Source organism: Mesorhizobium sp. INR15, assembly GCF_015500075.1.
GTDB lineage: Bacteria > Pseudomonadota > Alphaproteobacteria > Rhizobiales > Rhizobiaceae > Mesorhizobium.
In genome coordinates this window covers 4,488,662-4,546,332 of record NZ_CP045496.1, presented here as the reverse complement: position 1 = coordinate 4,546,332, position 57,671 = coordinate 4,488,662, and the positions used below count along the sequence as shown (strand labels likewise).

Genomic DNA, 57,671 nt, shown 5'->3' with positions numbered 1-57,671 from the left:
CCTTCGAGAGCTTTTCGGCGCTGACGATGTAGTTGGTGACGCCGAAATCCCGCATCCCCTCGGCGAGCGCGACGAGGCTGGCGCCAAGGAAGGCAGCGCCGATTTCGTTGGGTGTCAAAAACCGCGACGAGACGTACAGCGTCGCCAAATTGAGGATGAGGGTGGCGTATTTCTCGAAATAGACCGCGACCACCGCGCGCCGGACGCTCGCCATTCCTATCGCTCACTTTCCAAGAGACCGCCCTCGGTGTGGGACCGCCATCATATCTCGCCTGAATTCCAGAATTGGAGTCATGGGCCGTGGATTTAGAACCCGTGTGGCCTTGATCAGGGTCGAGGCGACCTTCTGTTGATCCTCATCGGTCATCTGGGGATAGAGGGGAAGGACGATGGCATGATCCTGGGCTGCCTCCGACTCCGGCAGGGACATGCGCAGGGGTTGCGAGGCATAGACGTCCTCGCGGTGGGCGCACATGATTCCGCGCCGGGTGGCGATACCGGCATCCAGCATGGCCTGCATGACGGTGCGCTGGTCGGCGGAGTCCGGCAGACGCACACAGAAGCTCTGCCAGTTGGTGCGCGCGTAGGACGGTTCGCGCACCAGGCCCAGCCATTGCGCCTCGCCGAGCAATTCGGCATAGCGGGCGGCCAGCGCGCGGCGGCGGGCTACGATGCCGGGCAGGCGCTTGAGTTGCTCGCGGCCAACCGCGGCCTGGATGTCGGTCATCCGATAGTTGTAACCAAGCACTGGGTGGGTCTCGAAGATCACCTGGGCCGAGCCGTGGCGGACCGTGTCGGGCACGCTCATGCCATGCTGGCGCAACAACTTGAATTTGGCGACCCAGTCAGCGTGCTTGGTGGTCAACATACCGCCATCGCCGGTACTCATGATCTTGCGCGGGTGGAAGGAGAAGCACGCCACGTCGCCGTGCACCTTGCCGACCTTCTCCCACTGATCGTCCCAGAATATCTCGCTGCCGCTGGCGCAGGCCGCGTCCTCGATCACGGGCAAGCCCTTGGCCTTGGCAATGTCGACCACAGCCGCCATGTCGCAGGGCAAGCCCATTTGGTGAACGATCAGGATCGCACTGGTCTTGGCCGAAAACGCGTGCTGGATCAGGGCCGGGTCAATGTTGTAGGTGGTTGGATCGATGTCGACGAAGACCGGGATCGCGCCGCAATAGGCCACCGAATTGGCCGTTGCGATGTAGGAGTGACTGGCCGTGACCACCTCGTCGCCGGGCTTCACCCCGGCCGCCAGCAGGGCTAGGTGGAGGGCCGTGGTGCAGTTCGAGACGGCCGCAGCGTGCGGCGCGCCCGTGAAGGTGGCGAACTCTGTCTCGAAGGCCGCGACCTCGGGGCCTTGCGTGACCCAGCCCGATAGGATGACGCGGCGCGCTGCCTCTGCCTCTGCCTCACCCATCGTGGGCTTGATGATCGGAATCATGTCAGGATCCTCAGAACGAAAGACCTACCTCGGCGCGACAAGTACCAATCGTCGTATCATGACAAAGCCGGTCGCTCACCTTGTCCTATTGTGGGATGCAGACAGCGACGACCGGCGCCGGACGCATCGGGATATCTGGTCTGGCCGACGAAATGCGTACCGCTTTTGGTCAGCGGGCAGGCTCGGAGACAACATTCCGGCACCATTGCAATGGGCAAGCAATGAGCGGCCCGACACTTCGGCGGGGGTGCCAGAATGTGTCGGGCCTACCGGTAAGGTAGCTCTGTGTACGGCGAGAGCAACGGTCCTTGGACAATATACATTAACGGCAATACTAGGGAATTCAGAAATAGCGACTGGCCTTGGGCCGGTCTACAGGAATCTGGAACCTATCCTGCGTTCACCGGCTAGTCAGGCAACAATTGTGGATTGTGTAAATGCGTGTGAACACCCAGCCCAGTCGAAGGGCAGGCTTGTCAAGATGCATGCTGGAAGGTCGCGCTCAAACGCCTACGCCTTCTGGTCGAATTGATGTCACAAACGGTTGGGCGCTTATAATGCAGACAGTCTGACAGCCCGGCCTGGAAGCATGTTTCGGTTGCGGAGCATCGGCTCGAGTATTGATCCATGACAACAATTGATCAGAGCGCGATTTTCGCCGGCCGGCCGGCCCGGGTCGTTGTCCGGCCGGCGGAAGGCCGTATAGCCGGCTTCGACGGCGTGCGCGCGATCGCCGTCCTGATGGTCTTCATCAGTCACAAGACCACCCTGCCGCACCACGATTCTTATGGCTCCGTCGGCGTCTGGGTCTTTTTGGTGCTCAGCGGCATGCTCATCTCCTCGATCCTGTCGGAGATGCGCGGAAAGGTCGAAGCCGGGACCCAGTCGAGCTGGCGGTCGATGGGTGACTTCTATGTGCGACGCAGCCTGCGCATTTTCCCGCTCTATTACGCCTGCCTCGGTGTTTTTACGCTGGGTTCGCTGTTCACCTCATTCGTCGGCTTCTCGCGCATGGAAGCGACGATCTACGCCCTCTACGGCACCAACATCTATATCGAGATGACGCCGACTGGGGACCACGGCCATTTCGGTCACCTCTGGTCGCTGTCGGCAGAGGAACAATTCTACCTGCTCCTCGCGCCGATCCTTTTGTTCACCCCGCGCAAATACCTGGTTCGGATTTGCATCGGCTTCATGCTAGCCGGCGCGGCGACGCTGGCTTGGCTCGTGTCGGTGAAGGCCCACCCGAACGCCATTCACGTTGATCCGCTGATCGCCTTCGGCATGTTCGGCGTCGGCGGCTTCGTCGCCTCCTTGAAAAACGTCAAGCCGCCCGCCTGGCTGGTGAGTGCGCAAGCTCAGGCGGCGGCTGGCCTGACGCTGATCGCAATCCCGCTGGTCTTCGGATACTTCCGGGACTCATGGAACGTCTGGGGACCCCTGACCTGCACGTTTGCCGGCCTGTTCCTTTTCCAGATCGCCCGCAATCAGCGGACACCGGTCGTGGCTTTCCTTAGCCTGTGGCCGCTGCGCTCGCTCGGCCGGGTGAGCTATGCCTTCTATATCCTGCACCAGTTCGTCCATTTCTACGAGGTCCAGGCGGTGTTCCATAAGCTGCACATAAACATTGACGGGCCGCCTATCGTGCAACTCGCCCTGGAGCTTTTCATTACCGTTGCGCTGGCGACGCTCTCCTGGCATTTCTTCGAGCGGCCGCTCCTGCGGTTGGGCGCCAGATTGACCGCGCGGGAGGGCGCCGAAGCCAGCAGCGCGACCGACGCCTTGTCCTCGGGCCGGCAAGCGGCCACGCGATAGAGGCACGCGGGACGACGGCCGATGCGACTCGACGACAAACGCCGTATCAAGGGTTTCGACGGCCTACGCGCGATCGCCTTCATTTTCGTATTCATCAGCCACAAGTTCCATGAAGGCACGTATGGATCGCTCGGCGGCGACGGGGTAATGCTCTTCTTTGCGCTCAGCGGCCTCTTGATCACCCGGATCCTGGCCTGTACGCGGGTGGCGGTCGAGGCGGGCGAGACGACGACGCTTGCGGGTCTGGGGCGCTTCTATCTTCGGCGCTCGGCCAGGATATTCCCCGTCTACTACGCGACGATCGGCTTTTTCCTGATCGCGTCGCTGTTCGTTCACTTCGATGGCTTCGAAGGCGGCGCGCGCCTAGCCATGCTGCTCTACGCCACGAACATCTATGTGCTGACCACCGGCCACTGGGTCGGCCATTTCAACCACTTCTGGACGCTGGCGATCGAAGAACAATTCTATCTGTTGTTTGCACCTTTGCTGCTGTTCACTCCCAGCAAGGCCGCCGGACACATCTGCGTTGCATTCGTGGTTCTGGGTCTCGTCACTGAGGTGGGCCTCGAATGGGCAGGAGTATCGGCCAAGGTCATCGGCCTGAATCCCATGACCGGCTTTGGTTATCTCGCCTTGGGCGGTCTGGCAGGACTGAACCTCGACCGGCGAGTGCCGGCATGGCTAGTTTCCAGGCCGGCCCAGGCCATGGCCGCGCTCGCCCTTCTCATCGCGCCCCTCACTGTCCTCAAGGACGAGATCGTCTGGCGCCTCTATGCGCCGGCAGTCGCGGCAACAGCCGCGCTTCTGGTCTTCCAGATCGCGGGGGATCAGGCCTCGCGTTTCGTCGCCTTTCTGGAGACCTGGCCCCTGCGCAGCCTGGGGCGCATCAGCTATGGCTGCTACATCTTCCACGAGTTCGTGCACTTCTATGACATCGAGGCAGCGGCCCGGAAGTTCGGCGTCGTATTCGAAGCGCCGGATTGGATCTCGGCTCCCATCGAACTTGTGTTGACCATCGGCCTGGCGACCGTCTCATGGCGATTCTTTGAACGACCAATCATGGCCTGGGCTCATCGGCCGACGCAGAGAGCCGCGCCGGCCGCCGCCTGAGCCCCTCAGTTTGCCGGGGCCAACAGCTTTCGCAACAGGCCAAGGTTGTGGTTCAGGCGCAGGTAATATTCGTGTTCGGGTCGGTCGAGCATCTGGAGCACGGCCAGTATCGGGGTGGCGATGAGCATCTTGATTGCGCGCGCGATCTTCTGGCCTGGCGTTTTCAAGCCCCTTAGTTCCACCTCGCCTTCCTTGCGGGCGCGCTCCGTGAGCCATGCGCGCGTAAGACGGCCAGCATGGACCTTGTGGTCCACTACGAAGGCATCCGAGTACCAGCAACGATAGCCGGCGCCAATCAAGTCGGTCATCATCTGGGCCTCTTCGCCGCTGGCCAGGTTCGAGCCGACCCGACCGGTCGTGATGTCGAACCCACCATGGGCCTCTAGCACGCTGCGGCGGAACAACATGTTGGCGCCGACGCCGATGGGATGATCCGTCGTGTCCAGGAAGCCGTCCTCATCGACCACCGACAATAACAGGCGCGCGCGCGGCCCGAGCTGGCTCGGGTGCATTTCAAGGCGGCCGGCGTCGTCGGGCCAGTGTGGGATCACCCGCCCAGCCAGGATGGCGGTCTGGACGTCACAGCGGGCCGCGTAGGTGATCGCCGCCTCGACCCAGCCGGGGCGCGGCACGGCGTCGTCATCCAACAGCGCAATCCATTCTCCCCTGCCTGCCTCGAAACCCGCGTTGCGGGCCCGGGCAACACCGGGCTCATCGAGCCGAATGAAGCTCAGTCCCTCGCGCGCCTTCAGGGTCTCCAGCACCTCGGCGTGCGCCGGCGCCGAGGCGCTGTCGATGACGATAACCTCCACCGGCTGGCCCCGGCACTGTGGCAGCAGGGCGTCGACGCTCTCCAGGACGTCATGGCTGCGGTTGTGCGTGGCGATGACGATGCTGATGACCAGGGCACCGGCGCTGACCTTCGGCGGGTCCTTGGCGTCCTGCATGCCGATCCGATCCTTAAGCTCCATGCCCATCAGTCCAGCGCCGCGTCCTCGGCAGCCGGTGGGCGGGCGCCCAGGCCGATCGACCAGAAGAACGCCGCGCGCAACGGCGTCGGCATTACGAGCTGCCTTGCCGCCCGGAACGGAAACACAAGCAGCGCATGACGCACCGCGAATCGCACACCCTTCGCATCCCCCTTGGCCGCCCGCTGCACGGCCGCATCGGCGAAATAGGTGTAGAATCCCAAGAGGGTAGCAAAATAGGAATGCAGCCACGCTTTCGGCGAGCGCCACTTGCGCCAGACGGGAATGGCATGCCGCATGAACACCTTGCGCGTATATGGAATCCGGCTCAGGACCAAGGCATCGTAGGACCCCGACGGACGCTGACGGAACAAGACGCAAGGCACGGCAACATGCTCCATATGCCCTCCGCCGGCTACACGCAAATGCCAGTCCCAGTCCTGGTCGGCCATCAGGGTCTCGTCAAAATAACCGTAGGCGTCACGTACCCCTATACGAGCCATCGTGGCGCCGATCTGCGGGAAATAGCCGTCCAGCATCATCTTTAGATGGTCGCCGTCGGAGCGGACGTCATCGGGGATGGGACGTGCGATCGGCCGCAGATCAGGATCGGCCATCACCACCTGACCGAAGACGGCCTCGACCTCAGGCTGGCGGTCGAAGAGTTGCAAGTGCGGCCTTACATGTTGCTCGGTCCAGACGTCGTCGTCATCGAGGAAGGCCAGGAACTCCCCGGTGGCCGCCCGCATTGCAGCATTGCGCGCGGCGCCCGCGCCCGCAATCGTCACGATTAGGTGCTGCGCGCCGTGGGCCTTCGTCACCGTGCCGGTGGCATCGTGGTTGGAGCCGTTGTCGCCAACCAGAATCTCGAACCTCAGGTCCGCGCCTTCCAGCGCGCGGATGCTCGCCAGCGCCTGGTCCAGTAACTGCGGACGGTCGCGGGTCGGGACGACGACCGAAACGATGCGCGCCTGACTCACCCCCACTCCTCCCACCGATCGAAGACGCCCGACAGAGCCGCCGAAAATACCCGCTTGTTGTCGAAGCGCGTGATGAAGGTCCGTGCGATGGTGCCAGCCGGACGCGTCTCCTCGGCCTGTGCGTAGACCAGATCATAGCCTGATGCCCTAGCTTCTCGCATGGCGACCGGCGTCCAGTTGGCCGACTGGCCGAGCGGGATTGCGAACGACGTCGGCGCAAAGCCGAGCCGGGCCTCGATCATAGCGCGTGAGCGGTCCAGTTCGTAGCGGGCTGCGGGGCCGTCCAGCTGTCCAAAATCGGGATGGGTCGCGGAGTGGCTGCCTATTTCGGCGCCGTCGGCAAACAGACGCTCGAGGTCGCGCCAGCCCAGAACCTCGTTGGTGGTCCAGGGCGAACCGCCATCGCTCCAGTCGGTGACCACAAAGAGGCTCCACGGCGCAGCGAAGTCCTTCAGGATCGGCGCCGCCTCGGTCAACACGCTGCGCAGGCCGTCGTCGAAGGTGATGGCGAGGTCCATCGGGTCGCCCCCCGTGCGCGCGATCTCCGAGGCTGGGACGAATCGGTAGCCCCAAGCTGCGGCCCACTCCAGCTGGCGACGGAACAGCTTCGGCGGAACGTCGTTGTGATTCATCAGCGGCTGGCCAACCGAGTGGTAGGCCAGGATCCGGCCTCCCGAACGGGATACGCGCCGGCCAAGGACGGACATGCCTTCACGTTCGAGGACCATGCGTGGGCCGACCAGATGCCGCCTCTCGACACCGAAAGCGCGGGCAGCCCGCTTCAGAATCTTCGGTGCTCCCGTGAGCATTTCCAGTTTTCGCCCTCTGTTCTTTTGTCAGTATCGAACAGCAAGCCTTGTGCCACCGATGACATCCAGCGCCAACGCTACCACCTCGAACCCAAGCGCCCGAAAGCATTATCACGTCGAACGGAATTGTTCATTCAGAAGAAAAAGGTAAGGCTCTAAATCAAAAGGTGTAAAGCGCGACGGCTTGCACGAACTGGCAGCCCACTTCAGGCTATCGTGCTCAAGGTTGTGGTACCGAAATAAGGTGGTGCTGGTCCCGCCGGAAGATCGATCAGGCTTTGGTCGAGACGTTGCAGACGCAGCCTATGACCTGCCCGCCGGGGCAACCATGCTGTTGAAACCCCACATCTAGCCGCCGCCCCTCAGCTGGCTAGCCAACCGGGGCAGCCATTCGGGCAAGAGGTTGCGGGCCGCGTCCCAAGGCCCGTCAAAGGTCTTGGTCCGCGCCAGGCGCCGCCATACCCGCAGACGTTCCGGCAGCGACATCAGGCGCAGAGAACGTTTCAGGATCGCCTCGATGCTGTCAGACTCACCGAACACCCGGTTGAGCAGGATATCGGGATAACCGTCGCAGAACTCCTCGTGCGCGGGCGCGCGCTTGCCTCGCAGCGGCGTGACCGTGGGAATCGCCAGGGCCCTAGCATAAAGCGCTTCCAGGCTTTCGAGCCAATTCGGCGTTGTGTGCAGCCGTTTGACGTTGGCCGCCGTCTCATCCCCCCGCCGACGCAGGGCCTCGGGGTCGGCGAGCCAGTCCACCAGTATGCGGTTGTAGTCCGCCATCGAGGTGGCGAAGCCAATGGTCGGCGCCAGCCCGGGCATATCGGTACTCATCACGTTCGCATCCGACGGATAGGGAAACAGCGTCACGCAAGGCGCGCCCAGTCCGCCGGCTTCCAGCATCGAGGTAATCGATACGAAGGGGTAGGAATCGACGTAGATGTCCGCCGCCTCGAAGGCGAGCGAAGGATCGGGCGTCTCCGGTCGCCCCATGATGCGCCCGCCAGTGGCCGCTATGGCCTCTTGCCAGTCGGCCGGCTCGCCCGGCCCTACGACCAACAACCGCGCGTCGGGACGGGCAAGGAGTGTCTCGACATGCATGTCGGCGAACGAGACCCCGCCCATCGTGCGGTATTTCAAGCCGCGGGCCACGGAAACCAGAAGCGGCCCGTCTGCGGGAAGGCCGAGCCTCTGGCGCGCCTCGGCCCGGCTGTGCTTGCGCATCGGCGGATCGATCTGGATCGGCAGGATGGCGTGACGCTGGGCCGGGATCCCACGCCGTTCCACCACCAGACGTTCGCCTGACACGCGCGAACTGGCGATCAGGTCGCACACGGAGAGCCCGAGCCAGTAGGCGTGGTCGGCGTGGTTGACCAGCACCACGGGCGGGCGGTTGCGCTCGTCGGAGAAGGCTATGCCCGGCGTCGGGTCCTCGTTGCTGACGTGCAGGACGACCAGGTCGAAATCGAGCGACAACTTCCGGAGCGCGCTGGCCCATTCTACCGGCCCGCCCCGCGTCGCGCCGATCACATGGATAGATCCGCCACGAGCCTCCACGGCCTGGCGTACCGATGGCGGCGGCGCCCCGGGATGACGCAACAGGGCCAGGGAGTGATGACGGCCCTCGTCGGCCGCGATCCAGCGGCGCATCATCCGCGTCAAGCCGCCGACCTCGTTCAGAACGGTGGCCACATGCAGCACGCGGCCGACCTTCGTCCGCATCGGTCGCGCAGCTTCGGCCTTCGCGGCGAGTGTCCGCCGCGCGATCTCGATCAGTATTTGCTCAACCGGCTCGGACCGATAGAAGCCGCAGTGCCGCTTGCGTGCAAGCGTGACCGCCGCCTCCACATAGGCCGCCGCGGAGTTGAGGTCGCCAGCCCCCAGGCAGCGCTCAGCCTCACCACGAAGGCTTTGAAACTCTTCGTAGTTGTGACGCATACGCGTTACCTCGGGCTCGAAGACCCCGGTTTCAGATGGCATCGTCTTCGGCATCCTTCCCCCCACGGTCGCAGCCTGCCCTAAAACTTGTTATCCCGAGTGGCCAAGGCTTGCCAAGCGACAAGGCAGGTTCCATAAAAACTATTGCCCACCGCTGCCATCCGATCTTTCAGCGGCCCGCCAAGGCCGATTTGCACGCGATGGCGCGAGACAGACAGCTCTAGGGGGAAGCGATGCCGATTTCGGACAGTGTGGTGCTACGTGGCGAAGTCGTCGTCCACCACCCCAATCTGGTGAACCTCTACGGCTGCGAGGTCGGTACCGGCTCACGCATTGGCGCATTCGTCGAGATTCAGAAGAATTCCTATGTCGGCGAGCGCTGCAAGATCTCCTCGCATACCTTTATCTGCGAGGGCGTCACCATCGAGGACGAGGTATTCGTCGGCCACGGGGTGATGTTTACCAACGACCGCCTTCCCCGAGCCACCAACCTGGACGGGAGCGCCCAGAGTGAATCCGACTGGAAGGTCGAGCCAACCTTGGTCAAGAAGGGCGCCTCCATCGGCTCCAACGTCACTATCACTCCGGGAGTGACCATCGGAGAGCGGGCACTGATCGGTGCCGGCGCCGTCGTCACCCGTGACATTCCCGACTTCGCCATCGCTGCTGGCGTGCCGGCCCGTGTGGTCGGCGACGTAAGGACCCCAAGGGCTGGATGACTCCCCCTGCCGGCGTACCAAATTGCGATCTTTGGTGTAATCAGCGGGATCATTTGAGGTAGTTCCAGCGCCTGCCCTCGCCTGGCTGGATGATCCTGGTTAGGTCTTGATGACCCAACGGCCATAGTGACCGTACGACTTTGCGGCTTCAAACTGCAATTGAAGCGGTCGAGATGGCACGACATTGAACGATCAACTGGCGCATCCTTTCTCAACCAACGACAGGCCCAACGGGCCTCCAAGCTTCCGGTGGGCGGGGGTGGAGTGAAGGGTACGTCACAATGATCAATATCGGTATCATCGGTTACGGCTATTGGGGGCCGAACCTCCTGCGCAACTTCATGGAGCTCCCCGATGCCCGGGTCCGCTTAGTCGCCGACCTCGATCCCAAAAAGCGCGAGTTGGTGGAACGCCGCTATCCAGGTGTCCAGACCACCAGGGACGTCCAGTCCCTGTTCCAGGATACCGAGATCGACGCCATCGCCGTGGCGACGCCGGTCAATAGCCACTTCGAACTGGGCATGTCGGCGCTGAAGGCTGGCAAGCATCTCTGGCTCGAAAAGCCCATGACCGAAACGTCGCTTCAGGCCAGGATGCTGGTCAATGAGGCTGACAAGCGGGGATTGACCCTGATTGTCGACCACACCTTCATCTATACGGGTGCGGTACGGAAGATGCGCGATATCGTCGCCGCCGGCGACCTCGGCCAGATTTATTATTACGACGCCACCCGGGTGAATTTGGGCCTCTTTCAGAAGGACGTGAACGTCATCTCCGACTTGGCGGTCCACGATTTCGCGATCATCGACCGTCTGTTCGAAGAGCATCCGAACGCGGTTTCAGCCAGCGGTATCAACCATTTCCCCGGCACCCCGGAAAATCTGGCCTACATCTCGCTGTTTTACGACTCCGGTATGATGGCGCACATCAACGTCAGTTGGCTGGCTCCCGTGAAGGTGCGCAACATCCTCGTCGGCGGCTCCAACAAGATGATCACCTACGACGATCTGGAGCCCTCCGAGAAGGTCAAGGTCTACGACAAGGGCGTGTCCTTCACCGACGACCCGGCCAAGATCCACGAGATGCGCGTCGGCTACCGCACGGGCGACATGTGGGCGCCCAAGCTCGACTCCACCGAGGCTCTGCGCATCGCCGGCCAAGAGTGGATCGACTGCATAATCCAAAAGAAGGTTCCGACCGCCGATGGCCGGCTTGGCCTGCGCGTGGTGGAGATCATCGAAGCCGCCACCAGTTCCATGCGCGGACGTGGCGAAACCGTTCACCTGCGACGCAAAGATGCTGCCTAATATGATCCCGTTCGTAGATTTGAAAACCCAGTACACCTCGATCAAGCTCGAGGTCGATGCAGCCATTCAGCGCACCCTGGAGACCTGTCAGTTCACCTTGGGTGCCGACGTAGCTGAATTCGAGAAAGAATTCGCCGCCTATTCGCAAGCGGCCTTCGGCATCGGCGTCAACACCGGCACCAGCGCCCTGCACCTGGGCCTGCTAGCCGCCGGGATCGGGCCGGGCGACGAGGTTATCACCTCTCCGTTCACCTTCGTGGCGACGGTCGCGGCCATTTACTACACGGGCGCGACCCCTGTGCTCGTCGATATCGATCCTGCGACCTACACCATCGACCCGGCCCGTATCGAAGCCGCGGTCACGACGGCCACCAAGGCGATCATCCCGATCCACCTCTACGGCCAGCCGGCCGACATGGATCCCATCATGGCCATCGCCAGGAAGCACGGCCTGGTGGTGTTGGAAGACGCCTGCCAAGCGCACGGTGCGGAATACAAGGGCAAGCGCGTCGGTGCAATCGGCGACATGGCAGCTTTCAGCTTCTACCCGGGCAAGAACCTCGGCGCCTATGGCGAAGGCGGGATGCTGACAACGGACAACGCCGACTATAACCGGGCGGTCCGCATGCTGCGCGACTGGGGCGCCGAGCGGAAGTACCACCACGAAGTCAAGGGCTATAACTACCGCCTAGAAGGCATTCAGGGCTCTGTCCTGCGCGTGAAGCTCAAACACCTGGACCGTTGGACCGAGCAGCGCCGCGCCACGGCCGCCCGCTATGACGCCATGTTCGCCGGCATCGGCCTGCCAACCCCCTTCGTCCGCGACGATGTGCGCCACGTCTACCACATTTACGCCGTCCGCACGACCGAACGCGCCGGCTGGCAGGAGGCGCTGAACGCTCAAGGGATCCAGTCGGGCATCCACTATCCCACTCCCGTGCACTTGCTACCCGCATACGCGGACCTCGGCTACAAGCAGGGCCAGTTCCCGCACGCCGAAAAGGCTGCGGCTGAGGTTCTGTCTCTACCCATGTTCCCGGAGTTCACGGAGCAGCAGCAGGACGTGGTCGTGGCCGCCGTCAAAAAATTGCAAGCAAGCGTTTCACGAACGGGCCTGCGCTCGACCTGAAACAGGCCTGCAAAAGCGCATCCAAACCGATGACAGGGAAATACAATGAAACTTGAAGGCTCTCGAATCCTGGTGACCGGCGGCTGCGGTCTCATCGGCTCGACCACCATCGACCTGCTGCTGAAGGATCACGCACCGGAAAAGATCGTGATCCTCGACAACTTGGTCCGCGGCAGCCTGCAAAACGTCAAGGACGCCCTGCAAGACCCGCGCGTCGAACTCGTCGAAGGCGACATTCGCGACGTCGCGGCAGTCCACAAGGCGACCGACGGCATGGACGCTGTCATCCACATGGCAACCCTGAGGGTCATCGCCTGCGCCGCCGAGCCTCGCGAAGCCCTCGGCGTCATGTGCGACGGCAGCTACAATGTCACTGAAGCCGCCCAGGCCAAGGGCGTGAAGAAGATCTGCGCGGCCTCCTCAGCCTCGGTCTACGGCCTGGCCGACCTGTTTCCGACCGAAGAGAGCCACCACTCGTACAACAACCGCACCTGGTACGGCGCCAGCAAGGTCATGCTGGAAGGCCTGTTGCGCTCGTTCAACGACATGTACGGCCTGCCCTACGTGGCGCTGCGCTATTTCAACGTGTACGGCCCGCGCATGGACGTGCATGGTAAGTATACGGAGGTTCTGATCCGCTGGATGGACCGCATCGACGCCGGCCAACCGCCGCTGATCCTCGGCGACGGTTCCACCACCATGGACTTCGTCTATATCGATGACATCGCCCGAGCCAACGTACTTTCCCTGATATCGGACGTGGAGGACGACGTTTTTAACGTCGCAAGCGGCGTGGAGACCAGCCTGAACGACCTGGCCGCCTCGCTCCTGCGCGTGATGGGTTCTAACCTACAGCCGGAGTACGGGCCCGAGCGCAAGGTGAACCCGGTCTCGCGGCGACTGGCCGACACGTCAAAGGCAGAGAAGATGCTGGGCTTCAAGGCGACCATCGATCTCGACGAGGGCCTCACCCGCCTGGTCGAATGGTGGCGCGCCAATCGCGGCTAGGATGCCGGCCGCTTTTTCGGAAGCGGCGAATGCTGCGCTGAAGAAACTCTTTTCGCGAGCGTCGCAGGCGCGCTTACCCGACCGTGGAGGCTGCACCGGTCCTCCCAATCCATTTGATGAACAGCGGATCATGGCCGGGATTGTCTTTCACCGTTTCTGGCAACGCCTCGTGCGTTGCAGCGCCCGGTAGTGGTCGCCACTCGGAGATATCAGCGGCCTAACGATGGTCTTACGCACCGGCTCGTCCCCAACAGGAAGCGCCCGATTTCCGACGGCACACCAAATGAACAGGTGCTCTCGCCTCCCCCCATCCCTTGCCGGCGCGAGGTTCGGCAGTCGGCACTTGCTTGCTATATTACAGCAACAACCCTTCGCGCCTTATCGAGGTGACAAACGACTTCCGCCTGTCGAACTTGGAGGCGGCCTTGGTTTGCGTACTGTATTCGAACCTTAATCGGTGCCATCAGCTCGGCTGTATCTTGGCGTGTTAGACCAGCGCTAACCACGGTTACATGCACGGCACCGAGCGGCTTCGCGGCAGACACGATTGAGGTGGTCCCGCTTGGTGAGACAGTTTGGCGGCTTGGCTAAGGTGGATCGGGGTTGTTTCTACGCCGCCAATAGCTCCGTCATTTCTGCGATAGCATAGACCTCGTCGGGCGTCCTGCCGGAGAAGGTAGAGTGCGGGCGCAGCCGATTGTAATAGTCAATCCAGGAACCGATGCCTTTGCGCGCCTCGCTGCCGGTCTCGAAGGCGCTGAGGAAGACGCATTCGTATTTGAGGCTTCGCCATAGCCGCTCGATGAAGACGTTGTCCATCCAGCGGCCGCGCCCGTCCATGGAGATGCGGATCCCAGCGTCCTTCAGCGTCGACGTGAAGGCGAAGCTGGTGAACTGGCTTCCCTGATCCGTGTTGAACATGTCGGGCCTGCCGTAGCGGGCGATCGCCTCTTCAAGCGCGGCAACGCAGAAGTCGGCATCCATCGTGTTCGACAGCCGCCAGGCGAGCACCTTGCGGCTGAACCAGTCCATGACGGCGACGAGGTAGAGAAAGCCGCGCCGCATCGGGATATAGGTCACGTCGGCGCACCAGACCTGGTCCGGCCGTTCGATCGCCAGGTGCCGCAGCAGGTAGGGATAGATGCGGTGCTGAGGATGCGGCGTGCTGGTCTTCGGCGCCTGGTAGATCGGCGATAAGCCAATCTTGCGCATCAGCCGCCGGACCCGCTTGCGGCCGACGCAGCAACCCTGACGCCGCAGATGCCGCGCCATCTGTCTGGAGCCATACCAGGGCATTTCCATGAAGGCCTCGTCGATGACGCGCATCAGTTTGAGGGTCTCGGGCGTCTCGTCGACGGGCTGTCGATAGAATGACGCCCGCGAGATCGAGACAAGCTCGCACTGGCGGCGGATCGAGAGCCGTGGGTGATCGGGATTGATCATCATTCTCCTCCGATCCAGGCTCAGCGATCGAAGGTCTTGGCCAAAAAATCCCGCTCGACCACGAGCTGGCCGATCTTGGCGTGAAGCTTCGTTACCTCGGCTTCCCGGCCGACCTGCGCATCCGCGGCCTTGTCGTCGAACGCCTTGGCCAGGTTCTCGATGGCCTGCCGCTTCCACTGCGTGATCTGGTTGGGGTGAAGCTGATGCTTCGTCGCCAGTTCAGAAATCGTCCGCTCGCCGCGGATCGCCTCAAGCGCAACCTTGGCCTTGAAATCGGCCGTAAACCGTCTGCGTGTCTTCATACTGGATCGTCCTCTTCATCGGGCGATCCACCTTATGCCCCTGTCTCAAAATCCGGCACCACCTCAGATTGCCGCTCGGCAGGCACTAACTACTTCAGGCGGGGCACCAGGTATCGCTTTCAGAGATTCCAACGGTCCAAGGGGATAGCCGATTGAAACCCGCCCGAACTCGCCGCGTCCAGCATTGGAAGGCCTTAGAGTGGACGGCAGGTTGATGCTAGGCTTCGTGCCATTGGCCGAACCAATCGCCGCATTATCTGGTGCTGGGCTGCCTGCAGTTGACGCCTTAGCGGACGCCGAGCCGGCAGTACCTGTCGACACGTCCGCGCTTGTACGCCCCGGCTTGCCGCCAGCACCGACGCCTACGCCGACGGACCCGTTGCCCGTGCCGACGGATCCCCCGATGTTTGCTCCACCCACACCATCGACGCTAGCACCGACTCCGAAAGAGGCACCTTGTGCACCGACGCTCACTCCAGCACCAAACCCAAGCCCGCCAACCTTGCCGCCACCACCCACGTCAAGGGCCCAGGCAGGTTCAGCCATTCCGATCATCATTGCGACTGCCACGTATTTGTACATTGACGGTTTCCTCCAGCGGCGCAGGTTCGATTTTCTCCGGCCGTCACCAGCTTCATTGTCGAGGGCCCTGCGTAGTCGGGAGCAACGCGTCCGGGAGGGTAACCGTCGTCGCTACCACAACGCGTTTTGATGATTTGTGGACCTTTGAATTGCCTTTTTCAGACGAGTTACGTTGACGGGCCGACTGGCTAGCCAGTGGAATTGCCGCAACACTCGCTTCGATTGCCCGTCCTATACGCGCGCTGCGACGCGCACTTTGCGATTTGACGAGATCGATAGCGCTGCGCGCGGCACTGAGGTTGATGGCCATGGCAAGGGCCTTTTGGCGCTCTTCCTCCAGAGCCGCGTGTTGTTCGGCGGCGGCCTGCGTTGCCGCGTCACGTTCCTGGTGAGCAACGTCGAGATCACGCGCGGCCAGGTCCGCCTGAGCGCGCGCAACTTGCAATGAATGCTGCAATGCATTGTTGGAAAGGTTTAAGTTGGCCTCGGCGACCTGCCGGCCCTTTAGGGCGCCGGCCAGTTCGATCGCGGCCTGATCCGCACTTGTGTTATTGGTGTCGCTGGCTTGCCGGGCTAGGGCGAGATCGCGCCCGGTGAGCTCCACCCTGCGGCGTTCCTGGTCAAACGCTCGATTCGCCTGGGCAAGTGAAGCCGCCATGGCATTGCGCGCTTCCTCGGCAAGAACGGCTTTCGCTTTTAAGGAAGTAATAGCCCCGTGCGCCGCTTCCAGATCGAGCGCCACACTTTGTTTCCTTTGAGCCGAATCTCTCAACGCGCGTCCCTGCTGAGCAGCCGCGTCGGCAGCCATATGCGCCTGCTGGATGGCGTTTCTTTTGACGCGCTGCATCAAGCCCAATTGTGCATTTGCCGCCGCCAATTGGCCTTGCGCGGCAACAAGTTCGGCACGATCGTCTCCAGGAAATATCAGCCAAAGAAGACATATGCATACAGGGATTGCACTCCACCTCCAGTGGTGAATGCCAAAATTAACCAACGCCGCACGCTTGGCAGGTTGGAGTATTGCATATGATCCATCTCTGAAAATCACCGCGCGATCCTCGCTGCGAATGCACACTCAAGAGGGTTACATTGGTGTCTCGTCTGCAGTTATCAGTGTCGTAAGATTCTATCGTATTGATGTGATCTCGCGGAAGGAAACTTACTCTTGATGATATTGTTCCCGAAATCTACGCCGAGTACCTAATATGGCTTAGGTTGCTCAAAAGACGTAGAGGCCATGATACTCTCCGGTCCTTCACTTCCAGACTAATGTGTGGGGATTTGACATCTCATGCCTTCATATACGGCCGCACTAGCCACCTGACGCTGCGTCAAGAATCAGCTACTTTAATGCTGCGGCGGACCTGAACAGGACCCGTCAGGCCGGCGCCATTCAGGCAAGCTCCCAGCAGAAGCGCGCCGGCCATCTCTGAGCCGTACCCGTTATTCAATGCGGCTAATTTGGTGCTGATCGCTCGGGGTTCTCGCTATTTCTTTTTGGCTCGCTGGCATTTTGCCGCCGACAACGGACAAATCTTCATTGGGTTTGGTGCGCGAGTTGCCGGCCTAGTCCACATGACCGGGCTAATCTGTGCGTCATAGAGCCGAAGCTATGTTCAGCGCATCCTGCGAGCGCGTCGGCTGTGTTCTATTACCTTCTTCTCCTTCGATATTATCCCCTAGACCCGAACCTTTTCGCCGACTTCCTTGGCAATATCGATCGCCTTCCTGCTTTTGCGTCGCGGTCAGCACGGTGCGCCAATGCGGCTTCTCGAACGCGCAGACGACATACGTTGCTGCAGGTTTGCCGGTCATCGGTTGGCCCCCGAATTGTTGTTCTTTGTACCTCGTTCGTTTGACTTTCGAGCAGATTAGCATGGGCGCATATCTTCCCCCGCGGGACCGTTCTCACGACCGACCCGTCGGTTAGGCCCGGTGTCCTCCCCAATCCCAACTAGGGCACCGGGCCGCTGCCGAGGTCGAGCTTTGACGCGAAGGGCATATGACGCCGGGCGAAGACCCCAACCACCTCAAACCCGGCGAGCCTGCTACCTGATCAGGAACGCGATCAGGGCCGGAATCATCCGGTACCCTTCCGACGCAAGAGCGATGCCAGCATTCCGTCTCGCAATGGGACAATGCAGTAAGGGAACGGGACTTGCTGGGCGTTGTTTGCAGGTTTACTAACTTAGATTAGGGTTGTGCTAGCCGACTTAACGTGTCGGCTAGGCCCGGGGTCAGCAAAACCTACCCCAACGCCGGCGCGCACCGCCGGATTGAACGCCGTAAACCCCATACCCGTCGGTGTCGGTCAGGACTGTCCAAAAATGCTGACCGCCATTCGCTGCAGCTTCCTATTGGCGCAGGATGGCGCCAATCGCGAACTGCGCTTTTGCTTCGACTTTCCGAATGGCGGGGGGCGCGCCTACTCCAAGTTCGGAGGCACCGTGCTGTCCTTAAGGATTACTTGCATCGTTGCGGGGAGGACGAGAATATCCGAGTGCCAGCAATGGTCCCCGGCCCGACTGCCCAGATGCGCCTTCCAAACGCCAGACTTGGTAGTCGGGCCACCGCCCAATCCAACGGAGCTGCAAACGATGTCCGCTCATCGCTTCAACCACCCTGTTCACGTCTTCGTGGGACTTGGCTTTCCCCATGCGGTGTCCTCTGTGCAGGAAGCCCGTCAAGTCCTTGATGAATGGACGGGGCGGCTCAGCCCGAAATACACAGCGTCAGTTGCGCTTTGCCAATCCGCACTTGCCCGCAACGAAGACGTTGAGACGGCTCGTGCTGCCTTTGAGGCCTTTGCTCTAGCCCACGGAATTCTTGCGCCGGACGCAATCGAACTTGCGGTTGCGCGCGCGGCAGAAGAATGGATGGCAGCCTATGATGAGCGGACCGAGGTTTTCGCTGACGGTTAGGTTGACCTTGAAGTTCGATCATCGGAATGAAGAGCGAACAGTTCAAGTTCGTCATGAGTTCGAGTATCGATATATCGAACTGTCGGCATAGATGCCTCGCTTGACAATCGGCACGCTTGAATTTTCGCGATCAGAGCCATGTCGCGCAGACACTGGTTTTGCCAGCGTTTGACCGGTACTTGCGAGATCAAAAGAAGGTCATTCGCGATCGTGTTCTGCAACTCGCGATTCTCAGCCGGGTAGGAATGATGCAGCGGTGTGCCGATGAGCGCGATCGTTCGACCACCCTCATCGATTGCGGTCTGATGCGCGACACGGTCAATGCCTTTTGCGAGGCCCGATACGATCGTGAAGCCGTCCTTGACCAACGATTTGACCAGCTGCTGCGCGCGCTTCTGACCTTCTGCACTGGGCTCGCGGGTGGCAGGTCGAAACTGTCGATGGCGTAACTGAAGGAGCAGAGTTTCCAATTCAAATCAATGGATGGGAGGACCGCGGCGCCCGGCCTCTATTTGCACGCATTGATCTCTTGTTGCTGCGCTCAATCCCGGAACAAGAGCCAGGAGTTTATAAAGCCGACACTTTCCGAGCGCCGCGAAGATCGCGCCAAAGATGCGTATGCTGGGCAATGTACACCGGATCTTTGACATTGAGGCAGACGCGATGGCATGTTCATCAGCCGCCTTCCAGGTGCCGCCGTAAATCGACGAAGAGACCGCGCGTCCCGCTTTCCGACGAGACAAAGACCGGCAGATGCATCCGGCGGAAAAGCACGCATTCGACCGACGGCAAATATTCAGGAGCAGGCCTGCTCGGCGCTGACATCTCGCCGCAATCGCTGCCGCTTCGCATTCGCCCTCCTCTTCCGCATGATCTCTCGCCGGCGTTCTTCCGCCATATCGGTTGGAGGACATCGCTCGCCTGCCTCAATTGCTGCCAAAAGGACCCGTCATTTGGCGATGCTGGTGCTTCATTCATCCTCGAACGCCTGCTGACTCTTTGCGGCCCATAGCTTTCGGGCCTATTCACTCTGATCGCTTTTGAGCTTGTCGGCCATCCAACGCAAAGCGCCGTAGATTAGCGCGATCGTCATTGGTGAGCTCAACGATGCCTGCCTTGACGACGAGACCGCCGAGTTCAATCAGATGCCGGGTGCGCTTACGGCGTACGACCTGCCAGGCCCGCATGTCATTGCGTGCCCGTGCCGCTTGGCGGCGATTGCGGGCTGCCCGATTGCGCTGAAGCGCCGCGAGAAGTTGCGCTGAGATGCAGGAGCAGTTCGCCGTGACCCGCTCTCGAAAAACATCACCCCACGCGCGGCCCATGCCTCACGTTTTGCGGCGTCTTTCGTCTCAGTCATTGCAACCAGCGCGCCGGCCGGTTCGTCGGTGCTGAGTTGATCGGCGCCGGTGGCGATCACCAGCTCGCTAAGTTGCTGCACCTTTCGCGTTTTAAGCTCCCGCGCCTTGTCCAGTGCCTTCAGTTCCGCGTCGAAGTCGCGTGGTTTGCGCATGACTGTCTCCATCTGTTGGCAATGCGGCAATGATAGGCGAGCAGCTGCCGGAAGGCTTCAGGGTTGCCGAGACAGCCCGGGACGGGTTGGTCCATCCCGAGAATTTATCGAGGGAGGGCGCGCTTATACGTCGTGCCGACGTGCGGTTTGCCGTGCAAATGATCCTGTCGCGATGGCGATTTATCATCTTCACGTCAAGGTCATTGGCCGCAAGGCTGGGAGCAGCGCTGTGGCGTCCGCCGCGTACCGCTCGGCGTCGCGGCTGCGCGATGAGCGGATTGAACGAAGCCATGACTTCTCAGCCAAGCGCGGCGTTGTCCATTCCGAGGTTTTGCTGCCGGAGAATGCGCCGCAGGCCTGGAGCGACCGCGAACGGCTGTGGAACGATGTCGAGGCGTTCGAGGTACGCAAGGATGCGCAGCTTGCCCGCGAGGTGGAGTTTGCCCTGCCGCGCGAACTCAGCCAGGCACAAGGCATCGAACTGGCGCGCGGCTTCGTGCAGGCCGAGTTTGTCAGCCGGGGCATGGTCGCAGATCTCAACGTGCATTGGGACAGGGCGGAGGATGGCAGTCCCAAGCCGCATGCGCATGTCATGCTCACCATGCGGTCCGTGGACGCGGATGGCTTTGGCGCAAAGGTGCGCGACTGGAACAGCACCGAGTTGGTCGAGCGCTGGCGCGAGCGATGGGCGGAGCTTGCCAATGAGCGGCTTGCCGAACTCGACATCGACGCCCGCATCGATCATCGCAGTCTGGAAGCGCAGGGTATTGCCTTGGAGCCGCAGACGCAGATTGGTGCACCAGCCCAACGCATTGAAGGCGGTGGCTTTGAGGATGGCGGCATTGAAGCAGATCGCGCCGAACTGCACCGCGAGATCGCTCGCGACAATGGCGCGCGCATCATTGCGGATCCATCCGTGGCGCTGGAGGCCATCACGCATCAGCAATCGACCTTCACCCGAAAGGACATTGCGAAGTTCTCGCATCGGCACAGCGACGGAATGGAGCAGTTCAATGAGGTGGTGACAGCCATCAGCAATGCGCCCGATCTGGCCGAACTCGGCAAGGACGGACGCGGTGAAGATCGCTTCACCACCCGGCAAATGATCGAGACCGAACAGCGCCTGCATCGCGCGGCGGAACGCATGGTCGCGGAGGAACGTCATGCAGTGAGTGATCAGGATCGCGAGGCTGCTCTGGCGGTCGCCAAGCAGCGCGGACTTGTTTTGTCAGGCGAGCAGACCGATGCACTGGATCACATCACCGATGGGCACGGTCTTGGTGTCGTTGTCGGCTTTGCCGGAACGGGTAAGAGCGCGATGCTTGGCGTTGCGCGCCAGGCATGGGCAGCCGCAGGCTACGAAGTTCGAGGCGCGGCACTCGCCGGCATCGCAGCCGAGAATCTGGAAAGCGGATCCAGCATCCCATCTCGCACCATCGCCAGTATGGAACATGGTTGGGGGCAGGGCCGCGATCTGCTCACAGCGCGCGATGTCCTAGTGATCGACGAGGCCGGCATGGTCGGCACGCGCCAGTTGGAGCGCGTGCTCTCCCATGCAGCGGAAGTCGGCGCAAAAATCGTGCTGGTTGGTGATCCCCAGCAGCTGCAGGCGATCGAAGCGGGCGCTGCATTCCGTTCCATCCACGAACGTCATGGCGGCGTCGAGATCGGCCAGGTTCGCCGGCAGCGCGAGGACTGGCAGCGTGAGGCCACGCGCGATCTGGCAACCGGCAGGATCGGTGCCGCAATCAGCGCCTATGACGCGCAAGGCATGGTGCATCAGGCCGCGACGCGCGACGAAGCGCGCAGCGATCTGGTCGAGCGCTGGGATCGCGACAGGCAGGCAGAACCCGAAGCAAGCCGGATCATTCTCACCCACACAAACGATGAGGTGCGTGCGCTCAACAAGGCAGCGCGCGACCGGATGCGAGCTGCCGGCGATCTCGGCGACGATGTTCAGATCACAGCCGAACGCGGCGTAAGGAACTTCGCCAGCGGCGACCGCGTCATGTTCCTGCGTAACGAGCGTGGACTCGGCGTCAAGAACGGCACGCTTGGTGTGATTGAGGAGGTCAGCACACAGAGCATGGCCGCGCGCACCGACGACGGCAGGTCGGTGCGCTTTGACCTCAAAGACTATGCCCACATTGACCATGGCTATGCCGCGACCGTTCATAAGGCGCAGGGCATGACTGTCGATCGCGTCCATGTGCTCGCAACGCCGGGCATGGATGCGCATGGCAGCTACGTCGCGCTGTCGCGGCATCGGGATGGGATGGACCTGCATTACGGCGGCGACGACTTCGCGACACGGGACCGGCTGGTCCGTACGCTGTCACGCGACCGTGCCAAGGACATGGCGTCGGATTACGAGCAAGCCGACCCGGCGCAACACTATGCCGAGCGGCGCGGCATCACTTTTCGCGAGCGCGTGGTCGAGATCGTGCGTCGCATCGTTCCGGAGAAGCTGCGCGACAAGCTCGGCCGGCTGCTGGACGGGTTGCGCTCGCCCGCAGACGCCGAGCCCAGCCAAGACCGTGTGCGCAGGCCGGGAAGAGAAAATGTTGGCGCGCAAATCGGAGATGCCGGCCCTGCGCCCGAAAGAGAAGCTTCCGCCAAGGGAGCGCAGCGCGACACGGATTTGCAGGTCGACCCAGAAGCGTCGCTCCGCCGCGCGCGCACGAACGCGCTTGTTCGTCACGCGCGCGCTCTCGACGCTATCCTCAGCACTGGAAACGCGGATGGCCAGGGCAGTCCGGAGCCGATGCAAGAACTGAAGGATGCCCGCAGTGCTTTCGAGAAAGTTCGGCCGCATGGCTGGCGCGATGCCGAGGCGGCCTATGTCAAGAACCCTGAACTCGTCCGTGAGGCCGGCGCCGGCCGCGTCAACCGCATCGTGCTCGCTCTCCAGCTTGAGACGGAAATTCGCACCGGCCTGGACCTCGATCCGGGCCGCCGCGCCGACCGTTTCGTGGAACGCTGGCAGAGCCTCGATCGGACAAGCCAGGGCCAATACCTGGCCGGCGACATGTCGGGCTACAAGTCAACACGGTCGGCCATGTCCGACATGGCCAAGAGCCTTGAACGCGATCCTCAGCTTGAATCCCTGCTTGCCAACCGCAAGCGTGATCTCGGCATACACACCGATTCCGGCCGCCGCCTCGGCGCGGAACTTGCATTCAGCCACGGCATCGGCAGAGGACGCGGCATTGGGATCTGAACCCCTCCGATTTGCCGCCGTTTCCACGCCGGGGCAAGACAACCCGGAAAACCCTCTTGCGCGCCCGTAAGTGACTGTCCTCTCTGGATCAGGAGCAATCAGAACCAGCCAGCAAGAGGCAGTGCGACCATGCCTGAACCAGACCGGATCCTCCGCCTGAAAACCGTTCTTTCCCGGACCGGTCTGTCTCGGTCCACGATATATCGCAAGATAGCCGAAGGCACCTTCCCACGCCAGATCCAGATCAGTATCCACGGTGCAGGCTGGCATGAATCCGATATCAGTCGCTGGATAACCAATCCCGTTTCGTGGCGTCCGCAAGACGAGGGCGACGAGTTATGACGTTGATGTACGCTGCAAGGGAAGCAGTCTTTCATCGAGACGTAGCGGTCGCCGCAGGGCGAGCGGACACTACAAACCAGAAACGATAGTCGGCCTCGCGCCCATCCGAATGGGTTGCTCGAGCAAGCAACTTTGGAGCGAACAGCACTCCACTGGCCGCTTTTCTGCTTCCCGAACCCCGCTGCGACCAGCTCAGCATACTTCGAAGAAGACTGCATCCTTACGGTCCATCAGCCGTCAGTTGAAGGTTGTTCGATCGATGCGGCAATCATCCTAGGATTGAGATTTATGGTGGCAGGCGAGGTCATTCAATATCGAGTGGATATGCGGCCAGGGGAAATCGTCGGGACGCTCCCCATGCTCACCGTCATGCAGAATAACGAGCAGCTTCGCTAAGATGCCCTCGATGGAGGTAGCCGCTGTCAGCGGCAGTTTATCCATCAGTAGACGTTCGGCTGTTTCGGATGGCCTTATCAGTTCGTCTGCTCCCAAGTAGCCGACCTCAGCGTCGGCAGCATCCCAACGGTTTGTTGCGCCGCGAAGTCAGCAACCGCCCTGCCCCATTCGACTTCATCACCGAGTGATGAAATATGCGCAATCCAATGTAGGATGGCACGAGCAGCCCTTGGCTGGGGCATACGGGACCTGGCCGATGTAGCGTGCGTCGCAACGCAAACAATTACCCGTTTGGGACAAGGCGATCGTCTCAAACCCAAAACGCTTCAGGCTATTCTTGCCGCCTTCGAGGCAGCGGGAATTGATTTTATCCCAGACAATGGAGGAGGACCGGGAGTTCGACTTTCTCGTCGGTTGGATGATAAATATGGCAGGTAGTATCCTGCTGATCAGCGCTTGCCTTCACCCAATCACTTGGAAAATGGATCACTGCGTCTGGGAAGTTTTGGTCTCTTGAAAGCGAGGCCCCTTCCAGTAAGAGTGTACCTTTGCTTGGACCTTCGGAAGAGTTCTATCAATCAACAGGGACTGTGGAGACTTTGCGCTTGGATACCTATCAGAGTCTGGACGCGCATCCTTGATGCACCTGGCGCAACGCCTCGGTCGGTAATGCGGGCGATCAATAGGCTGCAATCGCCTTCGGAGCCGCCCTGAGCGCGTTCATTGCTTCGTTTAACGCTTCGTCGGTCATTGCTTGTTACCTCGCAAGAACGCGGCCCAATCGCTCATCATGGCGCGGCGTTTCTCAACCATCGTTTCGCGCCGGTACGCGGCTTCAACTTCGCTGTTGATGGCATGGGCCAGGGCGAATTCCCGCATGTCGCGGGGATAGTCCGAAAGTTCGCCGGACCAATCGCTGAATGTTGAGCGCAAGCCGTGGGGGACCGCTGGACGGCCAGAATGCTTGTCCGGCCATCCAACGCGCCCGGCCTCCACGTCGCTTTCGTGCATGCGCTTCATTGTCGCCGATAGCGTCATATCGGACAGCATCCCGCCACGGATCGCCGGGAACACATATTTGCTATTATCGGTTTTCGCCTCTTTCATCCTGGTCAGAATTGCTAGCGCAGCATCAGACAGCGCAACCGTGTGTGGCTTTTTCATCTTCATTCGTGCAGCCGGGACCATCCACAATTTGGCGTCCCAATCTATTTCCGGCCATTCCATGCCGCGCACTTCGCCGGATCGTCCGGCGGTCAATGTGACGAATTCAAGCGCCCGTGCTCCTGTCCCTTCGCGTTTGCGCAACGCGGCAAACCATGTGGGCGCGTCTTTCAACTGAATGGCGGGTTGATTATCGGATTGCTTGACCTTGCTTGGTTTCGACAACATGGCGGCAAGATTGCCTTTCCATGCCGCCGGATTATCGCCGTCGCGGTGTCCATGCGCCTTAGTCCAATCCAACACACGTTCAATACGCTGCCGTAGTCGTGTGGCTGTTTCGGTCTTAGTCGCCCAGATTGGTTTGAGGATTTCGACCAAGTGGTGCTTGGTCACGTCGGAAACGGCAAGATTCCCAATGACAGGCATGACGTAATTATCGAGCGTTGAGCGCCACTGCTTCCGGTGTTTTTCGTTCCTGAATTCCGCCAGCGTATCGGTCAAAAATTTGTCAACGGCGTCACGGAATAGTAGGTGACGCTTGGCCGCCGCCTCCGCTGCCTTACGACGGTCGCGCTTCTCTTGCACCGGATCAACACCTTGATCACGGATTTTAGCTTTCATCGTTCTAGCGCGTTCGCGCGCCTCACCCAACGACACGTCATGTCCGCCAAGACCCATTTCGCGGCGTTTGCCATTCACCATGGTGCGCAAAAGCCACGACCGGCCGCCACGGGGCGTTATCTGGAGCATGAGGCCAGCGACACCGCCAATGGCATGGACAACATTCCCCGATGCGGATGATCCGGGATGCTTCAAATTTTTGACGGCGAGCGCTGAAAGTTCCTTGGCAATTTTCGGCATCGCTTTTTCCACACCCATTATCTTACCCGCCAAAAACAATGGCATTGGATAGGGCGTATTGCAACAGCATGAGACAGTTAAGCAATGGACACTTAAGACTACTATATTGAAATGTTTGAGGTATTTCTATCGACTGGGACGGCCTGCTACAAGACGCGACAAATCAATATGGCCTCCACTTCCTCCGCCAAATCAAGCCCGAAAGGGCCAGAAAACGTGGGTTTTCCGATTTTGACTGACCAAATCGAACTAACCAACCGGCGATCTAGCCGCCTAATATGCGTAATTTTGGAATGGGTCAGCGTCGTTTTCGAGCGACTGCCAATTGAACTCATGTCGCTCAGTGGCGGGAATGCTTGTAGGCGCTTTGACTCGGAAATAGCCGCCAGCGGGTCTTTTATCTTCCCTTAGGCTTAGGCTGGATATTCGATTTTGCTGACCGCGATATCAGGGCGCCTTTTACCAGAAAACCGGTCTTTGGCCCACGAATTCAACGGCTTTTCCATGTACTTGTAGGAGAGCCATGCAGCAGTCACAACGACCGGCAAACTGCAAAAAAGCAGAGCTGCGCATGCTATCTTGCTTTGCATGAAGCCATTTTTCTGTAGCCAGTAAGCCCAGACTGTCATGACCGGAAAATGGAACACGTAAAATGCGTAGGAACGCTCCCCGAACCAGATGAGCCATCGGGTGCGAAGCAGGCCGCCGACAAGATCAAGCGGCGGTATTCCCCGAACTGAAATGCAGCTTACCGACACCGCCCATATGACTACCGGCACTAGGATATCGATGGTTGAAGAACATATCGCGACTCCGACAATTGCCACAGACGCAGCCAGCACATCCGCGCTACTCTGGATGATGCGACGATAATAAATGGCTGTCAGCATGCCTAGAAAGAACCATCCAAGCATGAACGGCAGAAAAGACGGCTGCGACGGGAAATGCCAACGATAGCGAAAGGCGAAGATGGACATCACTAGAATTGCCGCCGCCAGCGCCAACCAGCGCTCCTTAGGAGCTGACAACGCGGCAACGAGCAATGGTGCGACAAGATAAAACTGCCATTCCAATGACAGGCTCCACATCGGTCCGTTCAGCGATGTGGGTGCACCAGAAAGAAGTTCCTCTGGAATCGCCCCGTGTAAAAGGAATAGGTGCGCGAGCACGTGCTGCCAGAGATTGGCCGATATGCTTGCCGTTCGCGTGTCGTAGATTGCGACCCATGATGGGTCCAGCCACCCAATACCTCGGGCAAACGGCACGAAATAAGTCCATGTCAACACGCCGAGAACGATACCGATCATGGCGACGGGATAGATGCGGACAGCGCGGCGCGCCAAGTATTGCGAGTACGTTGCGTCGGATGCGGCCAACGACGATGCGATAGCGAATCCGCTGAGAACGATAAACACGGTTACGGGGATTTCTCCTCGTCCAAGAAACGACAGTTTTCCCGTGGTTAGACCGCTAAATAGGACGACGTGCGACACAAAAACCCAGAAGGCCATAATGCCGCGCAGAGCATCCAGTTCTAGAAGCTTTTGGTTTTTGTGAGCTTGCATAGGGTGCCTCTCCGCAAAATACACACCCGATTATGCGATCTTTTGTTGCAGTGCACAATGGCGACGATAGATCACTCCCGGTTCTTGGTGCTTGCCGCCCTGCCCGGTGTAGCCGCCATCCGCGTATAGGCTGCCCGTGCTATTGAGCCCCCGGAAACACATTGCTCTAGCCGCCACCACCAAAGATGGCGTCAAATGTCCCGCCAAGCCCACCACCTCCGCCCGCCGCAGAGTTGGCTTGCGGAATGGTGTCGATAAGGTCGATATCGGCCGCCAATAGCATGCATTCGCGCTCCGGGTACTTTATGGATATTTTGCCGCCTGTGCCGACAGAATATTTTATAGAAACAAATGGTTGATACCATCAATTTGATCGACACTTGGCCAATTCACCAACCTAAGCTGTCCTTACTCGCGCTTCTAGCAATCCTGCCGACGTTTTGAGGAAAGCGACGCGATATTATCACCGATGCGCCAAGCGAAAGCGCGCCGCTTTGGCCCTGTTGCCACAGCCATCCATTGAGCACCAGCGCCTCGGCTTTGAGCGGCTTTCATTGACAAAGAAGCCGCCGCAGCGGTCAGCCTCGCATTGCCGGATGTCATTTGCCGGTGGAAAGAGCACCAGCATTGCAGCGGCCGCGGCAGACCGGCGCAGCGGCAGGCAGATAGCCTCGCTTTCGGAAACGGTGGTGAGGGTCAGGATATTGCCCAAGTCCGCAGTCCCTCCGGCCCGAGCGATCGCCTCCTGGAAGTCGTTTAAAGAACTGCGTTTGGGTCCTGTACCATGGCTGAGATTTCGCGCCGACGAAATGAGCCACGCCTTGAGCGCTGACCGCAGTTTCAGCACCTCGACATGAACATCGCGGGCCACGTCCCGATGCTTTTTATTCAGCCGCATGAGGGCACGCCCTTCGCCTTCCGCCAGCAGCTGGGCAGGGATGCAAAAGCTCAGCATATCCTCATAGCTTGGAATGAAGTCGATCGCCTCCCCGTCGCGCCAATGCAAGGTGTTGGCGAGGTCAAGTGCGGGCGCCCCGGCCAGCATCCGCATTGAGCCAAACGGTGAGACGTAGGTCCTGGTTAATTTGGTTGCTTCCACAACGCCAATATGTAACCTCTTATATGGTTACTCAAGCGGAGAATGGAGACGCATGAACAAATCTCTGTTGGCGCTCCTCATGTGGTTAGCGGTTCCGACATTGGCCCATGCCGACGACGATGCGCTTTACCGATCGAGCCTGATCGTTACGGGTGACCGCGAGGAAACGCGCATTCCTGTTATTCCCAGGGGTTTCGAACTGGCAGCGCAGAAACTGACTGGAAACCCGGAGATTGCGCAAAAAGCCGGTTTCACTGCGCTAGCGGCCCGGGCCGCGCCAATGATCTGGTCCTATACGTACCATGATCGGATGTTTGGCGTGCCCATCCATGACGAGCAAGGAACACGCGACCGCCCTTTTGATCTCACTTTCCAGTTTGATCGGACGCGGCTGAACGATGCGGTGGCAGCGCTGGGCGAAAGGCCATGGCTCGGGCCTCGTCCCAAGCTGGGGTTGCTCCTGGAAGTTACCGACATGGCGCGCAGCTATGTGCTTGCCGCCGACGGCGTTCACGGTTCAGATCTGCGCGCTAGCTTCGCGGATGCATCGGCGCTTTTCGCCATCCCTGTCATATTCGCTACAGACGCCGATCTGTCGGCAGCGGCCATCGCGCCTGACAAGATCGATGCGATACCGCATGAGACATTGACCAAGCTGAAATCCAGATTGGGAGTCGATGCGATCCTTGTCGGCCGTCTCGATTGGGGCTCCAGTGAACCTGGCTGGCACGCGGTTTGGCGCCTGCCACTGAGCGCGGATTCCGCGAACTGGAAGATCGCCGGCGCAAACTTCGATGCTGCCTTTCGCGATGCCATTGGCGGTGCCGCCAAGCGCCTGAAGCCGATGAAATAGTCCAAGCAGCCCGTTGCAAGTTTCGTGGTTTGCGCAACATATCGAGGATCGCTGGCGCCTCTCCCGGGGGCAATTAACTTCCCGCCAAGCCATTCGTTTGATTCTATATTGAAAAATTGATCAAAAAGCCGTTTTTCCCAGTCAAGGCTATCGCGGGCACAGGGGCGGATCATTTGGAACAGCGCATTTTTCAGCAGGTCATGAGCCTGGGGCCGAATTGCCGACCGAAAGCAAACATTCAGCGCGTCTTCGGCAGGAAAAACTCGCTGCGCCAGGTCTTTGACTGGCAAGTCACACCGCCTTCCGCCCTGGTCGACTATTTCCAAAAGGATTTTGTCGGCCTCTTCGAGCGCGAGGATCTGTTTGTCCATGAAGCCGGCGTCGTGGCCAATCGGCGATACGGCACAATGCACTATCACGAATTCCCTGCCGAAATCACGGAAGCAACACTGGCTTCGAGCTACACCGCCGCAAGAGCACGACACGACAGATGGTGTGCCGCCACCCGGCGCGCACTGGACAACCGGCGGCCCACATTATTCGTGCTCGGCCAGCCTCTGCCCGAAAATGAGATCCAGGCTGTCGTCAAGCTCATAGCGGCGCGGTGTTCGTTCAAGGATTTCGCTGTGCTTGACGGGCCTGAAGGCGACGATGACACAGGCGATGTCTGGGAAGGCAACTCAACGCTTTGGTCGAAACACCTTTCTCCTTTTAAGATCGAAATGCCGTTCTCGGCACTGGTCAGTTATCAGATCTATCGCTTGCGCAAGCACATCGGGTGAGTTCGCCAAGGGCAAAGGACGTGCAATCGGTCTTCATTCGCGGAGTGGTCGTTGCTTGGTCCGGGCTGAGCACCCTGCTCGCCTTGCACTGGCTCATTGAGCTTGGCATGCTGGGTTTTCCAGATGGCTACATAACGCCGTTCGCAAGGGCGACCAGCCCGCTTCTCCACGGCCTCGCCATCGCATGCCTCGCCCAAGGCCTCTACTTCTTTGTCAGAGGGCTCATAGCCAGTAGATCTGGGATGCGCGCTCTATGTCTTCAGATTGTTGCAGCCGCGATCGTTACCGTGGCACCTGTGTTGGTCATAGAGAGTTGCCCGAATTCGCGAACATGCAGCAGTATCTATGAGACGCTGACCGGCACCATGATGGACGACGGAACCGGCGGGTAGACAGTTGGCGCTTTCAAACGGAAAGCAACGAAGCCGCAGCCATACAAGCCGTCCGACCCCTTTCGCGTCGAATCGGCTAGACATGACTGCATGAACGAAACCTCCCTATATGCGCCGGTGAAGCGCTTCCTCGAAGGCCTCGGCTTCACAGTGAAAGGCGAGATTGGTGGCTGCGACATTGTCGCGTTGCGCGATGGTGAGCCGCCGGTTGTGGTCATATGTGAACTGAAGCTGCAGTTTAATCTCGAGCTGGTGCTGCAAGGTGTAGATCGCGCCGCCGCATGCGACGAAGTGTGGCTCGCCGCCCGCATGTCGGCCCGCGGCAAGGGGCGCGAGAGCGATGCCAGGTTTCGCAATCTCTGCCGCCGGCTCGGCTTCGGTCTGCTCGCCGTGACCGCGGCCGATCGCGTTGAAGTGCTTCTCAGCCCGATCGCCCTGGCGCCGCGCAAGAATGCGCGCCGCCGCTCCCGCCTGGTCGACGAACACCAGCGCCGGCGTGGCGACCCTGTCGTGGGAGGCGGCTCTCGCAAACCGATCATGACGGCCTATCGCCAAAGCGCCCTCACCTGCGCCGCCGCGATGGTGGATGGGCCCAGGCGGCCGCGCGATCTGAAGGCCCTGACGCCGATCGCGCCGAAGATTCTGATGGATAATGTCTATGGTTGGTTCGCGCGCGTCGATCGCGGCGTCTATGACCTCACGGATGCTGGGCGGGCGTCGCTGATCCGTTGGCCGCAATCGCCTGCCGAAGCGGCGCCATTGGCGGATTTGGGTCTGTCGATCAAGTGATCAGAAGGCTTCCCGCCGACACCTTTCGACGCCGCACGTCAAACACTGATCGGCGCGAAATGCCTCGTCATGTTGATTATTCCGACAAAATATGCTGCTTCTCTCGCCCATGAAGAAGCTATGCATTACAGCCCTGGCGTGCGTGACACTGGGTTTTCCAGCCAACGCAATGGACAGCGCATTGCGCGCCGGCCTGATGAAACTCGACCCGCAGACCCGGCTTGAACAGCGTTGTGACGCCGAAATCCTGGACCGGATCACCCACGACGATAGCAAGTTCAAAGCCGATCGCGTGGTCGCCTACGCCTTTGCAACGCCCGAGATGGGCACCGACGCGATCAGGAGCCCAGGCGCTGCGTTTCGCAGCAAGGGGCAATGGTACAAGCTGAAGTTCAAGTGCCAGACGGCGCCGGACCATATGGAAATCTTGCAGCTCCGATACCGCATCGGCGACGAGATTCCGGAAGCCGACTGGTCGAAGTATAATCTCTACGATTGAGTTGTTCCGAGCCTCGGTGGCCTGCCGGGCTGCCGCTTCATGCCGTGGATTTTTCATCCGGCATAGGCGAAATCACGGTTTGGTGATGTCAGCGCGAGCGAACCCTTGACGCCGGAGGACCACCAAGTTAGGGCCGTCTGGATAATCGACAACGAACACTCGGCGAACCAGCAAGGGCTTCCGGTCGATGGAAATCTTCACAACCGCAGGGTTATCGGCCCTTCTTCAGGTCATCGCCATCGACCTCGTACTTGCGGGTGACAACGCCATAGTTATCGGTCTCGCCGCCGCCGGCCTGCCCGCCGACCAGCGCAAGCGCGCGATCCTGATCGGTGTGATCGCGGCCACCGTTCTGCGCATCTTTTTCGCGGCCATCACGGTCAAACTTCTGGCGGTTGTCGGCCTGCTGCTTGCCGGTGGCATCCTGCTCCTGTGGGTGTGCTGGAAGATGTATCGCGAGTTGCGCACGTCCCATGCGGACGAACTGGAGGCTACGGAAGCGCTCTCCAATTCCGATCTCAACAGCGACAAGGCCGTGGCCGGCAAGACGCCGCGCAAGACACTCGGTCAGGCAGCCCTGCAGATTGTCGTCGCCGATGTGTCGATGTCGCTCGACAATGTGCTGGCGGTGGCTGGCGCGGCACGCGATCATTTTCCGGTACTGGTGATCGGCCTTGTCCTGTCGATCGCATTGATGGGGCTGGCCGCGACCTTCATCGCCAAATTGCTGCATCGCCACCGCTGGATCGCTTATGTCGGCCTGCTGATCATCCTCTATGTGGCGGTGGACATGGTCTATCGCGGCGCGGTGGAAGTCTGGCCGCATGTCAACAGCGCGGTCGGCTGAGCCTGCCTGCCCGGCTAAGTTTCGCGAGCACCCAGCAAGCGTTTTGCCGCATCGATGGCGTGCCCATACCATTGCCGCAATAAGTATGCTAATGCGCCGCCAATCCTGAAAAGCCCGGAAAACCTATATGTCCGCTCCTCGCGTGAGTTTTGTCAGTCTTGGATGCCCGAAAGCCCTTGTGGATTCGGAGCGCATCATCACGCGCTTGCGCGCCGAGGGTTACGAGATTGCCCGCAAGCATGACGGCGCCGACCTCGTCGTGGTCAACACCTGCGGCTTCCTCGATTCCGCCCGTGACGAGTCGCTCAACGCCATTGGCTCGGCGCTTTCGGAAAACGGCCGGGTCATCGTCACAGGCTGCCTCGGCGCCGAGCCTGATGTCATCCGTGAAAGACATCCCAACGTTCTCGCCATCACCGGGCCGCAGGCCTATGAGAGCGTGATGGCGGCCGTGCATGAGGCGGCGCCGCCAAGCCACGATCCCTATATCGACCTTCTGCCGCCGCAGGGCGTCAAGCTGACCCCGCGCCACTACGCCTATCTCAAGATTTCGGAAGGCTGCAACAACCGCTGCACCTTCTGCATCATCCCGGCGCTGCGTGGCGATCTCGTGTCGCGGCCGGCTGCCGATGTGCTGCGCGAGGCCGAGAAACTGGCCAACGCGGGGGTCAAGGAACTCCTGGTGATCTCGCAGGACACCAGCGCCTACGGCATCGACATCAAATACCAGACCAGCATGTTCGGCGACCGCGAAGTCCGCGCCAAATTCCTCGACTTGTCGGAAGAACTGGGCAAGCTCGGCATCTGGGTGCGCATGCACTACGTCTACCCCTACCCGCATGTCGCGGACGTCATCCCTTTGATGGCCGATGGGAAAATCCTTCCCTATCTCGACATTCCGTTCCAGCACGCCTCGCCTCAGGTGCTGAAGAACATGCGCCGGCCAGCGCATGGCGAAAAGACACTGGAGCGCATTCGCGGCTGGCGTGACGTGTGTCCGGATCTCGCCATCCGCTCGACCTTCATCGTCGGCTTCCCCGGCGAGACGGACGAGGATTTCGAGATGCTGCTCGACTGGCTGGATGAAGCCAAGATCGACCGCGCCGGCTGCTTCAAATACGAGCCTGTGCGGGGCGCCCGCTCCAATGATCTCGGCCTCGAACAGGTCCCGCAGGAGATCAAGGAAGCGCGCTGGCATCGCTTCATGCAGCGTCAGCAGAAGATTTCAGCGACACAGCTGGCCAAGAAGGTTGGCAAGCGCCTGCCCGTGCTGATCGACGAGGCACATGGCACCTCTGCGAAGGGCCGGACCAAATATGACGCGCCGGAGATTGATGGCTCGGTCCATATCCAGTCGCGCCGTCCCTTGCGCGCCGGTGACATCGTCACGGTCAAGATCGACCGCGCCGACGCCTATGATCTCTATGGTTCGGCGGTCTGACCCCTCGTCTCGCCTGGATGGCTGGTAACGAAAAAGGGCGCCTTGCGGCGCCCTTTCCAGTTTGGAGTTCAGCCAGCGCTTACTGCGGCAGCTTGTCGTCGACGCCCTTCACATAGAAGTTCATGCCGAGCAGCGTGCCATCATCCGCGACTTCCTTGTCCTTCAGCCAAGGCGTGCCGTCCTGCTTGGCGACCGGCCCGGTAAAGGGGTTCCAGCCGTCGGCGATCTTCTTCTGGGTGGCTTCCGCCATCGCCTTCACGTCGTCGGGCATGTTGGTGTAGGCCGCCATATGGACCGCACCGTCCTTGATGCCGAGCCAGACATTGTCAGGCTTCCAGGTGCCGTCGAGGGCTGCCTTGACGCGGCCGACATAGTACGGACCCCAGTCGTCGGTAAGCGAGGTCAGCTGCGCCTTGGGCGCGAACTTGATCATGTCGGACGATTGGCCGAAACCTTTCAACCCGCGCTCCTCGGCAACCTGCAAGGCGGCCGTGGAATCCGTGTGCTGAACGACGATGTCGGCGCCCTGGTCGAACAGTGCCTTGGCGGCATCGGCTTCCTTGCCCGGATCGAACCACGAGTTCACCCAGACGATCTTGGCCTTGAAGTTCGGGTTGATCGACTGCGCTCCGAGCATGAACGAGTTGATGCCCATCACCACTTCGGGGATCGGGAAGGAGACGATATAGCCGGCGACGCCCGACTTCGATTCCTTGGCGGCGATCTGGCCCAGAATGTAGCGGCCTTCATAGAAGCGCGCGTTGTAGATGCCGAGGTTGTCACCCGTCTTGTAACCGGTCGCGTGCTCGAACATCACCTTCGGAAACTTCTTGGCGGCCTTCACTTCGGGATCCATGAAGCCGAAGGATGTGCCGAAGATGATCTTGCAGCCTTCGCGGGCCAGACGCTCGAATGCACGGTCGGCGTCGGGGCCTTCGGACACGTTCTCCAGATAGGCGGTCTCGACCTTGTCGCCGAGCTCTTTTTCGACCTGTAGGCGGCCCTGGTCGTGCTGATACGAATAGCCGAAATCGCCGATCGGGCCGGTGTAGACCCAGCACGCCTTCAGCTTGTCCGCAGCCTCGGCGGACGCCGCCAGCGAGAATGCGGCGGTCGTGGTCATCAGGGCAATAAGTAGTTTTTTCATCGTGTTACCTCTCTGTGTTAAGCCTTGGAGCTTCCCGTTTGTTATTTTTATCAACGATCCGGAACGAATGGCTGCCCCAAGGAAGCCGGCGTGTTCATCATCGTCAAACGCTTGTTGCGCGAGATTAGAACGAGAACCACGACGGTTGCCAGATAGGGCAACGAAGAAAGCAGTTGCGAAGGCACCGGAATACCAAAAGCCTGTGCATGAAGCTGGCCGATCCAAACCGCACCGAAGATGTATGCGCCGGCCAGCACCCGCCATGGGCGCCATGAGGCAAACACCACCAGTGCAAGCGCGATCCAGCCACGGCCGGCGCTCATGTTCTCGACCCACTGCGGTGTGTAGACCAGCGACAAATGACCGCCGGCAAGGCCGGCACAGGCACCTCCGAAGATCACCGCGAGATAGCGGTAGCGGATCACCTGGATGCCGAGTGCGTGCGCCGATGTGTGGCTGTCGCCGATCGAGCGCAAGGTCAGCCCCGTGCGGGTCTTGAACAGGAACCACATCACGGCGGCGGTCAGGGCGATCGAGATGTAGAAGATCGGATCCTGGCCAAACAGAAGGCGGCCAACGACAGGGATTGAGGTTAGGCCGGGGATGTCGAGATTGGGCAGCCGCTCGCCGGGCTGGCCGACAAAACTGGTTCCCATCATGCCTGACAGGCCGAGGCCAAGCAGGGTCAACGAAAGGCCGGTCGCTACCTGGTTGGTGGCCAGAGACAGCGTCATGACGGCAAACAGCAGCGAGAACAGAGCGCCCATGGCGATCGCGGCCAGTAGCCCGATCCATGGTGAGCCCGTCAGGTAGCTGGCGCCAAAGCCACCGACCGCGCCCATGATCATCATGCCCTCGACGCCAAGATTGAGCACGCCGGAGCGTTCGACGACCAGCTCACCGATTGCCGCGATCAGCAGCGGCGTGGCCGCCGTGGCGATGGTCAGAAGGATGTTTACGGTGATGTCCATCAGCGGGCCTCTTTGAGCTTTGGCGTGGCTTCGAGTTTGGTCGCTGCCTCGGGTTTCGTCAGGGCAAGGCCGATGACGCGGATGCGGTAGTGGATGAGCGTGTCGCAGCCGAGCACGAAGAACAGCAGCATGCCCTGGAAGACGCGCGCTACCTTGTCGGAAATGCCGAGCGCGCTCTGTACGGCTTCGCCACCGAGATAGGTGAGCGCCAGCACCAGCCCTGCGGCGACGATGCCGAGTGGATTGAGGCGGCCAAGGAACGCCACGATGATGGCGGTGAAGCCGTATCCCGGCGAGATCACCGGCTGCAACTGGCCGATGGCGCCCGAAACTTCCGATATGCCGGCGAGCCCAGCCAACGCGCCCGACAACAGGAAGGCGAAGAACACCATGCGGTTGATGCCGAAGCCGGCGAACCGTCCCGCCCGTGGGCTGGAGCCCAGCACGCGGACTTCAAAACCCTTGAGCAAACGGCTCATCAGGACCCAAACCAGCAGCGCGGCAATGATCGCGAAAACAAATCCCCAGTTGGCGCGCCCGGCATCCGGCATCAATTGGGGCAGTATCGCTGAATCGCCGAACTGGATCGTCTGTGGGAAACCGTGACCTTGCGGGTCGCGCCACGGGCCGCGCACCAGCCAGTCGAGGAAGAGCTGAGCGACATAGACCAGCATCAGGCTGGTCAGGATTTCATTGGTGCCGAAACGCGTCTTGAGCAGAGCAGGGATCGCCGCATAAGCGGCACCGCCCACCATGCCGAGCAACAGCATCAACGGCAGCACCAGCGGGCCTTCGAATTGCGGGAACAGCACCGGAATGATCGACCCGACAATGCCGCCAAGGACGAATTGACCCTCTGCGCCGATGTTCCAGATGTTGGCCTTGTAACAGACCGACAGGCCGACCGCGATCAGGATCAGTGGTGCTGCCTTGATCGCCAGTTCGTGCAACTGCCACGTCTGGCTGATCGGCTCGATGAAATAGATGTGGAATGCATTGAATGGGTTGACCCCAAGCAGTGCGAACATGATCGCACCGGCAATCATTGTCAGCGCAAAGGCAATGAAAGGCGATAGCGCCGAAAACAGCATGGATCGCTGTGGGCGTTTGACGAGTTCGAGGCGCATCATGCCGTCTCCAGCGTATGTTCGGCGTGACCGGGCTCCGCACCGCCCATCAACAACCCGACTTTCTCGAAAGTTGCTTCCGCGATCGGCATCGGCTTCGACAGCTCGCCATTGTGCATGACCGCGATCGCATCCGACATCTCGAACAGTTCATCGAGGTCCTGGCTGATGACCAGCACCGCCGATCCGCTGCGCGAAAGTTCGATGAGCGCCTGGCGGATATGAGCGGCGGCACCGGCGTCGACACCCCAGGTGGGCTGGTTGACCACCATGACGCTTGGCCGGCGATCGAGTTCTCGTCCGACAATGAATTTCTGCAGATTGCCGCCCGAAAGTGCAGCGGCCTCCGGGTCCGGCGCGCTTTTGCGCACATCCATCGCCTCAATGATGCGTTGGGCGGCGCTGTAGATTGCCCCGCTCTTGACCATGCCGCCGGCGCCGACAAAAGCCCTGCCATCAGTGGCGTGACGTGACAGAAGCAGATTTTCGGAAAGCTTCATGCGTGGCGCCGCACCATGACCAAGGCGCTCTTCCGGCACAAAGGCGGCGCCGAGCAGGCGGCGCCCCGTAATCGTAAGGCCGCCGGCATCCTTGCCGCGAATCCGCACCGAGGCGGCGTTCTGCTGCAAAACTTCGCCGGATACGGATTCAAAGAATTCGCCCTGACCGTTGCCCGCGACGCCGGCAATGCCGATCACCTCACCGGCCCGCACATTCAGGTTGATGTTCTTGAGCGGGATCGAGAATGGCGTCGCCGGCTTGCGGTTGAGATCGCGAATTTCGAGCAGGGGCGCAGCCTTGTCGATGCCTTCGACCGGTGCGCGCACCACGGCCTTCACCTCGTTGCCGACCATCATGCGGGCCAGCGACGACGCCGTTTCCTCACGCGGGTTGCAATGGCCGACGACTTTGCCGTGACGCAGAACGGTGGCGCGGTCGCAGATGCGTTTGACCTCTTCCAGCCGGTGCGAAATGTAGAGAATGGATTTGCCCTCCGACCGCAGACGCTCAAGCGTCTCGAACAGCTTGTCGGCTTCCTGCGGCGTCAGCACAGAGGTCGGCTCGTCCAGAATGATCAGCTGCGGCGTCTGCAGAAGGCAGCGGATGATCTCGATGCGCTGGCGCTCGCCGACCGACAGGTCGCCGACCAGTGATTCCGGATCAAGCGGCAGGCCGTAGCTGTAGGATAGCGCCCTTGCCTTCGCCGCGATGCTGCTGATCGGCGAACCGTCATCCAATGACAGCGCGATGTTTTCGGCAGCGGTCAGCGCCTCGAACAGCGAAAAATGCTGGAACACCATGCCGACGCCGAGCTTCTTGGCAACGCCTGGACTGGTGATCCTGACCGGTTGGCCGTTCCAGGAAATCTCGCCGGAATTGGGTTCCAGCGAGCCAAACAGCATCTTGACCAGCGTCGACTTGCCGGCGCCGTTTTCACCCAGCAACGCGTGGATTTCACCTTTGGCGATGTTGAGATCGATGTGGTCGCACGCCGTCAGCGTGCCAAATACCTTCGTGAGGCCACGAACCTCAAGCAGGTTCGCGCCGTCCTGATTTGCACTCACAGTGCCTCCCATCTGGTTTGCCAGATATGTTCTGTGTTCCCGCAAGCATCGTAGGCGCGGCCGGCTCCCATCGGAAAGCGGCACGCGTCTTGAAAGAGCTTCAAGAATTTCAGCGGAAATTCAAGGGATAGCAAGGCTCAGCGTACTAAGGGATGAGAATGGTAGTCCCCGTCGTCCTTCGCCCTTCGAGGTCTGAATGCGCCTGGCCGGCATCGCTTAGCGCATAGCGCTGATTGATCTTGATCTCGACCGCACCGCTCAGCACGACATCAAACAAGGCGGCGGCGGACACTTCGAGGTCCTCGCGTCTTGCATTGTAGACAAACAGCGTCGGCCGGGTCGCGAACAGAGACCCTTTCTGCGCCAGCAATGACATGCTGAAGGGCGGGATCGGTCCTGAGGACTGGCCAAAGCTGACAAACATGCCGAGTGGCTTCAAACAGTCGAGCGAGGCCGGAAACGTGTCGTTGCCGACCGAGTCGTAGACGACGTCGCATTTCCTGCCGCCAGTAATGGCGGCCACACCGGCAACGAAATCCTGCTCCTTGTAGTTGATGACATGGTCGAAGCCATGCGCCTTGGCCAGTTCGATCTTGTCGGTCGAACTGGCAGTGCCGATGACAGTCGCACCGAGATGCTTCGCCCATTGGCCAAGGATCAGGCCGACGCCGCCGGCGGCGGCGTGAAACAGGATCGTATCTCCCGCCTTTACCTTGAATGTGCGGCGCAACAGATATTCCGCGGTCATGCCTTTCAGCATCATGGCAGCGGCCTGTTCGTCGCTGATGCCGTCAGGCACTTTCACCACCCGGTCTGCTGCGATCACGCGCTGCTCGGCATAGGCACCGACGGTCGTCGCATAGGCAACGCGGTCGCCGGGCTTCAGCCAGTCGATGCCTTGGCCGGTCTCCAACACCACGCCCGCGGCTTCGCTGCCCGCGATCAACGGGAATCCGCCCGGCGGCGGGTAAAGGCCCGAACGATGGTAGACATCGATAAAGTTGAGGCCGATCGCGGTATGCCGGATCAGGATTTGCCCTTCGCCAGCTTTGCCCGGATCCGTGTCCTCATAGGTCAGGACTTCCGGGCCGCCATGGGCGTGGATGCGGATCGCTTTGGACATGGATAGGTCTTCCTTGGAGACGGGCTGGTCAGGCCTTCTTGGCGCCGAGTTTTGGAAAGAATTGCATGATGCCGCCGATGCTGGCGAGATAAAGCCCGGTGATGGTAATGCCGATCTTGGTGAAATCGCTGACCTGTTCCCCAAGCACGCCAATCTGATCGTAGAAGGCGGCAAGGGCTGCCTGCGCCAACGCCAGCGCACCGAAGGCACACCACAGCAGCGTCATGCCAAGATTGAGCGGCCGCAGGCGCACCACGCGAACCGGGTGGATGAAGTTGATCGGCACGAAGGTCAGGATGCCCGCCGCCACCACCACGGCGAAGGAAACCCACTGGCCCGGTTCGATGACGAACAGCGTGAATACCACCATGTTCCACACCACCGGAAACCCTTTGAAGAAGTTCTCCTTCGTCTTCATGCCCGTGTCGGCATAGTAGATGGCGCTGGAAACCACGATGATTGCCGCGGACAGGAACGACAGCCCCTCGCCCATGAAGCCGCGCTGATAGAGCGCGAAGGCCGGGATCAGCACATAGGTAACGTAGTCGATGATGTTGTCGAGCAGTTCGCCCGACCATGTCGGCAGGATTTCCTTGACCTCGAGCTTTCGCGCGATCGGCCCATCGATGCCGTCGACGAACAGCGCCAGCCCGAGCCACCAGAACATCGCGGTCCAGCGCTCCTCGCTGGCCGCGACCAGCGAAAGAAACGCCAGGAACGAACCCGACGCGGTAAGCAGGTGGACCGAAAACGCCCTTGCCTGCGGCCAGGTGACCTTCTTCCTCGGTCGCGGAATCCGATCCCTGATCTTCTTGGCTGTGGTATTCTTGCTCACGGGCCCCGCCAATCCAGCTTGCAGATTTCGGCCGAGCGGCCTGCGAAATTCCAGTTGCGGCCGAAAGCCCGCATCTTGCTCTTGTCGGACCTCGCCACGATGATCTCCGGCGCGATCCAGTATTCCGAGTTGGTGATCACAGTATCCTTGTCGCGGTCTTTCCCAGGAATTGGCGTCACCGCCCCGTCGATGATCTTCGGTATCTGGAAGATGCGTGTCTTGTCACGTGTCTCATAGGTGATCGGTACCTGCTCGACACCTAGAAATTTGCCAACAAGAATGGAAAGCAGCGACGTGGTTCCGCCCGCCTTGCCGGTAAAAATCTTGGTCAGAGCCTTGACGGCGTAAACCGAGGCACGCTTGTCGATGAACAGGCCGGCGGTCCAGTTGCCGCGGCTCATATAGCCGGGGATTTCCATGATCAGCCCGAGATTGAGACCGGAGAGATCAACATCGCCAAAGTGTCCTGCGTCGATGCGGAAACCGGCCCAGGTCTGGCAATAGCCTTCGGTCGGCGGATGATTGCCGAGGGACAGCACGCAAGGGCAAAAAACAGTGCAATTACAGGAGAGTACGAGCTCTCCCTTCATTGCCCAGCCGTGATCTGCCATCGGACTTCCCCTGCTCACGCCGAGACTACAAGCAGCGCGGCTGCCCAGACAAGCAGTATCGCACCAGCCAGCCGGGTTGGAAGCCTGCCCGCGGTCTGTTTTTCGATCAGGGTGAACAAGCCGATCAGCGCCATCCAGAAGACGTTCATCACGCCGACGGCGAACATCACCAGCATCAATGCCCAGCAGCAGCCGAGGCACCACATGCCTTGCGCCAGTCCAAGCCGGAAGATGCGAACAGGCCTTGCACTCCAGTTCGCGAACAGGATCGAGAACGGGTTCCTGCATTTCCGCAGACAGGCTTCCTTCAGGCCGCTGAATTGATAGAGACCAGCAATGAGCAAGGCCAATGCGCCGGCAATCCCCACGACGGGATCGAGCACCTCGTCGGATGCAGCAACCGAGTGGATGGCAAGGGTGAGCGCCGCGAACATCACTGACGCGGCGAGCCAGACGCCAAGATAGCCCGCGACCAGCACCAGCGGATGAACGACCGGCTCGCCCTTGATGCGCGCGGTGTCGGCGATCTCGCAATAGGTTCGGATCATCGGCGCCGCTGAAGGCAGCATGGTCGCAACCGCCATCAGGAACCACATCAGAACCAGCGCCGCCATCCGCAAGCCGGCATCTCCGTCCAGTGGTGTCGGCGTGATGCACAATGCGAAGAATCGCTCCGTGAAATCCGGCAGCGGCAAATTCGGCAGGAGTTTGAGCATCGCATCGCCAGGAGCGCTGATGCCGGCAGCGCGTCCATCGGCGTTGCGAATCGCCATCGCGGCGAGACACAGCCAGGCAAGCGCGATGCCCGCGACGACGACGGCATTCACCGCCGTGCGCGGGCGGCGTGCGACCTTCGCCGTGGCACGGCCGGCGCGGTCGAGATGGCTGAAATCGTCCTGCGGACCGCTCATGACTACCGAATGGGCCGAATCGCCGCGTTGATCAAGCCGCATGAATTGACCTATATGCGAGTTGACTCGCGGGTCAGGTGGATCGTCCCGCGTCGCAACCTGGAAGCCTATCTTGGAGCATCAGGAAACAGCGCGGATATTGGTTGCCGGCACGGGTCCGGCAGGGCTGATCGCCGCCCTCGGCTTCGCCGAAGCCGGTTTTCCTGTGACGCTGATCGGCCTGGAAGCCGGCGGTCCCGACGGCCGTACCACCGCCTTGATGAACCCTGCCCTGAAAATCCTCGAGCGGCTGGGCATTCTCGACGGCCTCAAGCCCAAGGCCGCGCCCTTGAAGGTGATGCGGATCATCGACGCCACCAGCCGGTTGATCCGCAGTCCGGTGGTGACCTTTCGCGCCAGCGAAATTGATGAGGACCAGTTCGGGCTGAACCTTCCCAACAGCGTTCTCAATCCAGCCCTTGCCAGGACGGTTGCCGCGCAAGCCGGCATCGACTGGCGGAAGTCGATGGTGGAGACCTGGCATCTTGATGCCGAGCAGGCCTGCGCGGTGCTTGCCGACGGCAGTGAGGTCAGGGCTCCGTTGGCGGTTGCCGCCGATGGACGGCTTTCGCCGGCGCGCGAGGCCGCCGGCATCTCGACATCGGCTCGTTCCTATCCGCAGGCAGCGCTCGTCCTCAATTTCAGCCATCGCAGCGACCATACTTTCACCTCGACCGAATTCCACACCGAGACGGGTCCGTTCACCCAGGTCCCCCTGCCCGGCAACCGCTCAAGCCTTGTCTGGGTGGTGAAGCCCGAGACGGCGAAGGAACTCGCCGCGTTGGATGATGCGGCGCTTTCGGTGCGGGTCGAGCAGCAGATGCAGTCCATGCTCGGCCGGGTAACCGTCGAGCCGGGCCGGCAAATCTACCCGCTTTCAGCGGTGACGCCGCTGTGTTTTGCCCAACATCGGGTGGCGCTTGTCGGTGAAGCCGCGCATGTGTTTCCGCCGATTGGTGCGCAAGGTCTTAATCTTGGCATCAGGGATATTGGCGATCTGATTGGAATCGCTAGTGAAAATCGCTCTGATCCAGGCGCGGCCAAGGTTCTTGCCGCATATGATTTGAAGCGCCGGCCTGACATCCTGGCGCGCAGCAGCGCGGTCAATCTGCTCAACATGTCCCTGCTCTCCGACATGTTGCCGGCTCAGATGGCGCGCGGAGCCGGTCTTGGCATGCTCGGTGGCTTCGCTCCGCTTCGCGCCTTCTTCATGCGCGAGGGCCTTAGGCCAGGCAGCGGGTTTGCCGCGATTGGCGGCGGACTGCGAAGGTCGGTGCGCCGATAGCGAACATTTCGGCGATCTGCGCCATCGCGGAGCTTCGACCGTCGCCCATTCTCCCACCAAAACCTTTGATCTATTTCACGCGTAGCTTAAAGAAACCGGCCGCTTCGGGAGGAAGCGGTTGCTTTGGGATTGAATTGACGCGGCCTGTGCGCCAGATAAGCTAAGGAATTCAAGTGGTGAGTACGATGAAAACAGCCAAATTCGCGATCGGACAGGTGGTTCGCCACCGGCTGTTTCCGTTCCGTGGCATCATTTTCGACGTGGACCCGCAATTCGCCAACACCGATGAATGGTACGAGGCGATCCCAGCCGACGTGCGGCCGCGCAAGGATCAGCCGTTCTATCACTTGCTCGCCGAGAATTCGGACACCGAATACATAGCCTACGTTTCCGAGCAGAACCTGCTCGCGGACCAGTCGGGCGAACCGGTGCGGCATCCGCAGATCAAGGAGATGTTCGACAAGCGGCCGGACGGGCGCTACGAGCCGAAACGGCAATTAAAACATTAGCGCCGGCCTCAGAGCCGACGGAAACTAAAAAAGCGGGGCATGACCCCGCTTTTTTGCTGTTCCGTTCTTATCGGGAAATCAGTTGGCGGTCTTCGCCTTGTCCTGCTCGTCCTTGAGCTTCTTGGCGAAATCCTGGTTGTTCTTGGCCACGAAGTCCTGAAGCTTCTTCTGCCGGTCTTCGATATCCGACTGCTGCAGCGCGGGGCCGTCATAGGCGCCGCTGAAGCCGCTGAGTGCGATCTTGATCGGGTTCGGCTGGTTCTGGAAATTGACCGAGGTGAGCGTTATCGCCTGCCCCTTCTTGAAGGAAGCGACCAGTTGGTCGGTCAAAGGCACTTCCGCCACGCAGCGGTCAGGGAAGCAAATGACATAGTCGAGCTTCTGCGCCTTGCCGGTGTCGATCTGCAGGCCAATGCCGGGAGGCACCAGGCGGCCCGTCGGCACGGTGACCTGGAACACCTTGCGGTTCACCTTGCCCTTCAGTTCGATCAGGCTGACGCCTGTAATCAGCTGACCGTTGCCGGCGGTGGTGATGTTCTGGACATTGCAGATGTCGACATCTTCCTGCTTGGTGCAGGCCTTGAACCAGCCTTGCGGAATTTGCTGCTGCTGCGCGTTGGCCGCAGGAAGCTCGGCGCCTAGAAAGCCGACCACGCCAGCGGCCATGACCGAAAGGCGATACGCGTTGCTGTTCAGGCTCGTCATGTCGTGTACTTCCTCTCAAATGATCCCGGGACCGGCTTCTTCGCGCCGTGTGGTCCAGCTACCTGTTGCCGAAATGAGGCAACAGAATGACTTCGGACGGCGTGTTACACTGCATGTGTTGGCGAATCCAGCCCAGGCGCAGCAATTCTTGGCGTCGGGATTGGCCGTGGCGCTGCTAGGTCATGTAAGGTGCCCATCGAATCATCAAGCCGACCCATTTAGGAGACGGTCATGGGCCGCATTCTTGTCTGGCTGATCGCCGCATTGTGCTTTTCGACGCTGTCACCCGGCTCCGCGCTATCGGAGCCGAGATATGCGATCGCCATGCAAGGAGAGCCGGCATTGCCGGCCGATTTCACTCATTTCAACTACGTCAATCCCGATGCGCCCAAGGGCGGCAACGTCACCTATTGCGTCGTCGGCAGTTTCGACAATCTCAACCCCTTCATCCTGAAAAGCCTGCGCACCACCGCGCGCGGCATGATGGACACGATTTTTGGCAATCTCGTCTTTGAACCCCTGATGCAGCGCAATGCCGACGAGGCGTTCACGCTCTACGGATTGATTGCCGACAGTGCGGATATGGATCCCGAGCGCAAGAGCATCGAGTTCCATCTCAACCCGAGCGCCAAGTGGTCGGACGGCCAGCCGGTAACACCGGAAGACGTGCTGTTCAGCTATGATGTGTATACCGAAAAAGGCAGGCCGCCCTACAGCGACCGCATGGCCAGGATCGCCAAGCTCGAAAAGACCGGCGACCACAGTGTGCGCTTCACTTTCAACGACAAGGCCGACCGCGAGTTTCCGCTGATCATCGCGTTGACGCCGATCATACCGAAGCACGCTTTCGACAAGGGGACTTTTGACAAGACAACGCTGAAGCCCTTGATCGGCAGCGGCCCGTATACGATAGCGCAGGTGCAACCAGGCCAACGCATTGTGTTCAAGCGCAACCCCGATTACTGGGGCAAGGATGTCCCGTCAAAGCGCGGCTTCGACAATTACGACCAGATCACCATCGAGTATTTCCTCAACGCCAATGCCAAGCTCGAGGCCTTCAAGAAAGGCCTTTGCGCCATCAACGACGACAGCGACCCGGTCAAGCGCGAGCGCGATCTTGATTTCCCGGCCTTCCACAAGGGTGAGGTCATCGCTGAAACCTTCGACACAGGCATTCCGCCTGTCGTGACCGGCTTCCTGTTCAACACACGGCTGCAGAAGTTCGCCAACCCGGTCGTTCGGCGCGCGCTTGGCATGCTCTACGACTTCGAATGGGCCAACAAGAACCTGTTCGGCGGCAAATACGCGCGAACCATGAGCTATTGGCAGAATTCGGAACTGTCGGCGCTTGGCCATCCGGCCGACGAGAGGGAAAAGGCGCTGTTGGCGCCCTACCCCGGCAGCGTGCCGGCCGATGTCTTGGATGGCACCTACCTGCCACCGGTTACCGACGGCTCGGGCCAGGACCGCAAGGTGCTGAAGGCCGCTTTCGATCTGCTGAAAAGCGTTGGCTACAAAGTGCAGGATGGGGTGATGCTCGATCCCGAGGGAAAGCCCTTCGGTTTCGAGATATTGACCTCGTCACAAGATGAGGAGCGCCTCGCCGGAATCTATCAGCGCACGCTGGAGAAGATCGGCATCAATCTCACCATCCGCAGCCTTGATGGCGACCAGATCCAGTCGCGCAAGCAGCGTTTCGATTTTGAAGTCCTGGTTGGGTCGAGCGGATTCAACAACTCGCTATCGCCGGGTATCGAACAGATCGGACGCTGGGGATCCGCCGCCGCCAAGGCCGAAGGATCGTTCAACCTTGCTGGCGTTGCCGATCCAGCTGTGGATGCGGCGATCGACGCAATGCTGCGCGCCCGCACCAAAGAAGACTATGTCGCTGCCGTTCGCGTGCTCGACCGATTGCTGATTTCCGGCAATTACATGGTGCCGATGCAGCACAATACCCAGCAGTGGATTGCCTATTGGAACTATCTGGAACATCCTCGCAAGACACCCATATACGGCTATCAATTACCGACCTGGTGGCGCAAAGCGAACTAGGCTTCATGGCGGCACTTTTGATATTCGAGACGGGAGATCAGCAATGAGCGAAGCGAACGCAATTACCGTTGATGTCGTGTCCGACGTCGTCTGCCCGTGGTGCTTTATCGGCCAGAAGCGCCTCGACAAGGCGATCTCCTCTGTGAGCGACGTCGATGTGCATATTCGCTGGCGGCCATTCCAGCTTGACCCGACGATCCCCGCGCAAGGCAAGGATCGCCGCGAATATATGCTGGGCAAGTTCGGCAGCGACCAGCGCATCAGCGAAATCCACGCCCGCATTGAACCATTGGGAGAAGCAGAAGGCATTTCCTTCGCTTTCGAGGCCATCAAGGTTGCCCCCAATACGCTTGACGCCCACCGCCTTATCCGCTGGGCTGGTGCCGCGGGCGAGGATGTACAGAACCGGCTGGTACGCCGGCTGTTTCAGCTGAATTTCGAGGAAGGCATCAACATCGGCGACCACCAGGTGCTGGTTGAAGCAGCCCGCGAAGCCGGCATGGATGCCTCTGTTGTTGCCACGCTCTTGCCGACTGATGCAGATGTCGAGGCCGTGCAAACGGAAATCGCCACGGCATCGCGCATGGGCATTACCGGTGTGCCGTGCTTCTTGCTTGAAGGCAAATACGCGGTCATGGGCGCGCAGGATGTCGATGCTCTGGCCGACGCGATCCGCCAGGTGGCAGCGGCCAAGGCTCGTGGCGAACTGGAGCGGGCGGGCTGAGCCTATTTCACCGTGACCTTGGCCTTGCTGACAAAGAAGCCATGACCGTTGCTGCCAATGCAAGTCAGGCCCTTTGTCGAGGACTGACAGGTGAATGGCCCTGCGCTCCAGCTGTTACCATAGGCCAGTTTGTCGACGTCGCTGCAACAGCCTTGCTCACCCGGATTCTTGATCAGCGTGGCCGGGCCTTTCGGTCCGAGAATGACGGTGATGTAGCTTGGCTCGACACGGGAGCAGCTCAGTTCCGGGCTGCCATCCTGCGGCGAATAGGTAGTGGTGCCGCCTTTGGGCGTGTAGATGCAGCCGATATTGCCTGATGGAGCGTTGAACTCGACTTGCCCTTGGGCACTCGCCGGGATGGTCTGGCTGGCGGCATGCGCCTGCGGCAGCCATGCGAAGAGACACAGGATTGCGGCTGCGCGTGCAAGCATTGGTAATATCCCTTGTTGGAGAACCGGATATGCCTTGGTGTCGACAGTGCGCCGCAAGGTTCAATCCCGAACAGGCGAATTGTCAAATGCTCTCTGGAAAGTGGCTTGGGGACCTTAGGTCGCACCACCATGCGTCGGTGACGATCTGGTGAATCGCGCCGGCCCGAGGTCTGCGTTATGGTCGCGGCCTACCCATGGTCTGAAGGAGGACTTACGTGCTCGCAGGACTTCGTACGGTTTCGTTGCTGCTTTGCGCCCTTGCCGGTCCGATATCGATCCTTGCCGCCCATGCCGAGGATGCCGTCATGACGGCGACTGTCGATGGCAAACCCTGGACGGCGTCATTCAGCCAGGGAACGACGCTGGAGATGGCCGGCAAGCCGGTCCTCAACCTTTCCGGGACCCAGCAAGGGTCTCCGACGATGACCTTCAACTCGTTGCTGGTATTGAAAAAGCCCGATGATTTTGCCGGCACTTATCCCTTCAAGGGAGGTTTTCCAAACACTGGCGGTAATTTCAATGTGCTGGATTCCGGCGCCATGGTGGGCCACTTCCGTTTCAGCGGCGGCGAAGTGGTGATCGACAAGTATGATCCGGCCACCAAGACCATATCAGGACATTTTTCGGCGGTCGGAAAGGGCGACGACGGCAGCCATTATGAGATCAAGGACGGTATATTTTCGGGTGTTCAAGTCAGCCCGCAGTGAACACGTCGGCCCGTCCATCGCGTTTCACGCTTCACAAAACCGTGTAGTGCGCTTCCCTTAGGGGAGGTTCGACGGGTTTGTGTGCACCACACCCAACTTATTGAAATCCTGAGTTATATCCCCGTTTTCTCTGATCGAACCATGGCGCTTCGGGCGCCTGGTCTGTTGCCTCATGGCAACGGCTGATGCCTCAATCCGGGTAACCCGGTTTAAAATTAATAGAAAATGATCAATTGGTGTTACCATCCGTAACAAAGCAAAAAAGGTTTAGGCGGGATCGTGATTCGGGTCGGCAGACCATCGCAAGAGTCAGTACCGGAAAAAACACCTCGCGATGCCGCAGGGCCATCGCCTCAAACCCCGGTATCGTCGATGCGCGGCTTCTGGGGGTTGATGCGGGCCTACTGGGTCTCGGATCGCTGGAAGGAAGCCTGGACACTGACGCTGGTGATCGCGTTGCTGACGGCGCTGTCGAGCAAGGCCGGCGTGTGGTTTGCCGTAGCGTCCGGCGAATTGGTCAACTCTATCGCCTTCTTCCACGATGCCGCGAACACCAATCCGCTCGAGACGCTCCTCACCAATGCTGGAATACTGGTGCTGCTGGTCGTCTTGAAGGACGCCGGTTTCACCGGTATCCGAAATCTCGTTTCGGCGACACTGCATCGCAAGTGGCGCGGCTGGCTGGATAGCAGGTTCAACGAAGCGCTGCTCGACACCAACCATACGCATTTCCACGCCCAGCATGGCTCGGCAAGCAGCGGCCTGCCCGCCCCTGACAACATCGACCAGCGCATCCAGGAATCCATCAAGGACATGACAGGCGGCGCCATTGGGCTCGCCATGGGTGTCCTTGGCGTCGCCACGTCGCTCTATTTCGTCGGTCAGAAGCTGTTGGAAACCTCGGTCGAGGTGAAAGGGCTGGAGTTCCTTGGCAGCTATGGCAGCGCCGTTCTGGCTTTCCTGGCTGTCGCCATCTATGTGCCGCTCAACACCTGGATCGCGGTGAAACTCGGCGGCTTGCTCGAGCGCCTCAACGTCAGGATGCAGCAGGCGGAAGGCAGCTATCGCGGCGAGTTGACCACCTTCCTGCGCCGCAGTTTCCATGTCGCGGCGTCGCAGGGCGAAGGCGTGCAGAAACGGATGCATGGCCGCCTTTACGTCGACATCGATGGCACGTGGACGCGGCTGAACATTGTCAACACGATCTACATGTCGTTCGAACTGATCTACAATTTCATCGGCGCGCGCATCGTCGCCTATGGACCGGGCCTTGTTCCCTTCATTCACAACGGCCTCGATCTCAAGGGCTACATAACCGGCTCCGAACTGGTCAATTCGCTGATCGGCCAATGTTCGTGGTTCATCCATGTGATGCCGGCCATCGCCACGCTGAGGGCCAACAGCCAGCGTGTCACCGAATTGGCCGTGGCGATTGAAAATGTTCAGCATCCGCAGGAATTCTACAGCCAGACAGGCCGTTCCGACTTCCGTTACGACCGCCAGAACCCGGTGTTTGGCCTGACCATCCAGAAGCTTGAACTGACGCATCAGGGCGAAGACGCCACACCGTTCTTGAGCGCGGCGAACCTGCGCTTCCGGCGGGGTGAGTGGACATTCCTGAAAGGCGAATCTGGTTGCGGCAAGACATCGCTGATCAAGGCGATCAATGGCCTTTGGCCTTACGGACGCGGCACCATTGTCTTCCCCGACGGCGTGAAGAGTTTTTATGCCGCACAGGAGGTCAAGCTGCAGCAAGTCTCGTTGAAGCAGCTGGTCTGCCTGCCTGGCTCGGATCATGACCATACCGACGCCCAGGTCGCGGCTGCATTGCACAAGGCCGGACTTGGCGACTTCATCGAGCATATGGGCGAAGAAAGCCGCGAGGGCAAAATCTGGGATCAGGTCTTGTCAGGCGGCCAGAAGCAGAAACTGGTGGTGGCGCGGATCGTGCTGCAGCAGCCGGGCCTGCTGTTCCTGGACGAAGCAACCGGGGCGCTGGACCCGGAAGGCAAGGTCGCCTTCCATCAGGCGATCAAGGACAACTGCCCCGATGTCACCGTGATCAGCGTCATGCACGAAGCGGTAGCGCCGCGGTCGATCAGCGGCAGTGAGTTCTACCACAGCGTCGTCTCGATCGCGGACGGCGTCGCGACCAAGAAACCTCTTGTTCCAACCTTGCCCGCCGAGCTCATCACGATTCTCGCGCAGCCAAGGCCGGTTGAGGACAAGTGGATGCGTTTTTCGCGCCGGCTGAAGCAGAAATAGCCACACAGCCGCATTCGCCGTAACCGGGCCGCCCAACTTGCCGTGCGCAACGATCACAGTGTCGCGATCGGTGCTGCCGGTGGCCATTTTCCTCTGCCGCCGCGATTGACTCACCAAAGTCCGCTCCTATGTTGCGCCGGCTCGCAGAATTTCATCTCGAACCCGCGAGCGGAAAGGTCACCGCGCCATGCCTGGCGACAGTCACAGTCGAACGCAATCGCCGTCCGCCCCGACGTGACCTGACCGGTTCACGTCCGGCCGTACGGCAAGGAGTGAGCCATGAACGAATTTTCCCCAGTCGCGGACGACGACGCCGTCGCGATCGCCCGTATTCTTGCAAACGATCACGTTGCCGACGTGGTCGAGGCGCTCAACCACGAACCGCGCGAAACGGCGACGGAACTGCTTTGCGCGGTGCCCTTCGAGCGGCTGGTCGAGATTTTCGATCAACCGGAGCTTGAAAGCGCGTCCGAATTGGCGGAAGCCCTGCCCCGTCCAAAGGCGAGCAAGCTGCTCACCGCCATGTCGGTCGACCGCGCGGCCGATATCCTGCGCGATCTCGATGAACCGGCGCGCTCAGAACTGCTCGGCGCGCTGGCGCCGCCGCTGCGCGCTACCCTGCTTTCCATTCTCGGTTATCCCGAAGGCAGCGCCGCATCGATCATGACTACGGAGTTCGTCAGCGTTCCGTCCGACTGGACCGTCGGCCGCACGCTCGACTACATCCGCAAGGTCGAGCGGACCCGCGAAACCGTATACGCGATCTATATCGTCGATCCGGAAACGCACCTGCTGGTGCGGTCGACCGGCCTGCGCCGGCTGATCACCGGCGAGCCGGACGACTCGATCATGTCCGTCGCGCCGGACCGGGTGCCGGTGACCGTCACTCCGCTGACCGATCGCGAAACCCTGGCGCAGACGATTTCCAAATACGATCTGCTCGCCGTTCCGGTCGTCGACCATGGCAAAATCCTCGGCATCGTCACCATCGATGACATTATCGACACGATGATCGAGGAAACGACTGAGGACGTGCACCGTTTCGGCGGCATGGAGGCTCTGGACGAGCCCTACATGAAGATGAGCTTCCTCGCCATGATCCAGAAGCGCGGCGGCTGGCTTTGCGCCTTGTTCGTCAGCGAGATGCTGACGGCCAATGCGATGCAGAGCTATGAGGGCGAGTTGCAGAAGGCGATCGTGCTCACCTTGTTCATCCCGCTGATCATGAGCTCCGGAGGCAACTCCGGCTCGCAGGCGACCTCGCTGGTGATCCGGGCACTGGCTTTGCGTGAAATCGGTCTGCGCGACTGGTGGCGGGTGGCGCTGCGTGAACTGCCGACCGGACTGGTGCTGGGATCCATGTTGGGCATCGTCGGCATCTGCCGCATCGCTCTCTGGCAATATATGGGCTTTTACGACTACGGCCCGCACTGGCCGCTGATCGCCATGACGGTCGGCGCGGCGCTGGTCGGCATCGTTACTTTCGGCTCGCTGTCGGGGTCGATGCTGCCATTCGCACTGAAGCGCATCGGTTTCGATCCTGCCAGTGCTTCGGCGCCATTCGTTGCCACGCTGGTCGATGTCACCGGCTTGGTGATCTACTTCTCGGTCGCGCTGGTCATCCTGCGAGGAACGCTGCTGTAGCGACGACCCTTGCTCCCCGTGGCCATGGCCGCGGGGAGTTGCTTCTGCCCGCGTCAATCGACGCGCTGGCCGTTCCTGACCCTGTAGGTCGGCTTGTACATGGTGACGAGTTCTTCCGCCGCTGTCGGGTGCACCGCCATGGTACGGTCGAAATCATCCTTGGTGAGGCCAGCCTTCAGCGGAATGCCGAGAAGCTGTGCCATTTCGCCGGCATCCGGGCCGAGTATGTGGGCGCCGATCACCTTCTTCGAGGCGCCGTCGACCACGAGTTTCATCAGCATCTTCTCGTCGCGGCCGGACAGTGTGTGCCGCATCGGGCGGAATGTCGCGCGATAGATCTCAATGTCGTCGAAGCGTTTGACGGCATCATCTTCCGACAGGCCGACCGTGCCGATCTCAGGCTGCGAGAACACCGCGGTGGCGATCGTCTCATGGTCCGGTGCTGTCGGATTCCCTTTGAAAGCAGTCTCGATGAAGCACATTGCCTCGTGGATCGCCACCGGCGTCAATTGCACCCGGTTGGTGACGTCACCGATCGCCCAGATATTGTCGATATTGGTGCGCGAATATTGATCAACCTGGATCGCACCGGCGGCGCTCATCTCGATGCCAACGCCTTCCAGGCCCATGTTCTCGGTGTTGGGAATGCGGCCGATGGCGAGCATGACCTGGTCAACCGTGAGCACCTTGCCGCCGGTGACGAGCGCATCGAGACGGCCATCCGGCCGCTTTCGGATCCATTCGGACACCGCGTGGCAGAGAATCTTTATGCCCTTCTTTTCCATCGTCTCGTGCAGCATGCGCCGCAGATCCATATCGAAGCGGCTAAGAATCTCCTTGCCGCGATAGACCAGCGTGGTCTCGACGCCGAGGCCATGGAAGATGTTGGCGAATTCGACCGCGATATAGCCGCCGCCCTCGATCATGATGGCCTTCGGCAGTTTCTTCAGGTCGAAGGCTTCATTGGAAAAAATGCAATGTTCGTGACCGGGCAGTGCCGGATGCGCCGCCGGGCGGCCACCGGTGGCGATGAGAATCTGGTCCGCTGTGACGGTGCGGTCCTCGCCAAGCAGATGCACGACATGCGGGTCGACGAGCATGGCGCGCGAATGAAATGTCTCGCCGCCGGCCCCTTGCACATTCTTCTCGTAGATGGCCTCAAGGCGGCTGATCTCGCGGTCTTTGTTGGCCACCAGTGTCTGCCAGTCGAAATGCGCCTCCGGCACCGTCCAGCCATAGCCGGCTGCATCGGCGAAATGCTCGGGAAACTGCGAAGCGTAGACATAGAGCTTTTTCGGCACGCAGCCGCGGATGACGCAGGTGCCGCCATAGCGGAACTCCTCTGCGATACCGACACGCTTGCCGAGTGCGGCGGCCACGCGCGCCGCCCTCACCCCGCCGGAACCGCCGCCAATGACAAAAAGATCGTAGTCATACCCGGCCATGACGCGGCTCCTCGTGCTTCAAAATGTATGAGACAGGTAGGCCGCGAAGCGCCAAAAGAAAAGCCCGGACAAGCCGGGCTTCCCTAGACTCTTTGCGGTGGAACCGCTGAGATCAATTGGCGTCGGCGGGGGCCGCGCCATCAGCCGGGGCGGCATCGTCAGCTGGAGCTGCCGCACCATCTGTTGGGGCCGCCGCACCATCGGTCGGGGCGGCGGGCGCTGCCGGCGCGTTGGCTTTGGCTGACGCCGCCAGTGCCTCGCCAACCTGCTGGGCAAGATCGCGGGCAAGGCCGTTCTGCCAGATCTCGGCGGCCTTCACCAAGTCACGCGTCACGGCCGGGCCACTGTCGAGCAGCTTCTTGCCGGAATCGGAATTGTAGAAAGCGGCGATATCGGTGAGCTCTTTTTCAGAGAACACCTTGGCATAGGCTAGCGCCGATTCCTTTTCGAGGTCGGTGCGGCGCGAGGCCAAGGCCAGAGCCTTTTCGGTAATCGTCTTGCCGATGAGTTCCTGCATGTCAGGGTTCTTCTGGATCAGCTGCTGCTCGAGCGCGGCTGCCGCCTGCGGCAGGATGCTGTCGAACGGGTCAGTCGCATGGATCGCGGCAACAGCGGCACGCGCCGCCTTCAAATGCCCTTCGGTGACATCCTGCGAGAAGGCCGGCGAAGAAAAGGCAAAAACGGCTGAAGCCGCCACAATGGCGGAAAAGCGGCGAACCCGGTTATGCAACATCATGGTTGATAGAACTCCCTGTTTTTCGGGCGGCATGGACGGTTTGAATGCCATCGCCGCCGGCGATGATGGCCGCTGACGCCAGCCCGATGAAAAGACCATGCTCGACCACGCCCGGAATGGCATGGAGAGCATTCGAAAGCGCTCTTGTATCCGGAATGCGGCCAAAAGATGCATCGAGGATAAAATGGCCGCCGTCTGTAACAAAAGGCTGGCCCGCCGTCATCCTCAATGTAACCGGGCCGGAAAGACCGAGCCTTTCGGCGGCCGCTCCGATCGCGATTTCCGTCGCGCGCAGACCGAATTTGTTGACTTCGATCGGCAGTGGGAAACGGCCGAGCGTCTCAACCATCTTTGAGCGGTCGGCAATGACGATCATGCGGTTGGATGCCGCCGCGACGATCTTCTCGCGCAGCAGCGCCCCGCCACCGCCTTTTATCAACGTCAGTTCGGGGTCGACCTCGTCGGCGCCATCGACGGTGAGATCGAGTTCTGGTGTTTCCTCCAGCGTCGAGAGCGGAACGCCGAGTTCGCGGCAAAGTGATGCGGTGCGCTCGGATGTCGGCACACCAATGACAGTCATCCCTGTCGCGACCTTGTCGGCGAGCAATCGTACGAACTCTTCGGCGGTCGTGCCCGTGCCGATGCCGAGGCGCATGCCGTCGGTCACATGGGCAAGGGCAGCGCGCGCCGCCTCAACCTTCAGATATTTCGCATCCATCCTGTATATTGCCCCGGAGCCTGCTGTTTTGGGCTCCTAGCATTTTTGCCAGCCCGGTCAAAGCCCTTGGCCGCATCCGCCCTCAGCCGGCTTGCCTAGGCAAGCCACAGCCGCTATCGCCTGCGGCAATACAGTTTGTCATAGGACGCATCATGGCTCGCCCGATTATCGTGTTCGACCTCGACGGTACGCTGATCGATACAGCACCGGACCTGCTCGACAGTTTGAACCACAGTCTGGCCGCGAGCGACATCGGAGCCGTCGATGAGGTCGGGTTCAAGCGCTTTGTCGGTCAGGGTGGCCGGGTGATGATCGAACGCGCCCATGCCGCGCAGCAGAAGTCGCTGGCGGTTGACGAGCATGATCGGCTGCTGAAGCTTTTCCTCGATCATTATACCGGTAATATTCCAGGCAAGTCGCGCCCCTACCCCGGTGTCGTCGAAGCGATCGCGCGCTTCGAAAACGCCGGTTATCTCCTGGCCATCTGCACCAACAAATATGAGGCCAATTCGCTGGCGCTGATCGAAGCGCTTGGCCTGACGAAACATTTCGCGGCAATCGCGGGCCAGGACACGTTCGCCTTCCGCAAGCCGGACCCACGGCATCTCACCGAAACCATCGCGCTCGCCGGCGGCGATCCGCATCGCGCCCTGATGGTTGGTGATTCGCAAACCGACATCGACACCGCCAAAGCCGCTGGCATTCCGGTGGTAGCGGTCGATTTCGGTTACACCGACCGTCATGTGCGCGAATTCGAGCCCTCGGCGGTGATCTCGCATTTCGATGCACTGACGCTGGACCTTGCGGAACGGCTCATCGCCGCCGCCGCTGGACGCTGACCGGATAGCCGCAATATTGGCTGAGGGGCACCGGATAGATCGTCGTCAAGAACGCCTTGGATCGCCTTGACTTCACCGGCATGCCTCCCTTATATCGCGGCTCGCTTGGCCTTCGGGCAACGAGCGGGCGATTAGCTCAGCGGGAGAGCACACCCTTCACACGGGTGGGGTCGCAGGTTCAATCCCTGCATCGCCCACCATCGACTTTCCTGAAATCGCGGCTTGCCCCCTCACCCACGGCACCAGTCCATCTAGCAGCCGCGGTCCGCTTCCTCGCCCCCAAAGTTCTTCTGGGCGAAATTCAAGGCGCTTGAGTAGCTCGTATAGCTCTGGAATTGGCACACGTCGGAGCCGTTACGCACCTTCATCGATGTGATCGTCGGTGCAATAAACGGTGTCGCGTTTCGGGCTCCAAAGGGCCGGCTTGCCGCACAGGCATGGAAACGGCGGGGATCGAAAGCGCCGAGAATACGAGGACGACGGCAGGACGCATGCGCATTTGACCCTCCAAATGAACTACTGGCGATCACTATGACCGCCCATGTCAAAGCGCTGCATCATGGTTCTTTGGCATGCAATCCGGCCATCAACGGCGAAATTCGCGAGGGCGCTGCTGTGGAGGTCGGCATATCAGTAGCGACGAGGCCGACGTCAGTTGCGTCGAAAACGGCGTACAGCCTGGTGCGCCTTTAGACGATCCGTGAATGGGGCTGGTGCTCGACGGAACAAATCTAGCGGCAAACGAGTTTCCTTCCGACAAAACCTGAGGGAAAACCATGTCGAAATTTGTCTTGGCGACGAGTGTGGCTATTCTTCTATGCGGTGGGTCAGCCTTTGCAGCGGACGATAAGCCACTGCCGCCGCCGAACGCGAAAAAGCTGTCGGAAATCCTTGCCAAGGTCGAGCAGCGTGACGGCTTTCGCTATGTGAAAGAGGTCGACTGGGACAACGGCGCCTATACGATCACCTACTACACCTCCGACAAGGCGAAAGTCGAAATCACCTACGATCCGGTAACAGCCGACCCCAAGTGAGCCTGATTTC

At 60.5% G+C, this 57,671-nt stretch carries 50 protein-coding genes, 1 tRNA gene and 2 pseudogenes (1 of these 53 cut by a window edge); 25 read left to right on the top strand and 28 right to left on the bottom strand.

Annotated elements, in window-relative coordinates; translation table 11 throughout:
• Both GA829_RS22150 and GA829_RS22145 read right to left on the bottom strand, forming a co-directional pair.
• Window positions 1–214 carry the start of an oligosaccharide flippase family protein gene (locus GA829_RS22150; RefSeq protein WP_195174773.1) on the bottom strand. It extends 1,463 nt beyond the left edge of the window, so the window shows 214 of its 1,677 coding nt (coding positions 1–214); the start codon lies at window positions 212–214; its stop codon lies beyond the left edge, outside the window.
• A gap of 9 nt (window positions 215–223) precedes the next feature.
• The gene (locus GA829_RS22145) at window positions 224–1,447 is read right to left on the bottom strand and encodes a DegT/DnrJ/EryC1/StrS family aminotransferase (protein ID WP_195174772.1); all 1,224 of its coding nucleotides are present in this window, start codon (window positions 1,445–1,447) and stop codon (window positions 224–226) included.
• A 627-nt stretch (window positions 1,448–2,074) separates the two neighbouring features.
• On the opposite strand from GA829_RS22145, the gene GA829_RS22140 reads away from it, so the two are divergent.
• Entirely contained in the window at window positions 2,075–3,262 is a 1,188-nt protein-coding gene (locus tag GA829_RS22140) for an acyltransferase family protein (protein ID WP_195174771.1), read from the top strand.
• Window positions 3,263–3,283: 21 nt separating this feature from the next.
• Window positions 3,284–4,372, top strand: a complete 1,089-nt coding sequence (locus tag GA829_RS22135; RefSeq protein WP_195174770.1) for an acyltransferase family protein — start codon at window positions 3,284–3,286, stop codon at window positions 4,370–4,372.
• Window positions 4,373–4,377: 5 nt separating this feature from the next.
• Here GA829_RS22135 and GA829_RS22130 read toward each other — a convergent pair whose 3' ends face one another.
• From GA829_RS22130 to GA829_RS22115, 4 genes are all read right to left on the bottom strand, one after another.
• Window positions 4,378–5,343 carry a glycosyltransferase family 2 protein gene (locus GA829_RS22130; RefSeq protein WP_195174769.1) on the bottom strand — a complete coding sequence of 322 codons (966 nt, stop codon included), beginning with the start codon at window positions 5,341–5,343 and terminating at the stop codon, window positions 4,378–4,380.
• A gap of 5 nt (window positions 5,344–5,348) precedes the next feature.
• Window positions 5,349–6,320 (bottom strand): glycosyltransferase family 2 protein, encoded by a 972-nt coding sequence (locus tag GA829_RS22125; protein WP_195174768.1) that lies wholly within the window; start codon window positions 6,318–6,320, stop codon window positions 5,349–5,351.
• Entirely contained in the window at window positions 6,317–7,129 is an 813-nt protein-coding gene (locus tag GA829_RS22120) for a polysaccharide deacetylase family protein (protein ID WP_258051824.1), read from the bottom strand. The genes GA829_RS22125 and GA829_RS22120 overlap by 4 nt, the downstream gene beginning before the upstream one ends.
• A 348-nt stretch (window positions 7,130–7,477) precedes the next feature.
• A complete protein-coding gene (locus GA829_RS22115) occupies window positions 7,478–9,118 on the bottom strand; it encodes a glycosyltransferase family protein (protein ID WP_195174767.1) in 1,641 nt (546 codons plus the stop codon).
• Window positions 9,119–9,297: 179 nt separating this feature from the next.
• Here GA829_RS22115 and GA829_RS22110 point away from each other — a divergent pair, with 179 nt between their 5' ends.
• From GA829_RS22110 to GA829_RS22095, 4 genes are all read left to right on the top strand, one after another.
• Window positions 9,298–9,783, top strand: coding sequence for an acyltransferase (locus GA829_RS22110; protein WP_195174766.1), 486 nt, complete (start codon window positions 9,298–9,300; stop codon window positions 9,781–9,783).
• Between the two features lie 281 nt (window positions 9,784–10,064).
• Window positions 10,065–11,090 (top strand): Gfo/Idh/MocA family protein, encoded by a 1,026-nt coding sequence (locus tag GA829_RS22105; RefSeq protein ID WP_195174765.1) that lies wholly within the window; start codon window positions 10,065–10,067, stop codon window positions 11,088–11,090.
• A 1-nt stretch (window position 11,091) separates the two neighbouring features.
• Window positions 11,092–12,219, top strand: coding sequence for a DegT/DnrJ/EryC1/StrS family aminotransferase (locus tag GA829_RS22100; RefSeq protein WP_195174764.1), 1,128 nt, complete (start codon window positions 11,092–11,094; stop codon window positions 12,217–12,219).
• A 45-nt stretch (window positions 12,220–12,264) separates the two neighbouring features.
• On the top strand, window positions 12,265–13,227 hold the full coding sequence (locus GA829_RS22095) for an NAD-dependent epimerase/dehydratase family protein (RefSeq protein ID WP_195174763.1): 963 nt from the start codon (window positions 12,265–12,267) through the stop codon (window positions 13,225–13,227).
• A gap of 609 nt (window positions 13,228–13,836) precedes the next feature.
• Here GA829_RS22095 and GA829_RS22090 read toward each other — a convergent pair.
• The 3 genes from GA829_RS22090 to GA829_RS22080 form a co-directional block, all read right to left on the bottom strand.
• Window positions 13,837–14,972 (bottom strand): IS3 family transposase gene (locus tag GA829_RS22090; protein ID WP_374940362.1). Its coding sequence is split into 2 segments (ribosomal slippage): window positions 13,837–14,702 and window positions 14,702–14,972, totalling 1,137 coding nucleotides; the frame shifts between segments, so codons are not numbered across the junction.
• A 634-nt stretch (window positions 14,973–15,606) separates the two neighbouring features.
• Complete coding sequence (locus GA829_RS22085; RefSeq protein ID WP_195174761.1) at window positions 15,607–16,602, bottom strand: coiled-coil domain-containing protein; 996 nt, start codon at window positions 16,600–16,602, stop codon at window positions 15,607–15,609.
• A 548-nt stretch (window positions 16,603–17,150) separates the two neighbouring features.
• Entirely contained in the window at window positions 17,151–17,369 is a 219-nt protein-coding gene (locus tag GA829_RS22080) for a hypothetical protein (protein WP_195179901.1), read from the bottom strand.
• Between the two features lie 512 nt (window positions 17,370–17,881).
• On the opposite strand from GA829_RS22080, the gene GA829_RS22075 reads away from it, so the two are divergent.
• Window positions 17,882–18,475 (top strand): DUF982 domain-containing protein, encoded by a 594-nt coding sequence (locus tag GA829_RS22075; RefSeq protein WP_195174760.1) that lies wholly within the window; start codon window positions 17,882–17,884, stop codon window positions 18,473–18,475.
• Here GA829_RS22075 and GA829_RS37580 read toward each other — a convergent pair.
• The 3 genes and pseudogenes from GA829_RS37580 to GA829_RS22060 form a co-directional block, all read right to left on the bottom strand.
• Window positions 18,472–18,945 carry a DNA-processing protein DprA gene (locus GA829_RS37580; RefSeq protein ID WP_195174759.1) on the bottom strand — a complete coding sequence of 158 codons (474 nt, stop codon included), beginning with the start codon at window positions 18,943–18,945 and terminating at the stop codon, window positions 18,472–18,474. The two genes, GA829_RS22075 and GA829_RS37580, sit on opposite strands and share 4 nt — an antisense overlap.
• 551 nt (window positions 18,946–19,496) lie before the next feature.
• Window positions 19,497–19,662 (bottom strand): annotated as a pseudogene (locus GA829_RS22065) (conjugal transfer protein TraD).
• Window position 19,663: 1 nt separating this feature from the next.
• Window positions 19,664–19,988, bottom strand: a pseudogene (locus GA829_RS22060) (conjugal transfer protein TraD).
• Window positions 19,989–20,160: 172 nt separating this feature from the next.
• Here GA829_RS22060 and traA point away from each other — a divergent pair.
• Both traA and GA829_RS22050 read left to right on the top strand, forming a co-directional pair.
• Entirely contained in the window at window positions 20,161–23,208 is a 3,048-nt protein-coding gene (gene traA, locus GA829_RS22055; protein ID WP_195174758.1) for a Ti-type conjugative transfer relaxase TraA, read from the top strand.
• Between the two features lie 129 nt (window positions 23,209–23,337).
• Window positions 23,338–23,550: a helix-turn-helix transcriptional regulator gene (locus tag GA829_RS22050; protein ID WP_195174757.1), complete on the top strand. Its 213-nt coding sequence runs from the start codon at window positions 23,338–23,340 to the stop codon at window positions 23,548–23,550.
• A 1,143-nt stretch (window positions 23,551–24,693) separates the two neighbouring features.
• Here the strand turns inward: GA829_RS22050 and GA829_RS22045 are convergent.
• From GA829_RS22045 to GA829_RS22035, 3 genes are all read right to left on the bottom strand, one after another.
• On the bottom strand, window positions 24,694–25,989 hold the full coding sequence (locus GA829_RS22045; protein ID WP_210337683.1) for a tyrosine-type recombinase/integrase: 1,296 nt from the start codon (window positions 25,987–25,989) through the stop codon (window positions 24,694–24,696).
• Between the two features lie 395 nt (window positions 25,990–26,384).
• A complete protein-coding gene (locus GA829_RS22040; protein WP_195174756.1) occupies window positions 26,385–27,536 on the bottom strand; it encodes an acyltransferase family protein in 1,152 nt (383 codons plus the stop codon).
• A 463-nt stretch (window positions 27,537–27,999) separates the two neighbouring features.
• Entirely contained in the window at window positions 28,000–28,587 is a 588-nt protein-coding gene (locus GA829_RS22035) for a CGNR zinc finger domain-containing protein (protein WP_195174755.1), read from the bottom strand.
• 34 nt (window positions 28,588–28,621) lie between these two features.
• Here GA829_RS22035 and GA829_RS22030 point away from each other — a divergent pair, with 34 nt between their 5' ends.
• From GA829_RS22030 to rimO, 6 genes are all read left to right on the top strand, one after another.
• Window positions 28,622–29,488, top strand: coding sequence for a DUF2066 domain-containing protein (locus tag GA829_RS22030; protein WP_195174754.1), 867 nt, complete (start codon window positions 28,622–28,624; stop codon window positions 29,486–29,488).
• Between the two features lie 173 nt (window positions 29,489–29,661).
• On the top strand, window positions 29,662–30,270 hold the full coding sequence (locus GA829_RS22025) for a hypothetical protein (protein ID WP_195174753.1): 609 nt from the start codon (window positions 29,662–29,664) through the stop codon (window positions 30,268–30,270).
• Window positions 30,271–30,752: 482 nt separating this feature from the next.
• Window positions 30,753–31,451 carry a DUF2161 domain-containing phosphodiesterase gene (locus GA829_RS22020; RefSeq protein ID WP_195174752.1) on the top strand — a complete coding sequence of 233 codons (699 nt, stop codon included), beginning with the start codon at window positions 30,753–30,755 and terminating at the stop codon, window positions 31,449–31,451.
• A gap of 91 nt (window positions 31,452–31,542) precedes the next feature.
• On the top strand, window positions 31,543–31,950 hold the full coding sequence (locus tag GA829_RS22015; RefSeq protein WP_195174751.1) for a DUF930 domain-containing protein: 408 nt from the start codon (window positions 31,543–31,545) through the stop codon (window positions 31,948–31,950).
• A gap of 187 nt (window positions 31,951–32,137) precedes the next feature.
• Window positions 32,138–32,797: a TerC family protein gene (locus tag GA829_RS22010; protein WP_195174750.1), complete on the top strand. Its 660-nt coding sequence runs from the start codon at window positions 32,138–32,140 to the stop codon at window positions 32,795–32,797.
• 127 nt (window positions 32,798–32,924) lie between these two features.
• Complete coding sequence (rimO, locus tag GA829_RS22005; RefSeq protein WP_195174749.1) at window positions 32,925–34,238, top strand: 30S ribosomal protein S12 methylthiotransferase RimO; 1,314 nt, start codon at window positions 32,925–32,927, stop codon at window positions 34,236–34,238.
• Between the two features lie 79 nt (window positions 34,239–34,317).
• Here rimO and GA829_RS22000 read toward each other — a convergent pair whose 3' ends face one another.
• The 8 genes from GA829_RS22000 to GA829_RS21965 form a co-directional block, all read right to left on the bottom strand.
• Window positions 34,318–35,385 carry a BMP family ABC transporter substrate-binding protein gene (locus GA829_RS22000; protein WP_195174748.1) on the bottom strand — a complete coding sequence of 356 codons (1,068 nt, stop codon included), beginning with the start codon at window positions 35,383–35,385 and terminating at the stop codon, window positions 34,318–34,320.
• A gap of 50 nt (window positions 35,386–35,435) precedes the next feature.
• Window positions 35,436–36,356 carry an ABC transporter permease gene (locus GA829_RS21995; RefSeq protein ID WP_195174747.1) on the bottom strand — a complete coding sequence of 307 codons (921 nt, stop codon included), beginning with the start codon at window positions 36,354–36,356 and terminating at the stop codon, window positions 35,436–35,438.
• Window positions 36,356–37,486 (bottom strand): ABC transporter permease, encoded by a 1,131-nt coding sequence (locus GA829_RS21990; protein ID WP_195174746.1) that lies wholly within the window; start codon window positions 37,484–37,486, stop codon window positions 36,356–36,358. The genes GA829_RS21995 and GA829_RS21990 overlap by 1 nt, the downstream gene beginning before the upstream one ends.
• Window positions 37,483–39,060 carry an ABC transporter ATP-binding protein gene (locus GA829_RS21985; RefSeq protein ID WP_195174745.1) on the bottom strand — a complete coding sequence of 526 codons (1,578 nt, stop codon included), beginning with the start codon at window positions 39,058–39,060 and terminating at the stop codon, window positions 37,483–37,485. The genes GA829_RS21990 and GA829_RS21985 overlap by 4 nt, the downstream gene beginning before the upstream one ends.
• A 133-nt stretch (window positions 39,061–39,193) precedes the next feature.
• Entirely contained in the window at window positions 39,194–40,171 is a 978-nt protein-coding gene (locus GA829_RS21980; RefSeq protein WP_195174744.1) for a quinone oxidoreductase family protein, read from the bottom strand.
• 28 nt (window positions 40,172–40,199) lie between these two features.
• Complete coding sequence (gene pcsA, locus GA829_RS21975) at window positions 40,200–41,006, bottom strand: phosphatidylcholine synthase (protein WP_195174743.1); 807 nt, start codon at window positions 41,004–41,006, stop codon at window positions 40,200–40,202.
• Window positions 41,003–41,617 carry a DUF1326 domain-containing protein gene (locus GA829_RS21970; RefSeq protein WP_195174742.1) on the bottom strand — a complete coding sequence of 205 codons (615 nt, stop codon included), beginning with the start codon at window positions 41,615–41,617 and terminating at the stop codon, window positions 41,003–41,005. Before GA829_RS21970 ends, pcsA begins: the two co-directional genes overlap by 4 nt.
• 14 nt (window positions 41,618–41,631) lie before the next feature.
• Window positions 41,632–42,570, bottom strand: a complete 939-nt coding sequence (locus GA829_RS21965; protein ID WP_195174741.1) for a DUF2182 domain-containing protein — start codon at window positions 42,568–42,570, stop codon at window positions 41,632–41,634.
• Window positions 42,571–42,640: 70 nt separating this feature from the next.
• On the opposite strand from GA829_RS21965, the gene GA829_RS21960 reads away from it, so the two are divergent.
• Together GA829_RS21960 and hspQ are read left to right on the top strand one after the other, a co-directional pair.
• A complete protein-coding gene (locus tag GA829_RS21960) occupies window positions 42,641–43,852 on the top strand; it encodes a UbiH/UbiF family hydroxylase (RefSeq protein ID WP_195174740.1) in 1,212 nt (403 codons plus the stop codon).
• 185 nt (window positions 43,853–44,037) lie between these two features.
• Window positions 44,038–44,361: a heat shock protein HspQ gene (gene hspQ, locus GA829_RS21955; RefSeq protein WP_195174739.1), complete on the top strand. Its 324-nt coding sequence runs from the start codon at window positions 44,038–44,040 to the stop codon at window positions 44,359–44,361.
• Window positions 44,362–44,439: 78 nt separating this feature from the next.
• Here the strand turns inward: hspQ and GA829_RS21950 are convergent, their stop codons facing one another.
• Window positions 44,440–45,066, bottom strand: coding sequence for an invasion associated locus B family protein (locus tag GA829_RS21950; protein WP_195174738.1), 627 nt, complete (start codon window positions 45,064–45,066; stop codon window positions 44,440–44,442).
• 231 nt (window positions 45,067–45,297) lie between these two features.
• On the opposite strand from GA829_RS21950, the gene GA829_RS21945 reads away from it, so the two are divergent.
• Window positions 45,298–47,118 (top strand): extracellular solute-binding protein, encoded by a 1,821-nt coding sequence (locus GA829_RS21945; protein WP_195174737.1) that lies wholly within the window; start codon window positions 45,298–45,300, stop codon window positions 47,116–47,118.
• Between the two features lie 43 nt (window positions 47,119–47,161).
• A complete protein-coding gene (locus GA829_RS21940) occupies window positions 47,162–47,842 on the top strand; it encodes a DsbA family oxidoreductase (protein ID WP_195174736.1) in 681 nt (226 codons plus the stop codon).
• A 2-nt stretch (window positions 47,843–47,844) separates the two neighbouring features.
• Here GA829_RS21940 and GA829_RS21935 read toward each other — a convergent pair whose 3' ends face one another.
• Entirely contained in the window at window positions 47,845–48,273 is a 429-nt protein-coding gene (locus GA829_RS21935) for a hypothetical protein (protein WP_195174735.1), read from the bottom strand.
• A gap of 215 nt (window positions 48,274–48,488) precedes the next feature.
• Here GA829_RS21935 and GA829_RS21930 point away from each other — a divergent pair, with 215 nt between their 5' ends.
• The 3 genes from GA829_RS21930 to mgtE all read left to right on the top strand — a co-directional run bounded on the left by GA829_RS21930 (window position 48,489) and on the right by mgtE (window position 52,889).
• Window positions 48,489–48,980, top strand: a complete 492-nt coding sequence (locus GA829_RS21930) for a hypothetical protein (protein ID WP_195174734.1) — start codon at window positions 48,489–48,491, stop codon at window positions 48,978–48,980.
• A gap of 372 nt (window positions 48,981–49,352) precedes the next feature.
• Window positions 49,353–51,245, top strand: coding sequence for an ABC transporter ATP-binding protein/permease (locus tag GA829_RS21925; protein WP_195174733.1), 1,893 nt, complete (start codon window positions 49,353–49,355; stop codon window positions 51,243–51,245).
• Window positions 51,246–51,524: 279 nt separating this feature from the next.
• Window positions 51,525–52,889, top strand: coding sequence for a magnesium transporter (gene mgtE, locus GA829_RS21920; RefSeq protein WP_195174732.1), 1,365 nt, complete (start codon window positions 51,525–51,527; stop codon window positions 52,887–52,889).
• Between the two features lie 53 nt (window positions 52,890–52,942).
• On the opposite strand, the gene gor is transcribed toward mgtE, so the two are convergent.
• The 3 genes from gor to rpiA form a co-directional block, all read right to left on the bottom strand.
• The gene (gor, locus tag GA829_RS21915; RefSeq protein WP_195174731.1) at window positions 52,943–54,334 is read right to left on the bottom strand and encodes a glutathione-disulfide reductase; all 1,392 of its coding nucleotides are present in this window, start codon (window positions 54,332–54,334) and stop codon (window positions 52,943–52,945) included.
• Window positions 54,335–54,446: 112 nt separating this feature from the next.
• Window positions 54,447–55,070: a DUF2059 domain-containing protein gene (locus GA829_RS21910; protein ID WP_195174730.1), complete on the bottom strand. Its 624-nt coding sequence runs from the start codon at window positions 55,068–55,070 to the stop codon at window positions 54,447–54,449.
• Window positions 55,057–55,788, bottom strand: a complete 732-nt coding sequence (gene rpiA, locus GA829_RS21905) for a ribose-5-phosphate isomerase RpiA (protein ID WP_195174729.1) — start codon at window positions 55,786–55,788, stop codon at window positions 55,057–55,059. Before rpiA ends, GA829_RS21910 begins: the two co-directional genes overlap by 14 nt.
• Window positions 55,789–55,940: 152 nt before the next feature.
• Here rpiA and GA829_RS21900 point away from each other — a divergent pair, with 152 nt between their 5' ends.
• The 3 genes from GA829_RS21900 (at window position 55,941) to GA829_RS21890 (ending at window position 57,661) form a co-directional block, all read left to right on the top strand.
• On the top strand, window positions 55,941–56,627 hold the full coding sequence (locus tag GA829_RS21900; RefSeq protein ID WP_195174728.1) for a phosphoglycolate phosphatase: 687 nt from the start codon (window positions 55,941–55,943) through the stop codon (window positions 56,625–56,627).
• Window positions 56,628–56,752: 125 nt separating this feature from the next.
• Window positions 56,753–56,827 (top strand) — tRNA-Val (locus GA829_RS21895).
• A gap of 576 nt (window positions 56,828–57,403) precedes the next feature.
• Window positions 57,404–57,661, top strand: coding sequence for a PepSY domain-containing protein (locus GA829_RS21890; protein WP_195174727.1), 258 nt, complete (start codon window positions 57,404–57,406; stop codon window positions 57,659–57,661).
• Window positions 57,662–57,671: the final 10 nt, after the last annotated feature.

Bases quoted from the DNA above. Each gene is read 5' to 3' on its own strand.
- GA829_RS22015 (WP_195174751.1), top strand. From the start codon at position 31,543: ATGCTGCTTCTCTCGCCCATGAAGAAGCTATGCATTACAGCCCTGGCG.
- GA829_RS22035 (WP_195174755.1), bottom strand. From the start codon at position 28,587: ATGCGGATGCTGGCCGGGGCGCCCGCACTTGACCTCGCCAACACCTTG.
- GA829_RS22080 (WP_195179901.1), bottom strand. From the start codon at position 17,369: ATGACCGGCAAACCTGCAGCAACGTATGTCGTCTGCGCGTTCGAGAAG.
- GA829_RS21965 (WP_195174741.1), bottom strand. From the start codon at position 42,570: ATGCGGCTTGATCAACGCGGCGATTCGGCCCATTCGGTAGTCATGAGC.
- GA829_RS21950 (WP_195174738.1), bottom strand. From the start codon at position 45,066: ATGACGAGCCTGAACAGCAACGCGTATCGCCTTTCGGTCATGGCCGCT.
- GA829_RS21890 (WP_195174727.1), top strand. From the start codon at position 57,404: ATGTCGAAATTTGTCTTGGCGACGAGTGTGGCTATTCTTCTATGCGGT.
- GA829_RS22075 (WP_195174760.1), top strand. From the start codon at position 17,882: ATGCTGACCGCCATTCGCTGCAGCTTCCTATTGGCGCAGGATGGCGCC.
- rimO (WP_195174749.1), top strand. From the start codon at position 32,925: ATGTCCGCTCCTCGCGTGAGTTTTGTCAGTCTTGGATGCCCGAAAGCC.
- GA829_RS22130 (WP_195174769.1), bottom strand. From the start codon at position 5,343: ATGGAGCTTAAGGATCGGATCGGCATGCAGGACGCCAAGGACCCGCCG.
- GA829_RS21935 (WP_195174735.1), bottom strand. From the start codon at position 48,273: ATGCTTGCACGCGCAGCCGCAATCCTGTGTCTCTTCGCATGGCTGCCG.
- GA829_RS21970 (WP_195174742.1), bottom strand. From the start codon at position 41,617: ATGGCAGATCACGGCTGGGCAATGAAGGGAGAGCTCGTACTCTCCTGT.
- mgtE (WP_195174732.1), top strand. From the start codon at position 51,525: ATGAACGAATTTTCCCCAGTCGCGGACGACGACGCCGTCGCGATCGCC.
- GA829_RS22120 (WP_258051824.1), bottom strand. From the start codon at position 7,129: ATGCTCACGGGAGCACCGAAGATTCTGAAGCGGGCTGCCCGCGCTTTC.
- GA829_RS22110 (WP_195174766.1), top strand. From the start codon at position 9,298: ATGCCGATTTCGGACAGTGTGGTGCTACGTGGCGAAGTCGTCGTCCAC.
- GA829_RS21995 (WP_195174747.1), bottom strand. From the start codon at position 36,356: ATGGACATCACCGTAAACATCCTTCTGACCATCGCCACGGCGGCCACG.
- GA829_RS22020 (WP_195174752.1), top strand. From the start codon at position 30,753: ATGAACGAAACCTCCCTATATGCGCCGGTGAAGCGCTTCCTCGAAGGC.
- rpiA (WP_195174729.1), bottom strand. From the start codon at position 55,788: ATGGATGCGAAATATCTGAAGGTTGAGGCGGCGCGCGCTGCCCTTGCC.
- GA829_RS21900 (WP_195174728.1), top strand. From the start codon at position 55,941: ATGGCTCGCCCGATTATCGTGTTCGACCTCGACGGTACGCTGATCGAT.
- GA829_RS22045 (WP_210337683.1), bottom strand. From the start codon at position 25,989: ATGGGTGTGGAAAAAGCGATGCCGAAAATTGCCAAGGAACTTTCAGCG.
- GA829_RS22000 (WP_195174748.1), bottom strand. From the start codon at position 35,385: ATGAAAAAACTACTTATTGCCCTGATGACCACGACCGCCGCATTCTCG.
- traA (WP_195174758.1), top strand. From the start codon at position 20,161: ATGGCGATTTATCATCTTCACGTCAAGGTCATTGGCCGCAAGGCTGGG.
- GA829_RS22050 (WP_195174757.1), top strand. From the start codon at position 23,338: ATGCCTGAACCAGACCGGATCCTCCGCCTGAAAACCGTTCTTTCCCGG.
- GA829_RS21945 (WP_195174737.1), top strand. From the start codon at position 45,298: ATGGGCCGCATTCTTGTCTGGCTGATCGCCGCATTGTGCTTTTCGACG.
- GA829_RS22145 (WP_195174772.1), bottom strand. From the start codon at position 1,447: ATGATTCCGATCATCAAGCCCACGATGGGTGAGGCAGAGGCAGAGGCA.
- GA829_RS22115 (WP_195174767.1), bottom strand. From the start codon at position 9,118: ATGCCGAAGACGATGCCATCTGAAACCGGGGTCTTCGAGCCCGAGGTA.
- GA829_RS22135 (WP_195174770.1), top strand. From the start codon at position 3,284: ATGCGACTCGACGACAAACGCCGTATCAAGGGTTTCGACGGCCTACGC.
- GA829_RS22095 (WP_195174763.1), top strand. From the start codon at position 12,265: ATGAAACTTGAAGGCTCTCGAATCCTGGTGACCGGCGGCTGCGGTCTC.
- gor (WP_195174731.1), bottom strand. From the start codon at position 54,334: ATGGCCGGGTATGACTACGATCTTTTTGTCATTGGCGGCGGTTCCGGC.
- GA829_RS22105 (WP_195174765.1), top strand. From the start codon at position 10,065: ATGATCAATATCGGTATCATCGGTTACGGCTATTGGGGGCCGAACCTC.
- GA829_RS21985 (WP_195174745.1), bottom strand. From the start codon at position 39,060: ATGGGAGGCACTGTGAGTGCAAATCAGGACGGCGCGAACCTGCTTGAG.
- GA829_RS22040 (WP_195174756.1), bottom strand. From the start codon at position 27,536: ATGCAAGCTCACAAAAACCAAAAGCTTCTAGAACTGGATGCTCTGCGC.
- GA829_RS21910 (WP_195174730.1), bottom strand. From the start codon at position 55,070: ATGATGTTGCATAACCGGGTTCGCCGCTTTTCCGCCATTGTGGCGGCT.
- GA829_RS22140 (WP_195174771.1), top strand. From the start codon at position 2,075: ATGACAACAATTGATCAGAGCGCGATTTTCGCCGGCCGGCCGGCCCGG.
- hspQ (WP_195174739.1), top strand. From the start codon at position 44,038: ATGAAAACAGCCAAATTCGCGATCGGACAGGTGGTTCGCCACCGGCTG.
- GA829_RS21925 (WP_195174733.1), top strand. From the start codon at position 49,353: ATGCGCGGCTTCTGGGGGTTGATGCGGGCCTACTGGGTCTCGGATCGC.
- GA829_RS21990 (WP_195174746.1), bottom strand. From the start codon at position 37,486: ATGATGCGCCTCGAACTCGTCAAACGCCCACAGCGATCCATGCTGTTT.
- GA829_RS21980 (WP_195174744.1), bottom strand. From the start codon at position 40,171: ATGTCCAAAGCGATCCGCATCCACGCCCATGGCGGCCCGGAAGTCCTG.
- GA829_RS22010 (WP_195174750.1), top strand. From the start codon at position 32,138: ATGGAAATCTTCACAACCGCAGGGTTATCGGCCCTTCTTCAGGTCATC.
- GA829_RS21940 (WP_195174736.1), top strand. From the start codon at position 47,162: ATGAGCGAAGCGAACGCAATTACCGTTGATGTCGTGTCCGACGTCGTC.
- GA829_RS22100 (WP_195174764.1), top strand. From the start codon at position 11,092: ATGATCCCGTTCGTAGATTTGAAAACCCAGTACACCTCGATCAAGCTC.